52 protein-coding genes and 1 pseudogene (2 of these 53 cut by a window edge) are annotated in these 57,041 nt (G+C 68.4%); 18 read left to right on the top strand and 35 right to left on the bottom strand.

Annotated elements, in window-relative coordinates; genetic code table 11:
* The 5 genes in view from AB0J78_RS30670 to AB0J78_RS30650 are tightly spaced (at most 41 nt apart) and all read left to right on the top strand, a layout consistent with a single transcriptional unit that may run on beyond the window.
* Window positions 1–174, top strand: the 3' portion of a protein-coding gene (locus tag AB0J78_RS30670; RefSeq protein ID WP_363795066.1) for a transcriptional regulator. The gene continues 294 nt to the left of window position 1, outside the view; 174 of the gene's 468 nt are visible here — the last part of the coding sequence; its start codon lies beyond the left edge, outside the window; the stop codon is at window positions 172–174.
* A gap of 41 nt (window positions 175–215) precedes the next feature.
* Window positions 216–554 carry a hypothetical protein gene (locus AB0J78_RS30665; RefSeq protein ID WP_363795064.1) on the top strand — a complete coding sequence of 113 codons (339 nt, stop codon included), beginning with the start codon at window positions 216–218 and terminating at the stop codon, window positions 552–554.
* Between the two features lie 31 nt (window positions 555–585).
* Window positions 586–1,221: a hypothetical protein gene (locus AB0J78_RS30660; RefSeq protein ID WP_363795062.1), complete on the top strand. Its 636-nt coding sequence runs from the start codon at window positions 586–588 to the stop codon at window positions 1,219–1,221.
* A complete protein-coding gene (locus tag AB0J78_RS30655; RefSeq protein WP_363795061.1) occupies window positions 1,221–2,348 on the top strand; it encodes a DUF6545 domain-containing protein in 1,128 nt (375 codons plus the stop codon). Before AB0J78_RS30660 ends, AB0J78_RS30655 begins: the two co-directional genes overlap by 1 nt.
* Window positions 2,345–3,535, top strand: a complete 1,191-nt coding sequence (locus AB0J78_RS30650) for an amidohydrolase family protein (RefSeq protein WP_363795059.1) — start codon at window positions 2,345–2,347, stop codon at window positions 3,533–3,535. The genes AB0J78_RS30655 and AB0J78_RS30650 overlap by 4 nt, the downstream gene beginning before the upstream one ends.
* Here the strand turns inward: AB0J78_RS30650 and AB0J78_RS30645 are convergent.
* Window positions 3,532–4,821 carry a DUF1173 family protein gene (locus AB0J78_RS30645; RefSeq protein ID WP_363795057.1) on the bottom strand — a complete coding sequence of 430 codons (1,290 nt, stop codon included), beginning with the start codon at window positions 4,819–4,821 and terminating at the stop codon, window positions 3,532–3,534. The two genes, AB0J78_RS30650 and AB0J78_RS30645, sit on opposite strands and share 4 nt — an antisense overlap.
* 230 nt (window positions 4,822–5,051) lie before the next feature.
* On the opposite strand from AB0J78_RS30645, the gene mihF reads away from it, so the two are divergent.
* On the top strand, window positions 5,052–5,363 hold the full coding sequence (mihF, locus tag AB0J78_RS30640) for an integration host factor, actinobacterial type (protein WP_363795055.1): 312 nt from the start codon (window positions 5,052–5,054) through the stop codon (window positions 5,361–5,363).
* Window positions 5,364–5,910: 547 nt separating this feature from the next.
* Here mihF and AB0J78_RS30635 read toward each other — a convergent pair.
* From AB0J78_RS30635 to AB0J78_RS30610, 6 genes and pseudogenes are all read right to left on the bottom strand, one after another.
* Entirely contained in the window at window positions 5,911–6,054 is a 144-nt protein-coding gene (locus AB0J78_RS30635) for a hypothetical protein (RefSeq protein ID WP_363795054.1), read from the bottom strand.
* A gap of 107 nt (window positions 6,055–6,161) precedes the next feature.
* Window positions 6,162–8,147, bottom strand: coding sequence for a hypothetical protein (locus tag AB0J78_RS30630; protein ID WP_363795052.1), 1,986 nt, complete (start codon window positions 8,145–8,147; stop codon window positions 6,162–6,164).
* Between the two features lie 255 nt (window positions 8,148–8,402).
* The gene (locus AB0J78_RS30625; RefSeq protein ID WP_363795051.1) at window positions 8,403–9,191 is read right to left on the bottom strand and encodes a hypothetical protein; all 789 of its coding nucleotides are present in this window, start codon (window positions 9,189–9,191) and stop codon (window positions 8,403–8,405) included.
* Window positions 9,188–9,568 carry a hypothetical protein gene (locus tag AB0J78_RS30620; RefSeq protein WP_363795049.1) on the bottom strand — a complete coding sequence of 127 codons (381 nt, stop codon included), beginning with the start codon at window positions 9,566–9,568 and terminating at the stop codon, window positions 9,188–9,190. The genes AB0J78_RS30625 and AB0J78_RS30620 overlap by 4 nt, the downstream gene beginning before the upstream one ends.
* A gap of 1,010 nt (window positions 9,569–10,578) precedes the next feature.
* Window positions 10,579–11,640, bottom strand: a complete 1,062-nt coding sequence (locus tag AB0J78_RS30615; RefSeq protein ID WP_363795047.1) for a hypothetical protein — start codon at window positions 11,638–11,640, stop codon at window positions 10,579–10,581.
* A 1,482-nt stretch (window positions 11,641–13,122) separates the two neighbouring features.
* Window positions 13,123–13,770, bottom strand: a pseudogene (locus tag AB0J78_RS30610) (FAD-dependent oxidoreductase); the annotation flags it as partial.
* Here AB0J78_RS30610 and AB0J78_RS30605 point away from each other — a divergent pair.
* A complete protein-coding gene (locus AB0J78_RS30605) occupies window positions 13,679–14,512 on the top strand; it encodes a hypothetical protein (protein ID WP_363795088.1) in 834 nt (277 codons plus the stop codon). The pseudogene AB0J78_RS30610 and the gene AB0J78_RS30605 sit on opposite strands and share 92 nt — an antisense overlap.
* Before the next feature lie 145 nt (window positions 14,513–14,657).
* Here the strand turns inward: AB0J78_RS30605 and AB0J78_RS30600 are convergent, their stop codons facing one another.
* From AB0J78_RS30600 to AB0J78_RS30585, 4 genes are all read right to left on the bottom strand, one after another.
* Entirely contained in the window at window positions 14,658–15,452 is a 795-nt protein-coding gene (locus AB0J78_RS30600) for a transposase family protein (protein ID WP_363795045.1), read from the bottom strand.
* A 187-nt stretch (window positions 15,453–15,639) separates the two neighbouring features.
* Window positions 15,640–16,716 (bottom strand): Rv2578c family radical SAM protein, encoded by a 1,077-nt coding sequence (locus AB0J78_RS30595; protein ID WP_363795043.1) that lies wholly within the window; start codon window positions 16,714–16,716, stop codon window positions 15,640–15,642.
* 52 nt (window positions 16,717–16,768) lie between these two features.
* A complete protein-coding gene (locus AB0J78_RS30590; RefSeq protein ID WP_363795041.1) occupies window positions 16,769–17,029 on the bottom strand; it encodes a hypothetical protein in 261 nt (86 codons plus the stop codon).
* Window positions 17,030–17,113: 84 nt separating this feature from the next.
* Complete coding sequence (locus tag AB0J78_RS30585; protein ID WP_363795086.1) at window positions 17,114–18,277, bottom strand: beta-ketoacyl synthase N-terminal-like domain-containing protein; 1,164 nt, start codon at window positions 18,275–18,277, stop codon at window positions 17,114–17,116.
* Between the two features lie 200 nt (window positions 18,278–18,477).
* Here AB0J78_RS30585 and AB0J78_RS30580 point away from each other — a divergent pair, with 200 nt between their 5' ends.
* The 4 genes from AB0J78_RS30580 (at window position 18,478) to AB0J78_RS30565 (ending at window position 21,166) form a co-directional block, all read left to right on the top strand.
* Window positions 18,478–19,041 (top strand): dihydrofolate reductase family protein, encoded by a 564-nt coding sequence (locus AB0J78_RS30580; RefSeq protein WP_363795039.1) that lies wholly within the window; start codon window positions 18,478–18,480, stop codon window positions 19,039–19,041.
* A 98-nt stretch (window positions 19,042–19,139) separates the two neighbouring features.
* Window positions 19,140–19,358, top strand: coding sequence for a hypothetical protein (locus AB0J78_RS30575; protein ID WP_363795037.1), 219 nt, complete (start codon window positions 19,140–19,142; stop codon window positions 19,356–19,358).
* 322 nt (window positions 19,359–19,680) lie between these two features.
* The gene (locus AB0J78_RS30570) at window positions 19,681–20,709 is read left to right on the top strand and encodes an ABC transporter substrate-binding protein (protein ID WP_363795035.1); all 1,029 of its coding nucleotides are present in this window, start codon (window positions 19,681–19,683) and stop codon (window positions 20,707–20,709) included.
* Window positions 20,710–20,773: 64 nt separating this feature from the next.
* On the top strand, window positions 20,774–21,166 hold the full coding sequence (locus tag AB0J78_RS30565) for a DUF6157 family protein (RefSeq protein ID WP_363795033.1): 393 nt from the start codon (window positions 20,774–20,776) through the stop codon (window positions 21,164–21,166).
* 91 nt (window positions 21,167–21,257) lie between these two features.
* Here AB0J78_RS30565 and AB0J78_RS30560 read toward each other — a convergent pair whose 3' ends face one another.
* Window positions 21,258–22,115 (bottom strand): SDR family oxidoreductase, encoded by an 858-nt coding sequence (locus tag AB0J78_RS30560; protein WP_363795031.1) that lies wholly within the window; start codon window positions 22,113–22,115, stop codon window positions 21,258–21,260.
* Between the two features lie 96 nt (window positions 22,116–22,211).
* On the opposite strand from AB0J78_RS30560, the gene AB0J78_RS30555 reads away from it, so the two are divergent.
* The 3 genes from AB0J78_RS30555 to AB0J78_RS30545 are packed head-to-tail and all read left to right on the top strand — an operon-like array spanning window position 22,212 to window position 24,640.
* A complete protein-coding gene (locus AB0J78_RS30555) occupies window positions 22,212–22,598 on the top strand; it encodes a helix-turn-helix domain-containing protein (RefSeq protein WP_363795029.1) in 387 nt (128 codons plus the stop codon).
* Between the two features lie 47 nt (window positions 22,599–22,645).
* Complete coding sequence (locus tag AB0J78_RS30550; protein ID WP_363795027.1) at window positions 22,646–24,211, top strand: YibE/F family protein; 1,566 nt, start codon at window positions 22,646–22,648, stop codon at window positions 24,209–24,211.
* Between the two features lie 39 nt (window positions 24,212–24,250).
* The gene (locus tag AB0J78_RS30545; RefSeq protein ID WP_363795025.1) at window positions 24,251–24,640 is read left to right on the top strand and encodes a hypothetical protein; all 390 of its coding nucleotides are present in this window, start codon (window positions 24,251–24,253) and stop codon (window positions 24,638–24,640) included.
* Between the two features lie 95 nt (window positions 24,641–24,735).
* Here the strand turns inward: AB0J78_RS30545 and AB0J78_RS30540 are convergent, their stop codons facing one another.
* Genes AB0J78_RS30540 through AB0J78_RS30530 form a run of 3 tightly spaced genes read right to left on the bottom strand, consistent with a single transcriptional unit; the run spans window position 24,736 to window position 27,335 of the window.
* Complete coding sequence (locus AB0J78_RS30540; protein WP_363795023.1) at window positions 24,736–25,368, bottom strand: hypothetical protein; 633 nt, start codon at window positions 25,366–25,368, stop codon at window positions 24,736–24,738.
* A complete protein-coding gene (gene hisS, locus AB0J78_RS30535; protein ID WP_363795021.1) occupies window positions 25,365–26,633 on the bottom strand; it encodes a histidine--tRNA ligase in 1,269 nt (422 codons plus the stop codon). The genes AB0J78_RS30540 and hisS overlap by 4 nt, the downstream gene beginning before the upstream one ends.
* Window positions 26,634–26,654: 21 nt before the next feature.
* Window positions 26,655–27,335 (bottom strand): MBL fold metallo-hydrolase, encoded by a 681-nt coding sequence (locus AB0J78_RS30530; RefSeq protein ID WP_363795019.1) that lies wholly within the window; start codon window positions 27,333–27,335, stop codon window positions 26,655–26,657.
* 168 nt (window positions 27,336–27,503) lie between these two features.
* On the opposite strand from AB0J78_RS30530, the gene AB0J78_RS30525 reads away from it, so the two are divergent.
* Window positions 27,504–28,334 carry a peptidylprolyl isomerase gene (locus tag AB0J78_RS30525; protein ID WP_363795017.1) on the top strand — a complete coding sequence of 277 codons (831 nt, stop codon included), beginning with the start codon at window positions 27,504–27,506 and terminating at the stop codon, window positions 28,332–28,334.
* Window positions 28,335–28,552: 218 nt separating this feature from the next.
* On the opposite strand, the gene AB0J78_RS30520 is transcribed toward AB0J78_RS30525, so the two are convergent.
* From AB0J78_RS30520 to pdxS, 12 genes are all read right to left on the bottom strand, one after another.
* Entirely contained in the window at window positions 28,553–30,868 is a 2,316-nt protein-coding gene (locus AB0J78_RS30520) for a bifunctional (p)ppGpp synthetase/guanosine-3',5'-bis(diphosphate) 3'-pyrophosphohydrolase (RefSeq protein ID WP_363795015.1), read from the bottom strand.
* 201 nt (window positions 30,869–31,069) lie between these two features.
* Window positions 31,070–31,630 carry an adenine phosphoribosyltransferase gene (locus AB0J78_RS30515; protein ID WP_363795013.1) on the bottom strand — a complete coding sequence of 187 codons (561 nt, stop codon included), beginning with the start codon at window positions 31,628–31,630 and terminating at the stop codon, window positions 31,070–31,072.
* Window positions 31,630–32,802, bottom strand: coding sequence for a protein translocase subunit SecF (secF, locus tag AB0J78_RS30510; RefSeq protein ID WP_363795011.1), 1,173 nt, complete (start codon window positions 32,800–32,802; stop codon window positions 31,630–31,632). Before secF ends, AB0J78_RS30515 begins: the two co-directional genes overlap by 1 nt.
* The gene (gene secD, locus AB0J78_RS30505) at window positions 32,799–34,352 is read right to left on the bottom strand and encodes a protein translocase subunit SecD (RefSeq protein WP_363795009.1); all 1,554 of its coding nucleotides are present in this window, start codon (window positions 34,350–34,352) and stop codon (window positions 32,799–32,801) included. The genes secF and secD overlap by 4 nt, the downstream gene beginning before the upstream one ends.
* Before the next feature lie 338 nt (window positions 34,353–34,690).
* Window positions 34,691–35,074: a preprotein translocase subunit YajC gene (gene yajC / locus AB0J78_RS30500; protein WP_363795007.1), complete on the bottom strand. Its 384-nt coding sequence runs from the start codon at window positions 35,072–35,074 to the stop codon at window positions 34,691–34,693.
* A 162-nt stretch (window positions 35,075–35,236) separates the two neighbouring features.
* A complete protein-coding gene (gene ruvB / locus AB0J78_RS30495; protein ID WP_363795006.1) occupies window positions 35,237–36,304 on the bottom strand; it encodes a Holliday junction branch migration DNA helicase RuvB in 1,068 nt (355 codons plus the stop codon).
* Window positions 36,305–36,312: 8 nt separating this feature from the next.
* Window positions 36,313–36,912, bottom strand: a complete 600-nt coding sequence (gene ruvA, locus AB0J78_RS30490; RefSeq protein WP_363795004.1) for a Holliday junction branch migration protein RuvA — start codon at window positions 36,910–36,912, stop codon at window positions 36,313–36,315.
* The gene (gene ruvC / locus AB0J78_RS30485) at window positions 36,909–37,520 is read right to left on the bottom strand and encodes a crossover junction endodeoxyribonuclease RuvC (RefSeq protein ID WP_363795002.1); all 612 of its coding nucleotides are present in this window, start codon (window positions 37,518–37,520) and stop codon (window positions 36,909–36,911) included. The genes ruvA and ruvC overlap by 4 nt, the downstream gene beginning before the upstream one ends.
* A 209-nt stretch (window positions 37,521–37,729) precedes the next feature.
* Window positions 37,730–38,197 carry a DUF4262 domain-containing protein gene (locus tag AB0J78_RS30480; protein ID WP_363795084.1) on the bottom strand — a complete coding sequence of 156 codons (468 nt, stop codon included), beginning with the start codon at window positions 38,195–38,197 and terminating at the stop codon, window positions 37,730–37,732.
* Window positions 38,198–38,394: 197 nt separating this feature from the next.
* Entirely contained in the window at window positions 38,395–39,147 is a 753-nt protein-coding gene (locus AB0J78_RS30475; protein WP_363795000.1) for a YebC/PmpR family DNA-binding transcriptional regulator, read from the bottom strand.
* Window positions 39,148–39,180: 33 nt separating this feature from the next.
* Entirely contained in the window at window positions 39,181–39,825 is a 645-nt protein-coding gene (pdxT, locus tag AB0J78_RS30470) for a pyridoxal 5'-phosphate synthase glutaminase subunit PdxT (protein ID WP_363794998.1), read from the bottom strand.
* 132 nt (window positions 39,826–39,957) lie between these two features.
* A complete protein-coding gene (gene pdxS, locus AB0J78_RS30465) occupies window positions 39,958–40,860 on the bottom strand; it encodes a pyridoxal 5'-phosphate synthase lyase subunit PdxS (RefSeq protein WP_363794996.1) in 903 nt (300 codons plus the stop codon).
* A 200-nt stretch (window positions 40,861–41,060) separates the two neighbouring features.
* Between pdxS and AB0J78_RS30460 the strand changes: the two genes are divergently transcribed.
* The gene (locus tag AB0J78_RS30460) at window positions 41,061–43,169 is read left to right on the top strand and encodes an elongation factor G-like protein EF-G2 (RefSeq protein WP_363794994.1); all 2,109 of its coding nucleotides are present in this window, start codon (window positions 41,061–41,063) and stop codon (window positions 43,167–43,169) included.
* A gap of 22 nt (window positions 43,170–43,191) precedes the next feature.
* On the opposite strand, the gene pgsA is transcribed toward AB0J78_RS30460, so the two are convergent.
* Window positions 43,192–43,794 carry a phosphatidylinositol phosphate synthase gene (pgsA, locus tag AB0J78_RS30455; protein WP_363794992.1) on the bottom strand — a complete coding sequence of 201 codons (603 nt, stop codon included), beginning with the start codon at window positions 43,792–43,794 and terminating at the stop codon, window positions 43,192–43,194.
* Window positions 43,795–44,008: 214 nt separating this feature from the next.
* Between pgsA and AB0J78_RS30450 the strand changes: the two genes are divergently transcribed.
* On the top strand, window positions 44,009–44,533 hold the full coding sequence (locus tag AB0J78_RS30450; RefSeq protein WP_363794990.1) for a YceI family protein: 525 nt from the start codon (window positions 44,009–44,011) through the stop codon (window positions 44,531–44,533).
* A 265-nt stretch (window positions 44,534–44,798) separates the two neighbouring features.
* Here the strand turns inward: AB0J78_RS30450 and AB0J78_RS30445 are convergent, their stop codons facing one another.
* The 5 genes from AB0J78_RS30445 to AB0J78_RS30425 all read right to left on the bottom strand — a co-directional run bounded on the left by AB0J78_RS30445 (window position 44,799) and on the right by AB0J78_RS30425 (window position 52,959).
* A complete protein-coding gene (locus tag AB0J78_RS30445; RefSeq protein WP_363794988.1) occupies window positions 44,799–45,359 on the bottom strand; it encodes an HIT domain-containing protein in 561 nt (186 codons plus the stop codon).
* Window positions 45,360–45,432: 73 nt separating this feature from the next.
* Window positions 45,433–47,457, bottom strand: coding sequence for a threonine--tRNA ligase (gene thrS, locus AB0J78_RS30440; protein ID WP_363795082.1), 2,025 nt, complete (start codon window positions 47,455–47,457; stop codon window positions 45,433–45,435).
* Window positions 47,458–47,685: 228 nt separating this feature from the next.
* Window positions 47,686–49,794, bottom strand: a complete 2,109-nt coding sequence (locus AB0J78_RS30435) for a diguanylate cyclase (RefSeq protein WP_363794986.1) — start codon at window positions 49,792–49,794, stop codon at window positions 47,686–47,688.
* 117 nt (window positions 49,795–49,911) lie between these two features.
* Window positions 49,912–50,721, bottom strand: a complete 810-nt coding sequence (locus AB0J78_RS30430) for an SAM-dependent methyltransferase (RefSeq protein ID WP_363794984.1) — start codon at window positions 50,719–50,721, stop codon at window positions 49,912–49,914.
* A 183-nt stretch (window positions 50,722–50,904) separates the two neighbouring features.
* Window positions 50,905–52,959: an EAL domain-containing protein gene (locus AB0J78_RS30425; protein WP_363794982.1), complete on the bottom strand. Its 2,055-nt coding sequence runs from the start codon at window positions 52,957–52,959 to the stop codon at window positions 50,905–50,907.
* Window positions 52,960–53,378: 419 nt separating this feature from the next.
* Here AB0J78_RS30425 and AB0J78_RS30420 point away from each other — a divergent pair, with 419 nt between their 5' ends.
* Window positions 53,379–54,728 carry an FAD-dependent oxidoreductase gene (locus AB0J78_RS30420; protein ID WP_363794980.1) on the top strand — a complete coding sequence of 450 codons (1,350 nt, stop codon included), beginning with the start codon at window positions 53,379–53,381 and terminating at the stop codon, window positions 54,726–54,728.
* A gap of 270 nt (window positions 54,729–54,998) precedes the next feature.
* Here AB0J78_RS30420 and AB0J78_RS30415 read toward each other — a convergent pair whose 3' ends face one another.
* Together AB0J78_RS30415 and AB0J78_RS30410 are read right to left on the bottom strand one after the other, a co-directional pair.
* A complete protein-coding gene (locus AB0J78_RS30415) occupies window positions 54,999–56,297 on the bottom strand; it encodes an MFS transporter (RefSeq protein ID WP_363794978.1) in 1,299 nt (432 codons plus the stop codon).
* A gap of 21 nt (window positions 56,298–56,318) precedes the next feature.
* Window positions 56,319–57,041: the 3' portion of an amidohydrolase gene (locus AB0J78_RS30410; protein ID WP_363794976.1), read on the bottom strand. It continues 906 nt past the right edge of the window; 723 of the gene's 1,629 nt are visible here — the last part of the coding sequence; its start codon lies off the right edge, out of view; it ends in the stop codon at window positions 56,319–56,321.

The following is a 57,041-nucleotide window of genomic DNA, read 5'->3' as shown; positions in this document are numbered from 1 at the left end:
GAGCAGCTGGCCAAACTCGCACTGCTGCGCAACGCCGCAGTGGAGGGCATCGCTACCAGGGCGGCCACGCTCGATCCGGCTACGCAGCAGTGGCTGTTGCAAGTGGTCAACACGATGCCCGCTCGCGGTGAGGATTCCGGCACCGGTGAGTCTGGTGGCGACGACAAGCGTTGACCGAGGCGAGAGGTAAGCCTGAGCCACGGGCGTTCGCTGAGATGCTGGCGTTCCTGCTGCACTACCGCGACCGATCACCCGAGGACGTCGTCACCGAAGTCCGCGAGCACGGTGTTCGCGGCGCCACAGTGGAATGGCTGGCCGAGCTGGTCGACGGAGCGGTGCTGCCCTCCCCTGCCGAGCGGCGGGCGCTGACTCGGGCGCTGGAGGTTCCTCCGGAGTACTTCACCGACGCCCGCACCACCGCGGTCGTGGACGCCGTGCTCGTGCTCGCCGCCGCCCTGCGAGATCGGAACATGCAGGTCATCGGGCCCTGCCGACACCCGGTGGCCTCTGCTCAGGACTACCTGAGTCTCTACGCCGAGTTACTGTTGAGGTGATTTCCCAACTCACAGTCACCGCTGGGGGGTCATGACTGACTACGACGCGATGCACCAGCGCTGCCGAGACCTCCTCGCGCAGCTCAACGTCCGCCCGCCCATCCCGCTGCGGACGTTGGTCGAAGCGGTCGCCCGAGTGCACGGTCGGCCGATCACGTTGGCCCCCGCAGACCTTCCGGTGGATTCGGCGTTCGGCGCGACCGGCACGGACCCAACCGGCGAAGTCGTGGTCTACCAGCGCAACACCGCAGCCAGCCACCAGCTGGTGATCGTGCTGCACGAACTGGCACACATTCTGGCCGGACACCCCAGGAAGAAGATCGCGCCCAAGGTCGAAGACGTCCGCGAGCACCTGAACATGCTCCCGGAGTCGATGCTGCATCTGGTGCTGGGCACCGGCGACACCGGGGCCACACCGGTCAGCGACAAACTCGAGCAGGCCCGGCCGGGCCTGCTCAACGAACTGCGCGCCTCAGCCCAAGAACCCGGCGGCCCGGCCCCTTCGGTTCACCCGGACGAGATCGCCGGTGCCACGTTGTACGACGACGACGTGGAGTGGGAAGCCGAGACGATGGGCACGATCCTGCTGTCGTGGCTAACCGACAGATCGGTCTACCCAGTCTCACCCACTGACCAGCGACTTCGAATGACGTTGGGGGACATCTGATGGAACCAGGGGGAATCCTGCGAGTCGGGCTCATCGCGGCCCTGCTCGCCGCGTGGCTGCTCTACCGCTGGTACCGGCGTTCGGTCACGGCAGGGACATGGGCGCTCATCCTCGTCGTCGGCGCGAACCTCATCTCCAGCATCGTCCGCCGCGGCGCCAAGCCCGGCGGCCCGTGGGACTTCGTCGATCAGCGCCTGGTCGTGCTGCTGACCAACCTCGCGATCGTGGCCAGCCTGATCGGGCTGGTGCTGTTCCGCCTCTACATCGAGGGCTACACCGACGCGGCCGCCATCCGGAGCCGGCTGCGCCGCCCACTGGCCGTGGCCGCCGTGGCCACGGCCGTGTTCGTCTCCTGCACCATCTGGGCGTTCTCCATCGGCGACCCGATGGAGATGTACAACGTCCCCACCATCTCGGCACCGGCCGGGATCTTCGCCCTCGCCGGGCGGCTGTACATGACCTGGGTGTTCGGCGAGACCGGCATCTGGGCCATCCGCTGGCTACGGCGCACCACACTGATCACCCGCATCGGCCTGGTGCTCGTGGCCGCTGGTTCGCTGATCCTGGCGGCCAGCACCCTGGTCGACAGTGGCGCGGCCCTGTTGTCCCTGCTCGGCCAGGTCGTACCCGACACGCACAACTACGTCGCGCGCTCGGACACCCTCGGCGCCATCGGCCTGGTGGGCGGCATCCTGCTGCCGGTGCTGCTCGGCCGCATCCAGGCCCTGGTGGTCTGGGTGCGCAACTGGTGGTTGCACCGGCAGCTCGCGCCCTTGTGGAACGCCATCCGCACGCTGTACCCAGAACTGGTGCTCACAGTCGAGCATCCGCGCGGCTTCGGCTCGGCCGACATGCGCCGGTTCCAGGCCCGTCGGCGCATCACCGAGTGCGCCGACGGCCTCGCCCGGTTGACCGGATCCCCAAAGCCGCAGACCGGACTCGGTCTCGAGCTCACCACCTTGAGCCGCGAGTACTACCCGGCACTGGTTACCGGCCAGCGCCCCGAGGACACCGACACGCTCACCGATGTGATCAGCGACGACGCACGCCAGCTCGTCCGGCTGTCGAAAGCCGTGCGCCAGCAGCTCGACGTGCCCGACGACGCGCAGAAAGGGGACCAGGGATGACCGACGACATCCTGCTGACCGCTGACCGGGTCCTGCCCGGACCGACCGGCCAGATCGTGCCGAACGGCGGTGTGCTCGTCCGCGACGGTGCGATCGCCGCGGTCGGCCCCGCCGACGAACTTGTCCAGCAGGCCACTGACGCCGAGGTCCGCCCGTTCCCCGGCGGCACGATCATGCCTGGTCTCATCGACGCCCACGCCCACCTCGCACTCGACACCGGCGCCGATCAGTCCGAGATCATCCACCGGTTCGAGGAACGCGACGACGAGCTGCTGCTGGCCGACATGCACACCCGCGCCGCCGCCGCCCAGCGGGCCGGGATCACCTCCCTGCGCGACGTCGGGGACAGCCGGGGCCTGGTCGCCCGGCTGCGCGAGGCCGACGCAGACACTCGCCGCCTGCCGCGCCTGCTGACTGCGGGAGCTCCGCTGACCATCCCCGGCGGGGACGCCGCGTTCTTCGGCGGCGCCGTCGACGACGACCTGGCCGAGGCCGTCCACGCCCGTGCTGAGCAGGGGGTGGACTTCATCAGCCTCATCGCCTCCGGCGGGCATCTCAGCCCCGGCGGCGGTCCCGCTGCCTACGAATCCCAGTTCAGCCGCGAGGAGATCGAGACCGTAGTGGCCGCGGCACGCGAGGCGGGCCTGCCGGTCACCGCCCACGCCCACGGCGCGCAGGCCATCGCCGACTCCGTCGCCGCCGGCGTCGACGTCATCGCCCACGCCAGCTTCGTCACCGGCCCCCACCAGGCCGACTACGACGACAAGGCCGCCCGTGAGATGGCCGAGCGCGGCATCGCCGTGTGCGTCACCGCCAGCCTGAACTGGCGGCGCATCGCCGCGAACATGGGGTCCGAACGGGCGCGGGAAATCTTCTACGGCAAGCTCCGCTGGCTCTGGGAAGCAGGCGTGCCCCAGCTCCCCGGTAGCCGGGCGGGAACCGCCAACTCCCAGTTCAACGACCTGGCGTCCACTCTGGAGCTCTACGAGTGGACGGGAGTGCCACGCGAGGTGGTCCTCGACTACGCCACCACCGGTGCGGCCCGCGCACTCGGGCTGGCCGGCACGACCGGCACGCTCGCCGAGGGCCTGGCCGCCGACATCCTCGTCGTCGACGGCAACCCCCGTGACGACCTCGGCGCCGTGCGCCGGGTCCAGGCGGTCATGCAGAACGGCGACTGGCGCTAACGGAACGCTGGTCGGCGGGCGAGGTCGGGCAAAGGGTCGCGCACGTCCCACTCCAGCAACCTCTTGCCGGACTCGCGGTAAAGCTCCTGCTTGGCGCGCTTCCGGGCCTCATAGTCCTCCCGGCCGCGCACGCCCCAGACCTCCACGTAGGCCTCCGGGCTCTCGTCGACGAGCACGAAATCCGGGTGCGCACCTCCCCCGTCGTAGTGCAGGGGCTTGACGAACGCGCGTCCCGCGGAGACCAGCGCGTCAGCCATCTCCGCTTCGTGGCTGGAGTCCGCCGGCACGTAGAACGTGGTGGTCAGCATCGCCGCCAGGTCCTTGATCACCGGGTAACCCCCGGGGCTGCGCTCGATCAAGAGAAGCACTACCTGATGTCCGGCTTCCCTCGCGTGCGCGGCGAGCGCGACCGGATAGGAGCGGGTGCACCGGTCCATGAGTTCCCGGGAGGCGTACAGCAGGGCCCGCTGCTGCGCCAATCCGATCCGCAAGCCGTATTTCGTGGGGGCGATCTGGCGGATCTGCCCGAGCACCAAGCCGCGGCGCCGTGAACGGCCGGGGGTCAAGCTCTCGAGGAAACGGTCCCAGTCGGCGTTGATGTGCTCGGCGTACTCACTCTGGAACGGCGGTACGATCCACAGCGCCTCCGCCAGCTCTCTGCGGTTGACCCGGCAGTCACGAGCCTGCTCGACCAGCCGCGCCCGGCAAGCACGCCAATCCCGACGCCCGGTACGGGGGTGCCACACGTTGAGCTGCGACGATTCCCAGAGGTAGTGCAAGAAGGCCAACAACCCCATCGAGCGCCGCTGGGTCGTAGGGGATGGCTCCGAGGAACCAGGTTTCGCCGCGACCGGTACATGCGTGGTGGATGGATCAGTGGAGACACCGTGGATGGTCAGCTGGGCGGACAGCCGGATCGAGGTGCCGTCCTCGGTGGCGTTGATCGCCGGTTCGTAGGTGCTGCGGCCTGACGTCGAGGACGGGCTGCGGTACCAGGAACAGCCGGGTGCGTGCTGGTGGCCACCGGCGGGCCAGTTGGCCAGGTGATACCGCCCAGACCGGCAGCGGATCACCAACCGCACCACCTCGTCGCTCCTGCACAGGCACACCGCGTGGCCGACTTCGCTGCGGGCACGCCCGAACAACCCGGTGTAGCGGTCGGGGCGCTGTTTCAGGTCAGCGACCTCGACGTCCCGGTCGGCCAGCCGTACCTGTCCCGAACCTGGCTTCCCGGTCGCGCTCGTCGCGCCACTGCTCCTGCGGCGGGCTCGTGGGTGCATGGGCATGGGCGGTTCCTCTCGCCGGACGGTCACAGGGACCACGGTGATTCCAGTACCCGAACCCGATTCTCACCCGAATCCCTGACAGCGCGTCGCACTCCACGGCCAAAGCCGCTCACCACACCCCCGCGCCAGTAGCGAGACCGCTCTTCGACACGCCGAGGCCTACGTGCGGGCTGAGTTGTCGTCGTCCCAGGTCATGATGTCCGCCGAATCGTCGAACGGAAGGAATGTCGATGGCACTGCCCACTTTGTCCGAGGAACAGCGCAAGCAAGCCCTGGAGAAGGCCGCCGCGGCGCGACGTGCACGATCAGAGCTGCTGGAGGGGGTCAAGACGGGTACCACCACCGTGGAGAGCGTCCTCAAGCGCGCCGACACCGACGAGATCGTGAAGAAGACTAAGGTGACGCAGCTGTTGAAGGCGCTGCCCGGGTACGGCCCCGCGAAGGTGACCCAGCTGCTCGAGCAGGCCCAGATCGCCGAGAACCGGAAGCTCGGCGGGCTCGGCGAACGCCAGCGCCAGGCGTTGCTGGCCGCCATTGGCTGATTCGCGCGAAGGCGTGTGCGCAGGCCCGCCCCGGGTTTTCGGGTGCATCACCGGGGCGGCCTGCGCTCGACCGGGTGCCGTGCTTCCCCCACGACGCCCGGTCAGTCATTATAAGAACATATGTTCGATCCATCGTCCAATCAGGCTTCGCCCGACTACCGCGTCCGGGCGCACCGGACGCTGCCCGAGCCGATCCCGGTGTGGGTGCGTTGCGATCGCTGCGCACCTCAATCTGGGTGCGCAGCGACGAGGCCTGACCATGCTCCACGCGATGGCACGACGAGACCCACAGACGACGGTCGACCCAGTGAACGGCGGTTCCGGAACACTGGTTAACTTCCGGTCGGAGGCACCACGCGCCGACCTTCCCACTGCATGATTCAAGACGCCGTTCCTCGGTAGTTGGCGTCAGTATTGACACCACTGCTTCCCACGCCAGACAAACATCACCTGACCAGCAGAAACATGATCACAACTGGGGCCGCAGATGCTTGATCTCGGCCAGTCCGCAGAGGAGAAGCGCCAGTTAACGGAGGACCGTGGCGAATCAGAGTCGTCGTTGGTGGATCAGCGTGTACCCGCCGTAGGTCACAGCTGTGCCGGCCGTCAGCAGGCTGGTCTGGAGGGGGCCGAGCAATGCGACGGCGGTGATGGCAAGCAACAGCAGTACCGCCGCTGCGGATGCTGTCACCAGTATCAATGTTGTCGCGCGTCGAGTCCTGTCGTCGCATCCCACCACATGTCGGATGAGCTGCACGAGCGGCGTTGTCGCGGGCTGTTTGCCCTGAGGCCTGCGGCTCATTGCTCGTCCTCCCAGCCCGTCGATGGCAAGGTGGACCAGTGCTGGACTCGGATCGTCGCGTCTTCAAGTGTGATGGTGAAGGCGGTATCGGTCCCGGTTACCTGGACTCCGTCGAGTCCGACCACGGTGTCGGTCAGCGCGGCTGCGACATCGCTGGGAAAGGGGTAGCCATCCCAGCGCAGCTCCCAGTCGTCGTGTGCGCCCCAGAGGTAGCGCTCCACGCCCCCAAAATCACCTGGGGAACCTCCGCCTGGTTCTTTGCCGCGCTTGAGTGGGTCCCATGACCACGTGCCCAGAGCCCACTTGTGTTGTGGATGTTTAGCGCAGATTCTGACGACCAGTGCTGAAAGCAGGCGTGTGATCCCGGGGGACATGGGAGGAATGGCGGCGAGAGCGGTGTGCTCGCGCCGAGTGACGTCGCGGTCGGAGGTGAACCAGTCGCGAGCCAGTCGTTGTTCATCCCCCACCGAGTCCACGTCTCGCTCCTCCCGAGAGGTCACGGTGATCTGCCCGCCTGTTGGAAGGTGAACCAAACGGAATGTGCCGTCGTTTGGCCAACTCCGGACCCTCATCCCAGGTACCCCGCAGCTCGAACTCGGTCGGGGGACAAGCCAGTTGACCAGGTTGTCGGGTGCATTCGTGGAAATCACGAGCTCGTCGTGCCGCGGGGAGACGGTGAGGTTGTAGGCGGTCAGGGTGTGCACTCTGGTCTGCTCGGGTGGAGCCGCTGTCTGTCCGGCGTTGAATAGATACACCGCTAGTAGAGCCTGAAACTCTCGCTGCGCCTCAGAGCACGCATCGAGCCCGATCTGCCCAGAGCTCGTGATCCCTTTGACCGCCGATGCCAGCTCTTCGCCCGTGTACGACGCGCGAACCTCCGCCAGGGAGCGTCCCTGCTGGGTTTGTCGGCGGGTGATCTGCTTGATTCGCCGCTGTTCCCAGACGCGCCACGGGTTCTGGTGCCAGCCGTGCACCTGTTCTCGGAACTCGTCCCTCAGCTGCGCATCCGCCGACTCGTCCCGGCTGAGCAACAACCGCGTGGCGCGGACACCTTCAACGTCCTCGCGGAGCACAGCGAAGCTCAACGATCCAAGGATGTCCTTCCTATACGTCGCCGGGAGTCCGAACAGTGGATGTAGCAGACGGCTCGCAATATCGCTGCACGAGGCGCCTTTCGACCAGATGACTCGCTGTTCGGTAGGACCACCGAGCACGCGCAGCTCAGACAACCCCCGAAACAGTCCAGCTCGCCGAAACAACGCACTACCCAAAGCGGGCGGCGAGTGCAGAACCCGTCCATGGCTATCCAGGTATTCCCTCTCGTCCCGCGTAATCTTGGACCGCTCATCACGGTGGAACCACGACTGTGGCTCGCCGGTTGAGCACGCTGCGAACGTCCAGGCGTCCTTCCAGTGTTGCCTGTCAACGCCGGCTAGGGAAACCCGCGCCTGCGGATCGTCTGCCAGGAAAAGAACCACGCTCCGCTGGTACTGCTTGTAACGCACACCGGGCACACCAGACACTTCGTCGTCATCCAAGCTGCGGGGAAGCAACTCGAACAACAGCGGCCCCAATGCGAACGGCTCCAGGTGCACAGTTGGAAGGAAGTCCGGAGCACACCCTGGCTCAACCCCACGAATCACACGAGCCGGGCGAGCGATGTCCGCCGGAACCCGGAAACACAGGTGCTGTGCAGCAGCTCCGGCCGCCACGAACAGCCCAGCTTCCAGCTCCTGCTGTGCGACCGACCGGCAATCCGGCAACAACACCTGACGAACATGATTTGGCAAGTCGGGAAGGCCAGCGTCACCGCGGACGGCGGCAGACAGATCGGCACGAACGAGCGCCTCAAGCTGGCGACGGTCCGCAACGCTCATCGCCTGCAACAGGGACTTGACTGGCGGTGCCGCCTCAGAACGGGCCTCACCGGTGAACTCTCGGCGAGACTCGACAAGAGAGTCCTGAAGAAACTTCGGGGTCATGCTGTCCTCGTCAATCCGCCCCCCGGCTAGGCGAAATCACAAGGACGCTGACGCGCCACGAGTCTCCAACAACAACACACTTCGTACCGAGTGGGCGCTGCCCTGCGGCGGAATTGCCACTGATATGCCGAGGTAGTGGCTCCAGCCTCACATCCGGTGATGCCACCAAGATCCTACCACGCCCAGCCAGGTCTTCTCCCGACAGATCACCGTCGACGCCCACACCGAGGCATCGCGCCGACTGCCGATCGGAGGCTAAGGATTCGCTCCTGGCTCTGGAGATGCCGCCTCCGACTCGCTCTCTCCCTTGCTGGCAGAGGGGCTCAGCGGGGGGACGTTCTCCTCTCCAGGCACATAGATCCACGCCGGAGCGGCAAACTCCTTCACTGTCACCATGATTTGCCGCAGTCGGAGCATGGTATGTCCCCGACGGAAGGTCTTATAGAGATCGTCGGACATGACTACAGCCAAATTGACAGCGGATGCCGCCCTCATCGCGGCCCGGAGCTGCTCAGCATCAAGCAACCGGATGATCGTGGCGACTGCTGGCCCGAAAAGTCCGTCACTCTCCGCAGACACGACGTCGCCATGCATGGCGACCCGTAGCCGCAGTCGATCGACCGGACCGCCAAGACTTTGGACCCGGTCGAGAACGTCCTCTAGGTGGCGGACAAAGTCCTCGATCACCGAGGGCTCGGGCATCCCCGGCAGTAGAGCCAGTATCCCATCTCCCCTGTCTTCCGAGTCCCATTCCGAAGGGCGTAGCCCGGCGCGCAGAGCGGCCTCAGCGAGCGCTTGTTGGAACTCGTGTCGAAGCCGACTCTGCTGAGAAGCGCCCGTCCTTGCGAAGTCCACCACGTCGACACCGAGACAAAGTCGACGGCGGGTTGGGTTTTCCTCACGGCTAAGGGCGTTCCCTGCGAATGTCTGCGCCGCAAGTCGCCGAATGCGTTCGGGGGTGTGACGCCCACGCTTGGTGTCAAGCGACACCCGAAGCCGAGCCGCAGCGATCTGCACGTCAGTTGCGTTCTCCGACTGCATCATGACGCCGATCGCTCCTCAACAGTGCCGCCGCCGTCTTCGAACGCATCTAGTACACGCTGCGCGAAGGCGTCGAGCAACAGGCGCTCGTCTTCCCCTGTGAGTTCGGATTCATTCAGCTTCGCTAGCAGCAGAAGCCCAGCTACTTGTTTGCCTTCGGCGTCATCCCATGTCAGTTCTGCCGCCCAGGTGAACCTCCGCCACCACTCCTCGCGCCGAGCAGCAAGTTCGCGCTGCTCAGTCTCGCGACGGGATGCGAGATCACGTTGGCCTGTAGCTCGGTCATTGCCCCTGACCGTAAATCGCACCCCCAAGAGCGCTCCGGTCGCCGTCAATAGCCCGACTACCAGTGACAACACGGCTTGGATCCAGGGGTTCACAACAGCCTGCCTCGGACCACGCACCAAATATTAGCGCGGGTGGGCGGTTCCGTGGGCGGGCTCATAGTGATCCGCACCCCCAGCTGGAAGACCGAGCGCACGATAGTCCTCGAAGGCCTCGTCACCGCCCCAGATATCCCGACTCTGCGGCGAGTGCGACCCGGTTGACTGTAGTGCTGCCCGATCCACACGAGCTCGCGGCGCTGACTTTCGCCGCGTCCGGCACAGCGGTTGTGACCGCGAACCTCGCGTTCAACTCCCGCGGTAAGAACGACCGCGGCGAGTGGGAAGACGACGCGGTGCACTTCCAGCGCTCCAAGGCTTCAGCCGGTTCACCGAGTACATCGAGCAATGGACCACCCAGCAGGGCGAAGAAGCGGTCCGCCGCCGTCCTGCTGCTCGACGGCGTCCGTACATAGGCCACCAGCGTGGAGAGCTGCACCCAACCCCCGGACGCTCTACAGCTTAGGGTTTTCGCTTCGCCACGTGTGCGCACGCGCAAGCACTTGTCGCCCCGCCGCAACCCGGCATCGCTTGACATGCAACGCGAGCTGTACGATTTACAGACGTTTACAGGTGTTGACTGCGAGTCATAACGTGGGACTCAGGTCTAACACCTCGAGCAGGGCGACGGCGGCTTCGAGTGCTGCCACACTCGTCGTGAACCAGCCGTCGCCCCGCCTTCTGAGACGCTGGTTAGGTCAGTGGCAAAGCGCCGCTGACCGCCAGCACCAGCCCATGTAGCAGCGATACGACCGCGATAATGGCGACGCGCATCGTGCGGTGCCACTCAACGCAGCACCCGCAGTGCCAATGCATTACAGCCAAGCCCTCCTTCCTTCTCATCGAGGATCTTGGCAGCAGAGGCTACCGACTCTGATCACACCAGTCGCCACTACCCCCGCTTTGACCTGCAGAAATGACAGTAAAGTGGCAAAACATAAGGACAGTGAAGCTGGTTATAGCAGGTCAGCCCATGAGCGCGAAGCTGGCGCGCGACCAGCGGGGGGTTATCCGACTTCGTCGTCCGGCTCCTCCAGGTCCGGCCGGTCGTCGATCTCGCACAGCACGGACGTGGCGATCGCCAACGCGATCACCGAGTTGATCCCGCTGTACTGCTGAAGGCTTACCCGGTGCGCGGTGTGGTTCCGGTTGTAAACCCTGGGATCTTCCACGTCCTTGATGTTGGCGAGCGCAGTGGGAACGGGCCAGTACGGCACGTTACGACGCAGAAGATCAATCGGATCACCGTGACTCTCCTCGATGGCCACCCTGACCCTCGCGTAGTAGCCGCGGGGTTTTTCTTCGGTGTGAGCTTTCCGTAGCAAGGTATCGAGGACGTTCGTTGCGAGCGCCTGCGCTGCTTCATGGTGTCCCGCTCTTGCGGATTCGAGAGCCCGCGCCAACAGAGCCGTCTCCTCCCCAAGCCAATCAACGTCGATGTCATCGACGAGCTGCTGCGCCTGCTGCAGGACACCGTGCCGGTGCTCGAACAGCACCCCAGAGCGGTCGTCATGGTCGGCGTCGATCAGGGCCCGAAGGATCGCTGCCTCCGGAATCCACGCGACCGGTATGCCCAGCTTCGCGATCTCCATCAGCGCCCGGTAGTCGGAGAGATCCTCCAGGTCTTGCCAGTTGGGAGGCGCACTTTTGCGCGCCAAGTTCCGAATGGCTTCCGGATCGACAAGGTGAGAAAGCATGTCCACCTGCCGAGCCAAGAATTCCTGTGCCCAGTCATTTGCGACGTGGGTGCTTGTGAGATACCGGATGAGCTGCTGGCGCTGCTTCGCCCGGGCTTCGAGGATCTGAGCAACGGGCGAGATCACGTGCTGCACCGACGTCATCGACTTCACCATGTCGTTGATCTGAGAAGCCACGGTGGGCACCATGCCCGTGATGAGGTCGAGCTTCGGCTGGGGCATCCCTACGTAGTCAATTGCCCTGAACCCAGGGTTGATTCCCAGAAAGTTTGCAGCGTTAATCTTCTGGCGCGGCGCAATTTCCTCAGGTTCCGGCTCCTGCTCGTCGTTTTCAGGTTCGTCGGGAACGCTAGAGGCGTTGAACTCGGGCATCTCAGCTCCGCATCTGGGCTAGAAGAGAAGGCACACGGAGTATCGCTGCGGGCGCCCCAAATGTGTCAATGCACCGTAGCGGCCTGATTCGGGCGCAGCTGGCGTAGGACGGCACCGTCACTCAGACCGTCGGCACCGACGTGGCTACGACACCTGCACCGTCGCGTCACTGCTCCGTTCCGGCCGGCTAGTCGGCTCCGACCACTGCCTCGGATGGTTCTTCGGCGCCCGGCAACGGCTGGGACAACACCGTCCGAGCAAGGGCGACGACGGCCCGTCCTGGGACCTCCGACGACAGCATCGACACCGGCCGTTACTCCAAGCCTTGCCGAGATCACAGCAGAGTGAGCTGGTGCTTCTGATGCCGGTCGGTATCAGTCTGCGGGACGTTGAGCCGGTTCTCCGGTCGATACGGATGCGTCAGCCCGTGACGACGCCTGGCCTGCTCCACCAGATCAACAACCTGCCGCTGGTAGGACTTAGGCGCATATGCATGCCGGGTGGGCGCCGCCTTCGCCGGCGGCCACGACCTCACCTGGCTCCCGGCAACCCGCGAACGTGGTGCAGCTCCCGGGTGAGGGGAGGGTTCAAGCAACGCGGCTACTGCACACGGAGTCTTCGCGACATCGTCTCGGCGCTGTTGCACGTCGACTGGGCCATGTTCGGCCAGCCCACCGACCCGGCCCCCCACCGTCGGTCGAGCGGCTCGGCAGTTTGGAGGGAATCGGCCGAGCCGCATCGACATTCGTCAAGGCTCGATCCTGCACCCCGGGTGGACCGGCGACCAGGCCGTTGACGAGGTCGACCGCGTCCACGCCGAGAACGCAAGTGAACCCGCTCCCAGCGGAAGTGAACCGAACAATCCTGGTAGCGAGCAGCTCTAAAGGCACCCGTACCCATCAAAGCTGAGCTTCGCGATCAGGGACGCCTGCATTTAACCCGCCGCTTGTGAACTCGGGTCGTCCCCGAGCTGACCTTTGATGCCGGAACGGTGGACCGCGTCAGCTGCGACAGCAAGATCATGCGCGCCACCACGGTCGTACACGTACCTGAGGAACGACAACCGAAGCGCGTAGGCGAACACGGAACCAACCACGCAAATCAGGGTTACACCCAGGACGAAGACGGCAAACACGACACACTCCAGCAGCCCCCGATCGGACGCGAGGCATGTCTGCACGAAGGTCGTTGCGTTCTTGCCGTTATTACCTCCCACTGGTCCGATCTGGGCAGCCAGCCCAGCAGTGGGGTCCCTGTTGAGAAGCCCACTCTACCGGCTCCATTTTTTGGCGGCTTAGCCCACCCCCCACCGCCAGACCTCCGAACCGGTTCGGGGTGATCTTGTGCCGACTGCCCCTTACTTCTTCCTACCTCGACGAAGTTGTCGCCACCGTCGCCCAGCTCGACCGCAAGGCCGAACCCGCGCTCGCCGCACCGATCGCCCGGCACCTCGAGGGCGAGGTCGTCGAACTTGTTGGTCAGCCACTTGATCTTGTCGTTGGCCCGCGCACGCTCCAGCATGATCTTGGAGGCGCGGAACTCCTCGCGGCGGTGGATGATGGTCACCGACTTCGCGAACCGGGTCAAGAAGGTGGCCTCCTCCATCGCCGAGTCACCGCCACCGATGACGGCGATGTCCTGGTCGCGGAAGAAGAACCCGTCGCAGGTGGCGCAGGCGGAAACACCGCGGCCGCGCAGGGTCTCCTCACCCGGGACGCCGAGGTAGCGTGCCGCGGCACCCATCGCGAGGATGACCGCGCGGGCCTTGTGCTCGACCCCGTTGGCGACGACCGTCTTGACCTCACCGGAGAGGTCGATGCGCTCGACGTCCTCGGTGCGCAGCTCCGCGCCGAAGCGCTCGGCCTGCGACCGCATCTGCTCCATCAGGTCGGGACCCATAAACCCGCCCTTGAACCCCGGGTATTCGGAATAGGTGGACGAAGGTGTCGTCAACGTCCTTATACCGCTCACTTGCGATGATGAGCGAAATATCCATATAGGCGTGGTTCTTCCAAGTCGCCACAGTATGATCATGAACATGCCCGAACTGGAGCCAGGCACTCTCTCATCGTGGGTCTCCGCATTAACGGCCCTTATGGCGCTCGCACTAACGTTTCTTACGGTGTTCATTGCCACCAGGCAATACAAAGTCATGAGGAGGCAGTACGAGATCGCGAGGGGGCAATACGAGGTTGCGCTCAATCAGATCCAACATCGAGACGAAAAGGACGACAAGGAGGAAGCAGCAAAGGTCGCAGCATGGCTTAATGTGCATGTCCAGGATGGATTTCCGAAAGTGTTCCTTCACTACGTAAACGACAATAACGTGCCTGTGTTTAACTTTGTAGCCAGCCTGGCACTGCGTCGGACTCGTGCGATTAAAATTCCAGTAGTCGAACCGACCGGTGATGATGTCAAAGTTATTCCGTTTGACGCGGCGTCCGAATGGGCGCGCAACTACATCGAAGCCGAGCTGACGACAGCGCTCAAACCTACCGAAACAACGATGCCACTTCCCCCAGTGGAAGCGGAGCAAGAAAAGGAATCACGGACACTTAGTCACCAGCTGCAATCCACCGGGGTTTTCATCCAGTTTCAGGACACCCGGAACGCAATCTGGCGTCGGGACCCTCGCGGGTTTCTCGACTACGCGGACATTAATACCGATCCAATCTGGAGAAAGATCTTCCTCTGGGAAGATAAGATGTACAGGTCAACGCCTCACTTAGAAGAGAGCGGGATTATTTGCGATATTTTCCATCCAGGCGGAGACGTTAAGGTCGATAGAATGAGCGCCCCCTACCGCAACAACCTGGCCGAGGAATCCAAAGCGAAACCATTGAAAAATAGCAACCACTTTCCACTTACCTAGCAGCGGCGTCCGATGGGGATTCGGCGTTCCGCTGTCGTGCTTCGACGGCGCTGCGGGAGGTGCACTGTGCGGCCTTGCCGCTGACACCGCTGGTCGCGGACCTCCAGAGGCCAGTACGTTGAGACTGAGCCTTTTCCACTTGGGTTCAGCCTGCGTGGATGAGGGTCTGCACCGCGTTGACGAGCAGTGTCGCGTGGTGCGGGCATCCGCGGATACGGCGGAGGATCTTCCAGGTTTTGAGCTGGGCGTTCGCGCGTTCGCCGGGGCCGCGTAGCCGGGCGTGCGCGACGTTGACGGCCTTCTGGTTCGCAGACAGGCGAGGACGGTCATCGAGTGTGTCCTGGCGTGTTCGGCGGCGTTGTGGGAGCTCGACATTCGCGCTTGCGCCGCGATAGGCGCTGTCGGCCACGGCACGGATCCCTGCGGTGTCAAGGGCGTCGATGATGCCGTGGTCTCGGGCCGCGCCCATGTCATGCCGGGCTCCGGGCAGCGCGGGTGAGGCCCAGATCAATCTCCCCGCCGGATCGGCGATGACCTGCACGTTGACCCCGTGTCTCTTGTGTTTTCCTGAGTAATACGGGCGATCCCGGCCGGTGGTCATCCCGACCCGGTCGATGCACAACAACGTGCCGTCGAGGGTGACGAACGCTTTCCGTGCTGCGACGGTGATCGCCTCGTCCAAGCTTCTCGCGCGGGCAGAAAGGACGCCCAGGGCTTCACGGATATAGCGGAACACCGTGGTCACGCCGATACCGAACCCGATCGCCAGGTCCGCGTAAGTTTCACCTTTGCGCAGGTAGGCCAGCACCAACAACGCCTGCTCGCCCGCGTCGAGGCGCCGCCAGCGAGTTCGGCGTGTTCGTCTTTCGTGCCGCAACGCTTCGGCCAGCATGTTCAACGCGCGATTGGACACCGACATCCCCGACGGGTAAGAAAGCACCCTGAAGCTCCTGGTAGTGGCCGAGTTGATCTAGTCAATCCACTCGTCTACCAGGAGCTTCACCCGTCTCCACACTCGGCCTCACCAGCGCCGAGGCCCTAACGAGCCAAGTGGAAAAGGCTCACTGTCGCAGACGGATCAGCAGACCTGGGCGAGTACTCTCCCTTCTGCGCGCAGCGCCCACCCGTCACAACAACGCGAGCTGGCGTTCTCGGTCCCGGTCTGCGTCGGACTGCGGCGGGTCATGCTGCTGAGTCCGGAAGCTCGTCGGCCGCTGCGGTGGCACCACGCCGTGACGCCGTTTGGCCTGCTCGACCAGATCAACAACCTGCCGCTGGTAGGACTTCGACGCATACGCACCGTTGCGGTACAGGCGTTCGTAGAGCGGCAGCAGGTCCGGACGCCGCGCACTCAGCCACTGGTGATACCACTCGCGCGCGCCCGAGCGCAGGTGCAGCACGATCGGTGTCAGGCTCACCGCACCCGCATCGGCGATCGCGGCCACCGTCGCGTCGATCTCCTCCGGCGAATCGCTGAGCCCCGGCAAGATCGGCGCCATCAGCACCGAGCACCCGATACCCGCCTCCGCGAAGCGGCGCACCACGTCCAGCCGCCGCAGGGGCGATGGCGTTCCCGGCTCCACCGCCCGCCACAACCCCTCGTCGACCGACCCGATCGACGTCGCGATCGACACCCGCGCCCGCCGCGCGGCCTGAGCGATCAGGTCCAGGTCACGCAGGATCAAGGTGCCCTTGGTCAGGATCGAGAACGGATTCGCCCGATCCCGCAACGCGGTGATGATCTCCGGCATCAGCCGGTAGCGCCCCTCAGCCCGCTGGTACGGATCGGTATTGGTGCCCATCGCGATCGGCTCACCCGCCCACCGCGGACTCACCAACTCCTTGCGCAACAACGCAGGCGCGTTCACCTTGACCACGATCTTGCTGTCGAAATCACTCCCCGAATCCAGATCCAAGTACGTGTGCGAGGCGCGCGCATAGCAATAAATGCAGGAATGGGTGCAACCCCTGTACGGATTGACCGTCCAACCGAACGGCATCCGAGACACCCCAGGCACACGATTGATGATCGACTTCGCGCGGATCTCGATCGCGTAAGCTCCATCCGTGCCCGCCTCAATCGGCACCGGATCCGGCAGACGCAGCCCCGCGCGCGGACGCTGCTCCGGCGATCCGGAGGCAGCGCGTTCGGGCAAGTCCAAAGGCAGTTCCGGCGAGCCCGCAGCTTCCTCCGGAGGCGTCACCCGCTGACGTTCCCACCGCATGACTCAAGCCCTCATTCCTCGGTAGCTGGCGTCAGTATTGACAGGCGTGCGTGCAGCCTCGGTACGGGTTCACCGTCCAGCGGAACGGCACCTGCGCCTCTCCCGGCACCCGGTTGAGGATCGACTTCGCCTGGATCTCGATGGCGTAGGCGCCCTCGGTCCCGGCCTCGATCGGCACCGGCTCCGGCAACGCCAACCCGGCTCGGCCGCTCCCGCGCGCGACCGGGTCAGGCAGGCCGAGCGGCAGCTCGGCCGCCCGGCCTGCATCAACCCGCTGCTCTTCCCAACGCATGACCTCGATTCGAACACAGATTCGATGATCTGTCGAGTCGTCTCCACCGAGCTCACACGATCGAGCGCACGGTCGCTCCCGGGGTCACGTCCCCGAGAGCAGGACGACCGAGTTGTGGCCTCCCATGCCGAGGGAGGACTTGACCGTGACCCCGTCCTGGACGGGCGTCGGCCCGTCGAGCAGGCGCGGGTGGGCTGCGGACACCGCGGGCGGAGCCGGGATGGTGCCCCGGTCGTAGCCGAGCGCGGTGGCGGCGATCTCCACCGCCGAGGCGGCGCCCTGGCAGTGGCCGACCAGCGGTTTGACCGAGTACAGCTCGGCTTCCGACGGGAACAGCGAGTCGAAGACCACTGCCTCCGCCCGATCGCACTGGGCCGTGCCCGGACCGTGGGCGTTGAGGTAGCGCAGGCTCGACGGTTCCACGCCCGCGTTCTCGATGGCCTCCTCGAAGCAGCGGGTGATGTCGGTCAGGCTCGGGTCGATCGAGGTGACGTGGTGCGCGTCGTGCGACATCGCTCCCCCGAGCACGTGCGCGTAGGACGTGCCGCCGCTCTCCCGCGAGAGGACCATGGCCACCGACGCCTCGCCCATCGCGAAACCTCGGCTGCCCTCCTGGAACGGCCTGCACACCTCGGGCGGTTCCGCGTCGCTGAAGGCGACTCCGAGGCGTTCGAAGTGCAGCACGTTCTCCGGGGTCGCGGACACGTCCGTGGCGACGAAGACGACGTCGTCGACGATCCCCGCGTCGATCCACGCCTTGGCGGTGAGCAGTCCCGCGTTGCCCGACGAGCACATCGCCGAGACGTTCATCGCGGGCCCGTGGAAGCCGAACTCCTGCATCAGCAGCGACATCGGCGTCGACGGCATCAGCCGCAGGTAGTCGCGCGAAGCGAGGTCGCCGCCGTGCCGGAGGTAGAAGTCCCGCCACAGCTCCACTTCTCCGAGCACGACCGCGTGCAGCAGGCCGACCCGCCGCCCTTCGCACCACCCGCGTGCGCGCGCGTCGGCGACCGCTTCGCGGGCCGCGCCGCGCATCGCGCGGCCGAACGTGCTCGGCCCGTCGGAGTCATCGCCGCCGGGCGGGACCGCGGCGATCCACGCGGCCCGGTCACGGCCCTCTCCGTAGCCCTCGGCCAGCGAGGCCGCGTGCTTGCCGCCGAGCAGTCCGTCCCAGAACGGCGCGACGCCCCAGCCGTACCCGGTCACGATTCCAAGACCACGAATGCCTAAGTGCGTTTCCATCTCCATCTCACCTTCGAACGTCATGATCATCACTGATCAGGGTGCTAATCCTGTCCTCGGTGCAGATCGTCGTGATGGGGTGTTCTGCTACGGGCGCGTAACTGAGACCTCGCCGGAGCCCGGGATCTGCAATGCCGTCGTCCGGATCACCGAGGCCGCCCGCGCTCGGCCCGCTGACCCGTGGAATCGGGGCTACGCTTCACGACGTGCTGGTCTACTCGATGAGCGTTTCGGTCGACGGCTACATCGCCGACCGGCGGGGCGAGTTCGCGTGGACGGCCCCGACCGAGGAGCTGTTCGGATTCCACCTCGCGCGAACGCGTGAGCTCGGCGGTTTTCTGTGCGGCCGCAGGCTTTACGAGGCCATGCTGGTGTGGGAGACGGACCCGTCGATGCGCGTCGATGAGCTCCGTTCCGCTTTCGCCGACGTCTGGTCGGCCCTGCCGAAGGTCGTCTTCAGCCGCACGCTCAACAGCGTTGAGGGCAACGCCCGCCTGGCCGGGGGATCGCTGCGCGAGGAGGCCAGCGCGATCGCCGGCTCGACCGATCAGGACGTCGGTATCGGCGGCGCGACTCTGGCGGCCGAAGCCATCGAACTGGGCCTCGTCGACGACCTGCGCCTCTTCCGATATCCGATCATCGTCGGCGGCGGGATCCCGCATCTTCCCCCGGTCGCCGAGGACATCCGGCTGAACCTGGTCGAGTCTCGAACCTTCAACGACGAGGTGGTCTACGAGCGCTACGAGCGCACCGGCCGGAAAACGGCCTGATCCACCGCACGCCGGGGGCAACGGGTTGCTCGCCAACGGCTTTCGCGCATGCACGATGATGTGGTGACGAACGCCCGACAGCGAAGAGAGGGAGACGCTTGCGAGCGAGCAACACCACCCCGCGGCGGAAGATCACGTGGGGACAGCTCAAGGTCGGCGATCTCTGGATCGGCGACCGCCCGGCGAACGAGACGCGAGCGGTCACCGAGGTCACCCCGGCCTCGGACGGAACCGTGACGATCACCTTCGACGACGGAACCGTTCAGACCAACCCGACCGAATTCGAGATCACCATCGCCGTCACCGGCGAGGAATGACCGCGCGGGTCACCGCGATTCGGCGCGCCGTGCCCGATCGGGTCGTGATCCGGTCGGGCTCGACGAGAACTTGGAAGCGGACTTCCAACGCGGCGCACGAGGACGCCCGGCGCCGCACGGACCGGAGGGCGCGCCGAAGAATCGAGGACGAAAGGCCGATCGAAGCGGTCCGAAACGCTCCGCTTCGCCTGCTCCGTTCAGGTCAACCTGGTTGGTCCGATCGCCTGTTTTGAGGCAAGCCTTACCTTGTTTAGCTGGGTGCCAACGACCCAGGACCTCGCCGATCGCGTACCTGGCACCAGGCGATCTCGAAGGTGGTTCCATGTCTCGCTCGAAGCACGCGCCCGGCGGCGTGCGCGCATTCCTGACCTGCTGCGCGGTGTTCGCGCTGGCGCTCGGCGTGGCGGGCTGCGGCCCCGCGCAGGACGCACCGCCGGCTCCGGCCCCGGCGGGCGCGGGTTACCCGGTCAGCATCGAGCACAGGTTCGGCACGACGTCGATCCCGGCGCCGCCGAAGCGGGTCGTGGTCATCGGCACGTCCACCGACGACCTGGACGCCGCCCTGGCGCTCGGCGTCAGCCCCGTGGCCTTCTTCTCCAAGGACACGTCCACGCCCGACGGCCGCTACCCGTGGCTGGCCGGCCGGATGGATCCGGCCAAGACCCAGGTCGTCAGCTCACCGTCGGGCGTGGACCTGGAGAAGGTCATCCGGTTCCAGCCCGACCTGATCCTGGCCACCGGCGACTTCGGTCTCGAGCAGGAGTACCCCGACCTGGCGAAGGTCGCGCCGACCGTCGGCTACCGGGCCGAGTGGGGCAAGCAGACCTGGCAGGAGCACGTCCAGGTCGTCGGCACGGCACTGGGCAAGAAGCCCGATGCCGAGCGCCTCGTCAGCGACACCGAACGCGCGATCGCCGACGTCCGAAACCACTACCCCGGACTCACCGGCAAGACCTTCTCCCTGTCGCTGGCAGCGTCACCGAACGAGGTGTTCACGCTGGTCTCCCCGGAGGACTTCGCGGTCAAGCAGATCGAGCAGCTGGGGATGAAGCTCTCCCCGTCGCTGGCAGGCACCCAGCAGGTCAGCGGGAGCCCGACCGGCAAGCTCGGCGCCGAACAGCTCGACAAGCTCGACGCCGACCTGGTCATCACCGCGTTCCCCAACCCGGCGGCCAGGCAGGCGTTCGAGAGCAACCCGCTCGTGCGCGGGATCCCCGCCGTCAACAACGGCGCCTACGTCACCACCGACATGCAGACCATCACCCAACTCCGCTTCCCCTCGGTGCTGGGCATCCCCTGGGCTCTCGACGAGCTCCGGCCCGCACTCGAAAAGGCCGCGAGCGCACGCTGAAGTCTTTCGCGCCGCGGTGCGGTTTTCGCACGACGTTGTCGGTGGGCCGCCGTACCGTGCTCGCATGCCGGTGCACACGACCAACCACGCGAACACGTTCATCGAGGTAGCCGCGGACTGCCCGGTGGCGCAGGCGGAAGAACCCCCGCTGCGGGCGACTCCGTCGGTGGCCCGCATCCAGTTCGACATGCTCATCGCCGACCCGTACCGGCACACCTCCGACGACGTGGTCTACGAGTCCAACGGACGGCGGCGCGGCCTGAGCCGGGACGAGTTCTTCGCCAAGGGACAACCCTGCCTGCGGGCCTCAGCGCTGACCAAGCGGTACGGCTGGGGCGTGCACAGCGACGCCGAGGGACGCATCGCGCTGGTCCCGGCGGGATCGGACCGGTACCGCGAACTCGCCGCCGACCCCGAGCTCCAGCACGTCAGCGCCATGCGCTCCAGCCGGGGCTGAATTCCGCGGCCACGTGGTGCCGATGCTGGCCGACGAGCTCGAACGGTGAGCGCGTCGCCGGCCCGGTCCGCCGGGCCGGCGACGCTCGGGCTCACCTCTGCAACGCGTCCGAGATCGACTGGGAGATCGGGGTCGTGGGACGGCCGATGAGGCGGGCGAGGTCGCCGCTGCCGCCCTGGAGCAGGCCCTTGGCGATGGCCGAGACGTCCACGTCGACGAGGACGTCGGCGAACGCGTCCGGGACACCCGCACCGGTGAGGATGGCCTTGAGGGCGTCCGGCGGGACGTCGGTGTAGGCGACGTCCTGGCCCGACTGGCGGGAGAGCTCCGCCGCGTACTCCGCGAGCGTGAAAGCTCGGTCGCCGCTGAGCTCGTAGCTGCGGTTCTCGTGCCCCGAGCCGGTCAGGACCGCGATCGCCGCGTCCGCGTAGTCCTCGCGGGTCGCCGAGCCGATCTTGCCGTCACCGGCGCTGCCGACGACGCCGTGCTCCAGCTGGGTCGGGATCTGGGCGGTGTAGTTCTCGCTGTACCAGCCGTTGCGCAGGAACGTCCAGGTCAGGCCCGAGTCGAGGATGGCCTGCTCGGTGCCCTTGTGGTCGTCGGCGAGCGCGAAGTCCGCGTTCGGGCCGCCGAGCACGCCCGTGTAGACGAGCCTGGCCACGCCCGCTTCCTTCGCCGCGTCGATCACCGCCTGGTGCTGCGGGAGCCGCCTGCCCGCGTCGGGGCTGGAGATCAGCAGGACGACGTCGCCGTCGTTGAACACCTCGCTGAAGGTGTCCGGCGTGTCGTAGTCGGCGATGCGCAGCTCGACACCGCGCGCGGCCAGCGGAGCCGCTTTGGCGGCGTCGCGGACCACCGCGGCGACCTGGTCGGCGGGAACCTCGCGCAACAGCCCCTCCACGACGAGCGAGCCGAGCTGTCCAGTGGCTCCGGTGACGACGATGCTCATGTCCATGTCCTCCAGCAATGTGTGCGTGCGCTTTGGACTCACCGTATCGGCGGCACTAACTTCTGGTTAGTACCCACTTCGAGGTAAGGTAGTGGCATGCCGGTAAGCAACGAGGTCACCGCCATCGAACAGCCGAATGTGAATGCGGCCACCTGTCCCTCGCGCAGCGTTCTCGAGCACATCACGAGCCGCTGGGGCGTGCTCGTCCTCGCCGCCCTGTTGGAGGATGGCCGACGGTTCAGCGAACTGCGCCGCATCATCGGCGGGGTCAGCGAGAAGATGCTGGCCCAGACGCTGCAGGCCCTCGAACGAGACGGCTTCGTGCACCGCGAGGCCCACCCGGTGATCCCCCCGCGAGTGGACTACTCGCTGACCGAGGTGGGTGAGCAGGCCGCGCGGCTGGTGTCCGGTCTGGCCCGGTGGTCGGAAGCCCACGTGGCCGACGTGCTGGCCTCGCGGGAGGAGTACGACAACCGGACGTGAGCCGACGGGGTCCTGGAAGCCGCAGGACCGACACGCATAATTGCCGGGTGACCGAGCCACCCGAGATTCCCGGACGTCGGCCTCGCCATCGGCAGCCGGGACAGCCCGCGTGGCAGCCGCCTCCACAGCAACCCGGCCGCCGGCCGCCCCAGCCGCCCCGGGAGAACCAGCCGCCACGGGAGAACCCACCTCACCGCGAGAACCAGCCTCCCCGCGAAGCCCATCCTCCCCGGGAGAACCAGCCTCCCCAGGACGGTCGGCCACCTCGGCAAGCGCCACCGCAGCGCCCGGACCCGCAGCGCACCCGCCCGCCGCGCCCGCAGCCCGCTCCCCCACCGCCGGAGGAACCCCGCTCCCACCGACGCCGCGAAGAACCCGCCGGCCATGGACACGGACACGGCCCGGCCGCCCCGGCGTCGACGCACGTCAAGCGGCTGCTGGCGTTCCTGCTCATCCCGTTCGCCCTGGCCGCGGTCGTCGGGGTCTTCGTGCTCTACCCGTGGGGCCACGACCAGAAGACCGGCGCCGACCTCGGATTCGGGCAGTCCCCGGTCAACGGCGAGGTCATCTCCGCCGGAGCCACCTCGTGCAGCGAGGGCGAAGCCGGTCAGGGCTGCGTCCAGCTCGCCGTGAAGATGCAGGACGGGCCGCGACCGAACCAGACCATCGAGCAGGTCGTGCCCACCGACCCGGGCAGCCCGCGCTTCGCCGTCGGCGACCAGGTGGTGCTCTCCTACGCCGGGGAGAACCCCGACGACCCGACGTCGTTCCAGGTCGTGGACTTCCAGCGCGGGATGCCGCTGACGCTGCTGGCGCTGGTGTTCGCCGCCGCCGTGCTCGTGCTCGGGCGCTGGCAGGGTCTGGCCGCGCTCGTCGGTCTCGGCCTGAGCCTGGTGATGCTGGTCGGATTCGTGCTCCCCGCGATCCTCGCCGGTGAAGATCCGCTGCTGGTGGCGGTCGTCGGCGCCGGGCTGATCATGTTCGTCGTGCTGTACCTGACGCACGGGTTCTCCGCGCGGACCTCCACCGCCGTGCTCGGCACCCTGCTGAGCCTGGCGCTCATCGGCGTCCTCAGCACCGCCTTCTCCGCCGCCACCAGCCTGACCGGGCTGGACGAGAACACCTCCAGCCTGATCGGGGCGCTGGGCGCACCCATCGACGCGCGCGGACTGCTGCTGGCCGGCATCGTCATCGGCGCGCTCGGCGTCCTCGACGACGTCACCGTCACCCAGACCAGCGCCGTGTGGGAGCTGCGAGCGGCCAACCCGACGTTGTCCTGGCGGCAGCTCTACGGGGCGGGCTTGCGCATCGGTCGCGACCACGTCTCGTCTGCGGTCAACACGCTGGTGCTGGCATACGCGGGTGCCGCGCTGCCGATGCTGCTGGCCTACACCCTCTCCGGCCGCACCTTCGGCGAGATCGTCAGCTCGCAGGCCGTCGCGCAGGAGGTCGTGCGCACCCTCGTCGGCAGCGTCGGACTGGTCGCGGCGGTGCCCATCACGACCGCCATCGCCGCGCTGGTGGCCGTCCAGGAACCCGCCGAACAGCCTGGCGACGAGGGTGCCGCGCGGGCGAAGAAGCGGCGACGTCCGGGTAAAACCGATGGCAGGTAGGGCTGCGCGGTGCGGCCGACCTGCCGCAGACTGGCGGACATGCCCACGCCGTTACCCGATCTCGGCAGCGTCCTGGACGTCCCCGGCCGCCTGCTCGGCGGCCTGACGTCCCTCGCCGGAGCGGTGCTCCGCGAGACGACGGCCGTGCTCGCCGCGATCCACGCCCTGCCCCGCCTGGTGGTCGCGCTGGAGCGGATCGGACCGCTGTCCGACACCCTCGCCGAGACGCGGGACGCGCTGCGCGAGCTCGCCGACGGCGCGAACGACCTGGGTCCGACGGCCGACCAGCTGCGATTCCTGCACGAGCAGGTCGTTCAGCTCGCCTGCGACCTCCGCGTCATCGAACCGGACGTGGAAACCCTCACCAAGACCACGGCCCAGCTCGACCAAACGGCCCAGCTGCTCATCGCAGCCCTCAACCGCGCCTGAACGTCACCTCGTCGAGGTGGCGGATTCGAATTTCGCGCGAAATTCGACCGCGAACTTCGCGCCTCAAATTTCGCGCGAAATTCGAATCCCCGGTGTCAGAGGGTGGCGACGAACTTGGAGACCGCCTCCGGCTGGAGGCGTTGGGCCATGCGGCCCTGAGGCGCGAGGGACGCGAGCTGGTAGAGCGGCCGGTTCGGCGGGGCCTCTCCCCTGGCTTCCGCGCGGAGCTGGGCGATGACCAGCTGGGAGAGCACCAGGCCGCGGGTGTCCTCGTTGCCCGCCAGCGCGTCGGCGAGGCGGCGCAGCGCGTAGACGCCGAGCTCGCGGCCACCGGTCCCGGCGTACATGGCCAGCGAGACGCTGATCGCCTTGCCCTTGGGCGCACCACCGATGAGCACGTTGATGGTGCGGGCACCGCGCAGATCGGTGACGAACAGGTCCAGCCGCGTCGCCTTGTGCACGTCCACCACCCGGCTGCCCAGGGCGCGGGCCACGACCTCGTGCCCGCGCAGCGTGATGGTCTTGCGCGACTCGGTCCAGGCCAGCAGCAGCAGCGGAACCGCGACGATCACCAGCGTGGTCACGAACCCGACCGGCCCGGCGAACAGGCTGACGATGCCGCCGAACGCGGCGGCCACGATGACCGCCGCGATCGCCACGTTGCGGGCCCGGACCCGCACGGTGCGCCGGTCCAGCAGATCCAGCGGCACCGCCTCGACTTCGCTCATCGGCTCTCCGCGACCGCCGCACGCACGTCGTCGACCAACGACTCCAGCGACACCGCGCGCTGCTCACCGGTGGCCAGCTCCTTGAGCTGCGCGCTGCCGGACTCCAGGTCGCGCTCGCCCAGCACCAGCGCGAAGCGGGCACCCGAGCGGTCGGCGGCCTTCATCGCGCCCTTGAGGCCCTTGCCGCCGTAGGCGATGTCGACCCGCACGCCGTGCGCGCGCAGCCCGCCGGTGGCGGCGACCAGCTTGCGCTTGGCCGCCTCGCCCATCGGCACGCAGTAGACGTCGCACCGCGACTGGTCACCGACCGACAGCCCCTCGGCCTGGCAGGCCAGCAGCGTGCGGTCCACGCCGAGGCCGAAACCGATGCCGGACAGCTCCTGGCCGCCCAGCTCGGCCATCAGCCCGTCGTAGCGGCCACCGCCACCGATGCCGGACTGCGCGCCGAGCCCGTCGTGGACGAACTCGAAGGTCGTCTTGGTGTAGTAGTCCAGGCCGCGGACCAGTCGCGGGTTCTCCACGAACTCCACGCCCAAGTCCACCAGGTGCGCCTTGACCGACTCGTAGTGCTCCTCGGCCTCTGCCGAGAGGTGGTCGACCATCAGCGGCGCGTCGGCGACCATCTCGCGGACCTCGGGGCGCTTGTCGTCGAGCACCCGCAGCGGGTTGAGCTCGGCGCGTCGCTGCGTGTCCTCGTCCAGCGGCAGTCCGCGCAGGAACTCCTGCAGCTTGGCGCGGTAGGTGGGACGGCAGGTGGCGTCGCCCAGCGAGGTCAGCTCGATGCGGTGCCCGGTCAGGCCCAGCCGCCGGTAACCCTCGTCGGCGATCGCGATGACCTCGGCGTCCAGCGCCGGGTCGTCAATGCCGATGGCCTCCACACCGACCTGCTGCAGCTGCCGGTAGCGGCCGGCCTGCGGACGCTCGTAGCGGAAGAACGCGCCGCTGTAGTACAGCTTCACCGGCAGCTGGCCCCGGTCGAGGCCGTTCTCGATGACCGAGCGCATCACGCCGGCCGTGCCCTCCGGGCGCAGCGTCACCGAACGCCCACCGCGGTCGGCGAAGGTGTACATCTCCTTGCTGACCACGTCGGTCGACTCACCGACACCGCGCGCGAACAGCGCGGTCTCCTCGAACAGCGGCAGCTCGACGTAGCCGTACCCGGCGCGACGCGCGGCGTCGGCCAGGGTCTCGCGCACCGCGAGGAAGCCCGCCGATTCCGGCGGGAAGTACTCCGGGATGCCCTTGGGGGCGTTGAACGTGCTCATCAGGTTTGCGATTCGTCCTCGTCAGTGGGCGTCGGAGGCGGGCAGTTCCTGCAGGAACGGGTTGCCCGCGCGCTCGCGCCCGATGGTGGTGGTCGGTCCGTGGCCCGGCAGCACGACGGTCTCGTCGTCCAGCGGCAGCACCTGGGTGCTCAGCGACTCGAGCATCTCGCCGTGGTCGCCACCGGGCAGATCGGTGCGTCCGATGGCGCCGGCGAAGAGGGTGTCGCCGGACAGCAGCAGCCGCCCGCCCTCCTCGGTGCCGACGCCGAACAGCACCGACCCGCCGGTATGGCCCGGGGTGTGCGTGACGTCGAAGCGCAGCCCCGCCAGCTCCAACACGTCGCCGTCGGCGATCTCGCGGACATCAGCGGGCTCCTCGCCGCTGATGCCGTCGCCGAAGAGCTGGCGGCCCGCGGGCCCCAGCGCCGCGCCCGGGTCGGCGAGCATGAACCGGTCGACGGGGTGGATGTGGGCGGGCACGTCGTGCTCGGCGCAGATCTGCGCGGCCGAGAGCACGTGGTCGAAGTGCCCGTGCGTCAGCAGCACGGCGGCAGGCGTGAGCCGGTGCTTGGCCAGCTGCTCGTTCAACGGCTCGACGGCGTCCTGACCGGGGTCGATGACGATGCAGGCTTCGCCCTCACCGCGCGCCAGCACGTAGCAGTTCGCCTGCAGCGGACCTACCGGGAAGCCGAGGACAAGCACGTCAGAAGGGCCTTTCGTCGAGGATGCGCAGCCGAATGGCAACCCTAGATTATCGTCCGCCGCCGATCCGCCTGCGCACACCGGCATGGGCTCTCAGGAAGCGGTCCCGGGGCACCTCATAAACTCCGCTGCACAACATCAGATCATGGAGTGCGGGGAGGGGAGCAAGTGCCCAGCAACGAGCAGCGTCGTCAGGCGGCCAAACGGAAGCTCGAACGCCAGATGCAGCGCCGTGAAGAGCAGGCCAAGCGACGCCGGGTGATCACCATCGGGGCGACGATCGTGGTGGTCATCGCGATCGTGGTTGGCGTCTTCTACTTCAGCCGCAGCGGTGGCGAGCCCGCGGCCCAGCAGCAGCCGCCGCAGCCGCAGGTCAACATCCCGACCGAGCTGGCTCCGCCGCCGGCCCGCCCGGCCCCGCTGGCCGACCCCGTCTCGTGCGCCTACCGCCCGGACGGCCAGGCGAGCAAGCCGGTGCAGCCGCCGGCCAACGGCGAGGTGTCCTCGAAGGGCACCGTGCAGGCCACCATCGAGACCAACCAGGGCAACATCCCGCTGACCCTGGACCGCTCGCTGGCCCCCTGCACCGTGAACAGCTTCATCAGCCTGGCCAAGCAGTCGTTCTACGAGGGCACCAACTGCCACCGGATCAGCACCGAGGGCCTGCAGATGCTGCAGTGCGGTGACCCGACCGGGCAGGGCTCCGGCGGTCCCGGCTACGCCTTCGACGACGAGACGTTCCCGGAGCTGAAGTACGGCCGCGGCTACCTGGCGATGGCGAACTCGGGCCCGAACACCAACGGCAGCCAGTTCTTCATGGTCTTCGGCGACGCCCAGCTCTCGCCGGACTACACCGTCTTCGGCACGATCTCGCCCGAGGGCCTGAAGATCATCGACGACGTCGCCCGCGCGGGCCACGACGGCGCCTTCGACTCCTCCGCCGGCGGCGGCCACCCGCACAAGCAGGTCACCTTCAACAAGGTCAACGTCCAGGCCTGACCCAGACCCTGCGAGGACCTCACGCGAAGAGGGGCACCGTTCCACCCGGAACGGTGCCCCTCTTCACTGCGTTGACCGGATTTCAGTGGAAATCGGGAACCGGAGTTCCACTGAAATCCGGTCAGGGGAGGTGAGACCGCTGCTTCCCGGGACACCACGCCCGGTCCCGGTCAGGTCCGGTGGTCCCGGTCGGATCTGGTGGGTCCGGTCGGGCAGGGTCAGGTGGCTGAGGTGACTCGGTAGACGTCGTAGACGCCTTCGATGTTGCGGACCGCCTTGAGGACGTGGCCGAGGTGCTTGGGGTCGCCCATCTCGAAGGAGAACCGGCTGACCGCCACGCGGTCCTTCGAGGTGGTGACCGAGGCCGAGAGGATGTTGACGCGCTCGTCGGCGAGGACCTTGGTGACGTCGGAGAGCAGGCGGTGCCGGTCGAGGGCCTCGACCTGGATGGCGACCAGGAACACCGAGGACGACGACGGCGCCCAGTGCACCTCCACCAGGCGTTCCGGTGTCTTGCGCAGGTCGTCGGCGTTGGTGCAGTCGGTGCGGTGCACGCTGACCCACCCGCCGCGGGTGACGAAGCCCAGGATCTCGTCGCCGGGAACCGGGGTGCAGCAGCGGGCGAGCTTCGCCCACACGTCGCCGGCGTCCTTGACCACCACGCCGGAATCGCCGCTGCTGCGCCGCTTTCCGCCACCCTCCAAGGTGGACGGCGTCGAGCGCTCGGCGATCTGGTCGGCGGCCTGCTCGGGTCCGCCGATGTGCGCCACCAGCTGCTGCACGAGGTGCTGCGCGGAGAGCTGCTTCTCCCCCACCGCGGCGTAGAGCGCGGTGACGTCGACGTAGTGCAGCTCGCGGGCGACGGCGCCCAGCGCCTCGGCGGAGACCAGGCGCTGCACCGGGAGTCCGAGCCGCCGGATCTCCTTGGTGATCAACTCCTTGCCGGACTCGATGGCCTCTTCGCGGCGCTCCTTGGCGAACCACTGCTTGATCTTGGCCTTCGCGCGCGGCGAGGCGACGAACGACAGCCAGTCGCGGCTCGGGCCGGACCCCTCCGCCTTGGAGGTGAAGATCTCGACGACCTCGCCGTTCTCCAGCTTGCGCTCCAGCGCCACCAGCCGGCCGTTGACCCGCGAGCCGATGCAGCGGTGCCCGACCTCGGTGTGCACGGCGTAGGCGAAGTCGACCGGCGTCGAGCCGGACGGCAGCGTGATCACATCGCCCTTGGGCGTGAAGACGAAGATCTCGCGGGTGGCCAGGTCGTAGCGCAGCGACTCCAGGAACTCGCCCGGGTCGGCGGCCTCGCGCTGCCAGTCCAGCAGCTGGCGCATCCAGGCCATCTCGTCGACCTCGACGCCGCCGCCGCTGTTGCGGCCCTTGGTCTCCTTGTATCGCCAGTGCGCGGCGATGCCGTACTCGGCGGTCCGGTGCATCTCGCGGGTGCGGATCTGCACTTCGAGGGGCTTGCCCTCCGGGCCGATGACCGTGGTGTGCAGCGACTGGTAGACGCCGAAGCGCGGCTGGGCGATGTAGTCCTTGAACCGGCCGGGCATGGGCTGCCACAGCGCGTGCACGACGCCCATCGCCGCGTAGCAGTCGCGGATCTCGTCGACCAGGATCCGCACGCCCACCAGGTCGTGGATGTCGTCGAAGTCGCGGCCCCGGACGATCATCTTCTGGTGGATCGAGTAGTAGTGCTTGGGCCTGCCCTCGACCTTCGCGGCCAGCCGGGCGGCGTCGAGCTGCGTGGACAGCTCGTCGATCACGGTCCGCAGGTAGGTGTCGCGCGAGGGGGCGCGGTTGGCGACCAGGCGCACGATCTCGTCGTACTTCTTGGGCTGCAGGATGGCGAAGGCCAGGTCCTCCAGCTCCCACTTGATCGTGGCCATCCCGAGCCGGTGCGCCAGCGGCGCGAGCACTTCGAGGGTCTCGCGGGCCTTGCGCGCCTGCTTCTCCGGCGGCAGGAAGCGCATGGTGCGCATGTTGTGCAGCCGGTCCGACAGCTTGATCACCAGCACCCGCGGGTCCCGGGCCATCGCGATGATCATCTTGCGGATCGTCTCGGCCTCGGCGGCCGCGCCCAGCTTGACCTTGTCGAGCTTGGTGACGCCGTCGACCAGGTGGGCGACCTCGTCACCGAAGTCGGAGCCGAGCCGCTCCAGCGAGTAGTCGGTGTCCTCGACGGTGTCGTGCAGCAGCCCGGCGACCAGCGTGGTGGTGTCCATGCCGAGCTCGGCCAGGATCGTGGCCACGGCCAGCGGGTGGGTGATGTAGGGGTCACCGGATTTGCGCTTCTGGCTGCGGTGCTTCTCCTCGGCGACGTCGTAGGCGCGCTGCAGCAGCGTCAGGTCGGCTTGCGGGTGCAGTTCGCGGTGGACGACGGCCAGCGGTTCGAGGACCTGCTTGACCTGGGCGGCGCGCTGGGCGGTGATCCTCCTCGCCAGTCTGGCGCGGACTCGGCGCGTGGCCGAGGTCGCACGCGGCTCGGCAACCGGATCGGTTGCCGAGGCAGGAGAATCAACGTGGTGGCTCACCGCACGCTCCCGGGCTCAGGCGTTGCTTAGTCCCAGGTCCGGGGGACCCGGACACTGAGAATAACGCCGACGGGTCAACGACCCATCCCTGGTGTGGCGGTTGATACGCCCAACGGTCACCTTCTGCAGTCGAGATGACCGTGGGAATTCAGCCGAACCGATCACCGTCCGTTGTGACGCTGCTGGTTGGCAGCGTCCGGATCAGGATCGCAGCAGGGCTCGGACGTGCTCGTCGACAGTCTTGTCCCGGCCTTCCAGGGCGGTGAGCTCCATCACGACCGTGGCCGCGGTCACCTCGGCACCCGCCTGGCGGATCAGCCGGCACGCGGCACCCAGGGTGCCACCGGTGGCGAGCACGTCGTCCACGACCAGGACCCGCTGTCCGGCACTCAGCGTGTCGGCGGGCAGCTCCAGCGTCGCGTGGCCGTACTCCAGCTCGTAGGAGATGCGGTCGGCGACCTCCGGCAGCTTGCCGGGCTTGCGCAGGCCGATCACACCGGTGCCGAACGCCTGGGCGACGGCGGCGCCGAGCAGGAAACCGCGAGCCTCCACGCCGGCGACGAGGTCGAACTCCAAGCCCCGGCCCAGCGCGTCGGTGATGGCCCGCAACGCCGCCGGATCGGCGAGCATCGGGCTGATGTCGCGGAACAGCACGCCCGGCTCCGGGAAGTCGGGGACCTCCCGGATCAGCCGGACAGCGCTCTTGAGGGCGACGTCGTCGCCGTCCACCACTTCGACGCCCGCGGTGACTTCCTCGGGCATCAACGGCGTCGCTTTCCGCTGGGCCGCGCGGCCTTGCCCGCCGGGCGCGCCGCGGGCTGCTGCCGCGTCGCACCGGCCGTGACCGGTCGCTTGGGCTCCTCCGGGACCTCCTCGCCCGCCTCGCGGGCGGCGGACTTGGCCCGGCGCTGCTCGACCTTCTTGGCGTGCGAGCGGTACTTCGACTCGCGCATCTTCAGGTCCACCAGCAGCGGCGTGGCCAGGTAGATCGAGGAGACGACGCCGGCGATCATGCCGACCATCTGCACCAGCGCCAGGTCGCGCAGCACGCCGACGCCGAGCAGTCCGGCACCGACCACGAGCAGGCCGAGCACCGGCAGCAACGCGATGACCGAGGTGTTGATCGAGCGCATCAGCGTCTGGTTGACCGCCAGGTTCGCCGCCTCCGGGTAGGTGCGGCGGGTCATGCTCAGCAGACCGCGGGTGTTCTCCTTGACCTTGTCGAAGACCACCACCGTGTCGTACAGCGAGAACCCGAGGATCGTCAGCAGACCGATCACGGTGCTCGGCGTGACCTCGAAGCCCACCAGCGAGTAGATGCCGGCGGTGACCACGACGTCGTGCAGCAGCGCGACGAGCGCCGCGACCGCCATCCACCTCTCGAAGTAGAACGCCAGGAAGATCGTCACCAGCACGAGGAACACGCCGAGCGCGAGCAGCGCCTGGGTGGTGATCTCCCCGCCCCAGGTGCCGGAGACCGCGCTGTCGCTGATCACCTGCTGGCTGGGCTTGCCCGTCCCGTCCAGCGGCTGGGTCTGGTTGAAGATCTCCTGCTTGACCTCGAGGACCTGGTCCACCGTCAGCGACGAGGACCTGATCTGAATGCTCTGGTTCCCACCGGCACCCACGACCTGGACCGTCTCGGCCGGGTGCCCGACCGCGTCGCTGAACGCGGACTGCACCGCGTCGGTCTCGATCGGGCCCTGGGCGCCGACCGCGGGCATGGCGATCTTGGTGCCGCCCTCGAAGTCGATGCCGAGGTTGAACCCCTTGAACCCGATCGCGCCGATGCACACCAGCACCAGGAGACCGAGCGCGATGTACCAGCGGGAACGCTTGCCGACGATGTCGAAGGCACCGGTACCGGTGTAGAGCCGGTGGAAGACGCTCTCGCGCTTCTGGGCCCCTTCGGTGTCAGGAGTCGTCACCTTCACGCCTCCTTGGAGGTGGTCGCGGCGGCCTTGCGCGCGGCGCGGTTCCGGTTGCCGATGCGCTGCACGGCACCCAGCCCGGAGACCGACGGCTTGGACAGGAACTTGTTCTTCGAGGCGAGCGCCACCAGCGGGTGGGTGACCAGGAAGACCACCACGAGGTCGAGCACCGTGGACATGCCCAGGGTGAACGCGAAGCCCTTCACCTGGCCGACGGCCAGCACGTAGAGCACCGCGGCGGCGAGGAAGCTGACCGCGTCGGCGGACAGGATCGTGCGCCGCGCCCGGACCCACGCCCGGGGCACCGAGGAGCGGAAGGTGCGACCCTCGCGGATCTCGTCCTTGAGCCTCTCGAAGAACACGATGAACGAGTCGGCGGTGATGCCGATGGCCACGATGAACCCGGCGACACCGGCCAGGTCCAAGGTGAACCCGATCCACCGCCCGAGCAGCACCAGCACCCCGTAGACCACGCCACCGGACAGCACCAGCGACAGCACGGTCAGGATGCCCAGCAGCCGGTAGTAGGCCAGGCAGTACACGGCCACCAGCAGCAGGCCGATGCCACCGGCGATCAGACCGGCTTCCAGCGAGGCGATGCCCAGCGTCGCCGAAACCGTCTCGGCCTCGGACTGGTCGAAGGCCAGCGGCAGCGAGCCGTACTTGAGGATGTTGGCCAGGTCCGTGGCGGACTGCTGGTTGAACTGGCCGCTGATGCTGGCGTTGCCGCCCAGCAGCGGCTCGTTGATCGACGGTGCGGAGACGACCTCGCCGTCCAGCACGAACGCGGCCTGCTGGCCGACGTTGGCCGAGGTGAAGTCGGCCCAGGTCTTGGCACCGCCCGACTTGAAGTTCAGGCTGACCGACCAGCCCGGGCTGCCACCCTGCGGGTTCGGCGGCTGGGCCATCGAGTCGGCGATCTCCTTGCCCTCCAGGAAGACCGGCTCAAGGATGTACTTGGCCGTGCCCTCCCGGTCGCAGGAGACCAGCGGCAGCGCCGGGTCCTCGTTGCCGCGCAGCGGGTCCTCGGCCTTGCAGTCCAGCGCTTGCGCGGCCTGCATCAGCACGTTCGGATCGGTGCTCTGCCGCGTCGCCTTCGCGGCTTCGATCGCCTGGGTCGAGTCGCCTGGAGGCTGCGCCTGCTGCGGCGTCGTCGGTGCCGGGGGCTGGGTGGCGGGGAGCTGCTGGGCGACCTTGCGGAAGTTCAGCTCCGCGGTCTGCCCGAGCTGCTTGGCCTCTTCACCGCCCTCACCAGGCACGGTGATGATCAGGTTCGACCCGTCGAGGGCCACCTCGGAGCCGCCGATGCCCATGCCGTTGACGCGGGTCTCGATGATCTGCCGCGCCTGGTCCAGCGATTCCTTGCTGGGAGGCTGCCCGTCCGGGGTGCGCGCGGTCAGCGTGACCCGCGTTCCTCCCTGCAGGTCGATGCCCAGTTTCGGGTTGGGCTTGCCATCACCGGTGAAGAACACCAGTGCGTACAGCGCCATCACGATCAGCGCGAAGATCGCGAGATAACGCCCTGGGCGCAGCTGCCCGGCCGGAGGTGCCACGGTGCGTCGGTCTCCTGTTCAGGGTCAGTTCGGATGCGCGACCCGGCCGGGGCCGAGAGCGCGAGCGGCGAGCGGTTCCGCCCTCGACAACGTACCGCCGGTTGTACCGGGTTCCGCCGTTCGATGCGATCTTGTGGCGGTCTTCGCCACCACCGACCGCCACTTTCCGTCATCCAGTCTCGCAGGCCCGGACCGGGCCGCGACTACATGGGGTGGCCGAACGGCAGCGACGCGGGCCCGGAGTGGTTCGGCTCCGATGCCCGCGTCGCGATGACGGCGCGTTGTCCCCCGGCGGGCGCCCGTCGTGCGGCACCCGTCACCGGTGTCGACCAGGCGCGTCAGCTGGTCTTCTGCTTCTCCGTCGACTCGGCGGCCTCGGTCTCGGCCTTGTCCTCGACCTTGGTCTCCTCGGTCGCGGACTCCTCGGCGGGGGCCTCGACGGCCGGGGCCTCGGCGTCCTCGGTCTCGACCTTCTCGCGGACGGCCTGACGCACCCAGGTAGTGGTCATGCCCGGAGCGATCTCGATGTCGATGGTGTCATCGCTGGTCGACACGACGGTGCCGAAGACGCCCGAGGTCGTCATCACCCGGTCGCCCGCGGTGATCGAGTTCTGCAGCTTCTGCTGCTCGGCCATCGCGCGCTTCTGCTTGCGGGCCTGCAGGAACAACGGCACCGCCAGCAGGACGATCAACAGCGGCAGGATCAGGGATTGGAGTTGCATCATGCTCCGTTCAGCGGGCGCACGACAGGACCAACCAACGAGTCCGCGCCCGGTTTGTTCGGATGTTCTAGCCCCAGTCTGCCAGGTCAACGAAAGTGCCAGGTTGACGCGTGGCATTCAGCTGGTCCGCCGCTACCGTAACGGCGGATTGTCACCATTGGGTCACTCCGCGAAAAGGGAGGGTGGACCCTCTCCGGGAGCGTTCGCCGGAGGCGTCATGCCCAGGTGGAACCAGGCGGCGGCGGTGGCCACCCGGCCTCGCGGGGTGCGGGCCAGCATTCCGGCTCTGACCAGGTACGGCTCGCACACCTCCTCGACGGTGGTGGGCTCCTCGCCGACCGCGACCGCGAGCGTGGAGATGCCCACCGGACCACCGTGGAACGACTTGATCAGCGCCCGCAGCACCGCCCGGTCCAGGCGGTCCAGGCCCATCTCGTCGACGTCGTAGACCTCCAGCGCGGCGCGCGCGACCTCGCGGGTCACCGCACCGTCGGCGCGGACCTCGGCGTAGTCGCGGACCCGGCGCAGCAGCCGGTTGGCGATGCGCGGCGTGCCCCGGGAGCGGCCGGCGATCTCCGCCGCGCCGTCGTCGCGCAGGTCCACGCCCAGGATCCCCGCCGAGCGGCGAACCACCTGATCGAGTTCGTCGGAGGTGTAGAACTCCATGTGCGCGGTGAAGCCGAACCGGTCCCGCAGCGGGCCCGTCAGCGCTCCGGAGCGGGTGGTGGCCCCGACCAGCGTGAACGGCGCGAGTTCGAGCGGGATGCTCGTCGCGCCCGGACCCTTGCCGACGACGATGTCGACGCGGAAGTCCTCCATCGCCAGGTAGAGCATCTCCTCGGCGGGGCGGGCGATCCGGTGGATCTCGTCGATGAACAGCACGTCGCCCTCGGAGAGGTTGGACAGCATCGCCGCGAGATCACCGGGCTTCTCCAGCGCGGGCCCGGAGGTGACGCGGATGGCCGAGCCCAGCTCCGCGGCGATGATCATCGACAGGCTGGTCTTGCCCAAGCCGGGAGGACCGGAGAACAGCACGTGATCGGGCTGGTCGCCGCGTCGCAGGGCGCCGTGCAGGACCAGTTCGAGCTGTTCGCGCACGCGCGCCTGCCCGACGAACTCGCTGAGCTTGCGCGGGCGCAGCGTCATCTCGACGTCGCCCTCGCCGTCGTCCTCGTGCGGGGCGAGCGAGACCGCGTCCTCGGGTGCCGACCAGTCCTCTTCCTCGTGCATCGGCTACCTCACTTGGGCCCGAGGGTGGCCAGCGCCTTGCGCAGCACCGCGGAGGTGTCGAGGTCGCCGCCGCCGTTGGACAGCACGGTTTCCACGGTCTGGTCGGCCTGCTTGGCGGAGAAGCCCAGCCCGACGAGAGCCTCGGAGACCTCGCTGCGGACCCGGCCGCGGTCGACGGTTGCAGTCGGTTCGACCGTGGTCCCCGCGACGACGCCGACCTTGTCGCGCAGTTCGAGGATCAGCCGCTCGGCGCTCTTCTTACCGATGCCCGGGACCTGGGTGAGCACGGTGAGGTTGCCGTCGGCGAGGGCCGTGCACAGCTGTTCCGGCGAGAGCACCGCGAGGGTCGCCAGGGCCAGCCGGGGACCGACGCCGGAGGCCGTCTGCAGCAGTCCGAACAGGTCGCGGGCCTCGGCGTCGGCGAATCCGTAGAGGGTCAGCGAGTCCTCGCGCACGATCAGCGAGGTCCACAGCCGGGTCTCCTCACCTCGCCGCAGGCCGGCGAGGGTGGACGGGGTGGCGTGCACCGCCATGCCGACGCCACCGACCTCGACCACGGCGTGGTCGAGGCCGATCGACAGCACCGGTCCGCGCACCGTGGAGATCATCGGGTCTTGCCTCCTGTGTCGGGAGCGGCCTGCTTCTGCCGGCCCGCTCGCTTCTCCTGCGCCGCTTTGAGCTTCGCGCGATGGTTGCGCGCCATTTCGGCGGCTCGCGCCTCCGCCTGCGCCAGCCGGTCCATCATCGGCGCCCGCCACAGGTGGCAGACGGCCAGGGCCAGCGCGTCGGCGGCGTCGGCCGGTTTCGGCGCCTCGGCCAGCCCGAGGATCTTGGTGATCATCGTGGTGACCTGCTTCTTGTCAGCCCGGCCCGAACCGCTGATCGCGGCCTTGACCTCGCTCGGCGTGTGGAAGGCGACCGGCAGACCGCGGCGCGCGGCGGCGAGCGCCACCACGCCGGAGACCTGCGCGGTTCCCATCACGGTGCGCACGTTGTGCTGGCTGAACACCCGCTCGATGGCCACGACCTGCGGTTCGTGGAGGTCCATCCACCGCTCGACCTCGGTGGAGACGGTCATCAGCCGCGAGGCGAGCTCGTCCTCCTGCGGACTGCGCGCCACGCCGACGGCCACGCACGCGACCGAGCGCCCCTTGCCGCCGTCGACCACGCCGAGCCCGCAACGGGTCAACCCCGGGTCGACTCCCAACACGCGCACGACGCCACCCACCAAGCCGAAAGAACACTCGTTCGAACCCTAACGAACCCGACCTCACGAACCACACCCGACACGCCCTCCCCATCACCCGGGAGAGTGGGGTATTCGAATTTCGCGCGAAATTCGAGTCCCGAAGATCCCGTTCAAATTTCGCGCGAAATTCGAATACCCGGCGCGCCCAGCCTCGAGAGGTGCGGGGACGTCCGAGGTCAGGGGCCGTCTACGCCCGGGGTCCAGGATTCGGGGAGGCCGGAGTCGGTGAGGATCGGCTGGTACTCGCGGAAGCCGCCGGGGGCGTCGGGCTGCCAGGGGAACTTGGCGTCATCCGGGCTGGACGCGATGAGCTGCACCGCCGGGAAATCCGGTCCGCTGTAGACCAGGAACGCCGAGCCGAGGTACTCCGGGTAGTGCTGGAGCGCGACCTTCTCGAAGGTCACCGGGCAGCCCTGCAGGAAGCCCTCGTAGAGCTGACCGGGCTGGAAGCGCTCGCCCTGCCCCGCCCGCTGCACGTAGGTGTTGACCACCGAGTGCGCGACCTCCTGCGGAAGCCCGATCACCACGACCTCGGGCTTGCCGAAGCGGCGCCACGCGCCGACCGAGAAGGCGTAGGCCGGGCCGCTGTCGTCCCCGGCGACGTGCATGACCGCGGCGCCGTGCTGCTCCGCGGTGTTGACCATCCACTTGCGCAGTGATTCATCGGTGTCGACCACGGCGCCATTCTGCACGTCAACGCAAGAACCGCTCCCGCCGACGCCCCATTTCGCGGGCGTCGAGGGGAGCGGTTCGCGCACTTGATGGTCCGTGTGCGAGCGGCGCAGCCGCGAGGCGGAAGAACCACCCCCGCAACTCGCGCCGCCGAGCAGAAGACCAGCGATCAGGCGTTGACCTCGGCCATGACCGAGTCGCTGACGTCGAAGGCCGCGTAGACGTTCTGCACGTCGTCGCAGTCCTCGAGGGCGTCGATCAGCTTGAAGATCTTGCGCGCGCCCTCGGCGTCGAGCTCGACGTTGACCGAGGCCAGGAAGTTGGTCTCCGCCGAGTCGTACTCGATGCCTTCGGCCTGCAGCGCCTTGCGGACGTCGACGACGTCCGAGGCGTCGGACAGGATCTCGTAGCTCTCGCCGAGGTCGTTGATCTCCTCGGCGCCCGCCTCCAGGACGGCCGCGAGCACGTCGTCCTCGCTGAGGCCGTTCTTCGGCAGCAGCACCACGCCGCGACGGGTGAACAGGTACGCGACCGAGCCCGCGTCGGCCATCGAGCCGCCGTTGCGGGTCATGGCGGTGCGAACCTCGCCCGCCGCGCGGTTGCGGTTGTCGGTCAGGCACTCCACCAGCACGGCGACGCCGTTGGGGCCGTAACCCTCGTACATGATCGTCTGCCAGTCGGCGCCGCCGGCCTCTTCGCCACCTCCGCGCTTGCGCGCGCGCTCGACGTTGTCCATCGGGACCGAGTTCTTCTTGGCCTTCTGGATCGCGTCGTAGAGGGTCGGATTGCCCTCGGGGTCACCGCCGCCGGTGCGGGCCGCGACCTCGATGTTCTTGATCAGCTTCGCGAAGAGCTTGCCGCGCTTGGCATCGACGGCGGCCTTCTTGTGCTTGGTGGTGGCCCACTTGGAGTGGCCGCTCATCTCTCCTCCGTCTTTCCACGCCCGCGACGGATATCACCGCCCGCGGACGATCCGTACGAAATAGCGGTGCACCCGCTCGTCCCCCTCGACCAGTTCCGGGTGGAAGGCCGTGGCGAGCACCGCTCCCTGCTGAACCGCGACGATCCTACCGGCGAGGCCTTCGCGCTCGGTGGCGTCGGGGGCGGTGGCGTCGTCGAGCCCCTCGGGCACCGTGGCCAGGACCGACACGCCGGAGCCGATTTTCTCGACCCACGGCGCGCGGATGAACACCGCGTGGATCGGGTCGGAGATCCCCTGGAAGTCGAGGTCGGTCTCGAAGGAGTCGACCTGCCTGCCGAAGGCGTTCCGGCGCACGACGACGTCCAGCGCGCCCAGCGGGCGGACCGCTGCGGCCCTGTCGTCGTCAACGCTGGTGGCCAGCATGATCATTCCCGCGCAGGAGCCGTAGGCGGGCAGGCCGTCGGCCAGCCGCGCGCGCAGCGGTTCGTAGAGCTCGAAGGTGTCCAGCAGCCGGGTCATGGTGGTCGACTCACCGCCGGGCAGCACGATGCCGTCGACGGCGTCGAGCTCCTCGACCCGCCGGACCGGGATCGCCTGCGCGCCGCCGCGCTCGAGCGCGGCCAGGTGCTCGGCCACTCCCCCTTGCAACGCCAGAACACCGATGACGGGTTGACCCATCGTTGCCCCTCCTACCCCTGGAACAGGTGCGAGCGGTGCGGGTCCTGAGACGCCGCCCGGAGTCCGGACGGCGTCTCAGGTTCGGCTACCCGCACCGCCGAGCGAAACGACCGCGGAAGACGGATCCGGAGCTCACCAGCCGCGGCCGGCGAGGCGGTCCTTGTCGGAGAGGTCGTCGATGTTGATGCCCACCATGGCCTCGCCGAGACCGCGCGAGACCTTCGCGAGGACGTCCGGGTCGTCGTAGAACGTGGTGGCCTTGACGATGGCCTCGGCGCGCTTGGCCGGGTCGCCGGACTTGAAGATGCCGGAGCCGACGAACACGCCCTCGGCGCCGAGCTGACGCATCATCGCCGCGTCGGCGGGGGTGGCGATGCCGCCCGCGGTGAACAGCACGACCGGCAGCTCACCGGTGCGCGCGACCTCGCGGACCAGCTCGACCGGTGCGCGCAGCTCCTTGGCGGCGACGTAGAGCTCGTCGACCTCCAGGGTGGACAGCCGGCGCATGTCGGCGCGGATCTGGCGCATGTGCCGGGTGGCCTCGACGACGTTGCCGGTGCCGGCCTCTCCCTTGGAGCGGATCATCGACGCGCCTTCGGCGATCCGGCGCAGCGCTTCGCCGAGGTTGGTCGCACCGCAGACGAACGGCACCGTGAAGGCCCACTTGTTGATGTGGTTGACCTCGTCGGCGGGGGTGAGCACCTCGGACTCGTCGATGTAGTCGACGCCGAGCGACTGCAGCACCTGGGCCTCGACGAAGTGTCCGATGCGAGCCTTGGCCATCACCGGGATGGACACCGAGTTGACGATGCCCTCGATCATGTCCGGATCGGACATCCGGGCCACGCCGCCCTGCACGCGGATGTCGGCGGGCACGCGTTCGAGCGCCATGACCGCGACCGCTCCGGCCTGCTCGGCGATCTTGGCCTGCTCGGGGGTGACCACGTCCATGATCACGCCGCCCTTGAGCATCTCGGCCATGCCCCGCTTCACGCCGTCCGTGCCGGTGGGAGCGGTGTCCGCTGCGCTAGTCAACTTTGATCTTCCTTCACGTTCCGGAGGTGTTCCCGCAACCAACCTAGCCACGAACTGGACCACCGCAACGGTCCACTCAGCCCCGATTTCAGTAGTCCACTTCACGCTCGGGTCCCCCAGGCGCGGCCTTGCACGAGCACACCACCGGGTGTGTGATCGGAGACACATCTCTGGCCGTCCGGGTAGCGCAGGAGCTCGCCATGGGAAGCAAACAAGCCGGCACAGTGGCTGGGCCGGGTGCACCGGCCCCTTCAGATCCCGCTCAGATCCGCAACGTCGTCCTGGTCGGCCCTTCCGCGGCCGGCAAGACCACGCTCGTCGAGGCCCTGCTGGAGGCCACCTCCGCGATTCCCCGGCCCGGCGCGGTCACCGAGGGCACCACGGTGTGCGACCACGAACCGGCCTCGATCGACCAGCAGCGCTCCATCGCGCTGTCCATCGCCCCGGTCCAGCACGGGGACACCAAGATCAACCTGATCGACACGCCCGGCTACGCCGATTTCGTCGGCGAGCTGCGCGCGGGCCTGCGCGCTGCCGACGCGGCGCTGTTCGTGGTGGCCGCGACCGAGGGCGTCGACGCGGCGACCCGCGCGATCTGGCACGAGTGCGCGGCGGTGGGGATGCCGCGCGCGGTGGTCATCTCGCGGCTCGACCAACCGCGCGCTGACTTCGACACCGCACTGCTGACCTGCCAGGACGCCTTCGGAGAAGGCGTCCTTCCGCTGTACCTGCCGCACCTGGAAGGCGGCGAGCCGACCGGACTGGTCGGACTGGTCACCGAGAGCATCTACCAGAACGGCGAGGTCCGGCCCGCCGACGAGGCCCTCCGCGCCGAGGTAGAGCAGCCGCGCGGTGAGCTGATCGAAGCGATCATCGCCGAGAGCGAGGACGAATCGCTGATGGACCGCTACCTCGCGGGCGAGCAGATCGACGAGGACACGCTGATCGGCGACCTGGAGACGGCGGTGGCGCGCGGCGGACTGCACCCCGTGCTGCCGGTGTCGGGGCTGACCGGCCTCGGCATCCCCGAGGTCCTCGACGGCATCCGGCGCGGCTTCCCCTCGCCGCTGGAGCACCAGCTGCCCGAGTTCACCGACCCGCAGGGCGGCAACCCGCGCCTGCTCACGCCCGATCCGGACGGGCCGCTGGCCGCCGAGGTCGTGCACACCTCCGTCGACTCCTACGTCGGACGGGTCTCGCTGGCCAGGGTCTTCTCCGGCACGATGCGTCCCGAACGGCCGGTGCACGTCTCCGGGCACGGCATGGCCGAGCGCGGCCACCCCGACCACGACGAGGACGAACGCGTCGCCCACCTGTACTCCCCGCTGGGAGCGACCCTGCGGGAGGTGCCGCAGTGCGTGGCGGGCGACCTGTGCGCGCTGACCAAGGTCGGCTCGGCGGAGACCGGTGACACGCTCTCCGACCCGTCCGACCCGCTGCTGCTCACCCCGTGGCCGATGCCCGAACCGCTGCTGCCGATCGCGGTCACCGCCCACAACCGCAGCGACGAGGACGCCCTGGCCCGCAACCTCAACCGGCTCATCGCCGCCGACCCGAGCCTGCGCCTGGAACGCGACAGCGAGACCCACCAGCTGGTCCTGTGGTGCATGGGCGAGGCGCACGCCGACGTCGTCCTGCAGCGGCTGCGCGAAGGCGGCGCGGAGGTGGACACGGTTCCGGTGCGGGTCGCGCTGCGGCAGACCTTCACCAAGCAGGCCAAGGGGCACGGGCGGCACGTCAAGCAGTCCGGCGGGCACGGCCAGTACGCGGTGTGCGACCTGGAGGTCGAACCGCTGCCCGCGGGTTCCGGCGTGGAGTTCACCGAGAAGGTGGTGGGCGGTGCGGTGCCGCGCCAGTTCATCCCCAGCGTCGAGAAGGGGGTGCGCGCTCAGCTGGAGAAGGGCATCACCGAGGGCTGCCCGATCGTCGACGTCCGGGTCACGCTGGTCGACGGCAAGGCGCACAGCGTCGACTCCTCCGACGCCGCGTTCCAGGCCGCCGGCGCTCTGGGGGTGAAGGCAGCGGCCGAGCAGGCGGGCCTGACCACGCTCGAACCCGTCGACGAGGTCGCCGTGCACATCCCCGACGAGCACCTGGGCGCGATCCTCGGGGACCTGTCGAGCCGCCGGGGCAAGGTCGTGGGCACCGAGCCCGAGGACGGCGGGTGGACGGTCGTGCGCGCGCACGTCCCGGCCAGCGAGCTGATCCGCTACACGGTCAACGTCCGCTCCCTGACCTCGGGCAGCGCGACCTTCACACGGCACTTCGAGAGCTACGAACCGGTGCCGGACGGTCTCGTGCCCAAGTGAGGGCGACGTTCCGCGGCCCCGGTCACGCCTTCGAGGAGACGTGGACCGCGTGGAGGCGTTGGGCGATGGTGATCAGGGTCAGCGCCGCGAGGAGCCAGATGGCGACGTCCAGGACGTGGGGGACGCCGAGCCCGTGCAGGCCCGCGCCGGTGAGGATGATCAGGAAGCGCTCGGCCCGCTCGGCGATGCCGCCGTCGGCCCGGAGGCCGTTGGCCTCGGCCCTGGCCTTGATGTAGGAGATCACCTGGGCTCCTGCCAGGCAGATCAGCAGGCCCAGGCCTCGATCCCGATCGACGTCGACGACCAGCGCCCACCAGACCAGCGATCCGAACAGGACGCCGTCGACGATGCGGTCGCAGCTGGCGTCCAGCACTGCCCCGAAGCGGGTGACGCGACCGCCGACCCGGGCCATCGCGCCGTCGAGGATGTCGAAGAGCAGGAAGATCGCGGTCACCACGGTGCCGACGAACAGCTCACCGCGCGGGAAGAACCACAGCGCCGACGCCACCGAGGCAACGGTCCCGACGACCGTCACCGCGTTCGGCGTCAGGCCGATGCGGACCAGGCCTAGCCCGATCGGATTGGTCAGCCGGGACAGGGACGCCCGCGCGAAGATGTTGAGCATGTGCCTTCAGGTGCCAGCGGTGGTGTGCAGTGACGTCCGCGCACGATGCGCGCTGTTGCAGGTTAACCGGGTCTGGATCGGCTCCGACCGCTGGTGTGACGTCTCCCGGACCGGAAGGTGACCCCTGCCACATCCAGGAATGGTTGAAGCTTCAACCTAGTTGGGCCATGGTGAGAGCAACGCACACCAACAACACTCTTGGAGGCACGCGACCATGACGGCCACCGCGCAGATCCCCGGCTACACCACCGGCACCTGGGACATCGACCCCGTGCACTCGGACATCCTGTTCTCGGTGCGCCACATGGGCGTCGGCAAGTCCCGGGGTCGCTTCGGCTCCTTCTCCGCCGAGATCGTCACCGCCGAGGACCCGCTGCAGTCGTCGGTCACGGCGACCATCGACGTCTCGTCGATCGACACCCGCAACGCCGATCGCGACGCCCACGTGCGCAGCGCCGACTTCTTCGACGCCGAGCAGCACCCGACCGCGACCTTCCGCTCCACCGGCATCCGCCAGGACGGCGAGGACTTCCTGATCGACGGTGAGTTCACGCTCAAGGGCGTCACCAAGCCGGTCACCCTCACCACCGAGCTCAACGGCTTCTCCGAGAACCTGCTGGGCATCTCGGCCACCACCACCATCAACCGCACCGACTTCGGTGTCGGCCAGCCCGGCGGCGCCGTCGTCGGCGAGAAGATCACCATCACCCTGGACATCGAAGCCCAGCTCCGCGCCTGATCCCCCTCAAAATGAGAAGAGCAGGACCGGCACCCACCGGCCCTGCTCTTCTCATTTTGCCTGGACGATCTTGAGGTGGGCGGCGGTAGCCGCTGCTTCAAGTGCGGGACTCAACCGGCACCGCCGCGGGTTCTGACACGTCTTCTGGGGAGGACAGCCGCAGCGCCGCGTATTCGACATACTCAAGTCGCGGATCCCGGAGCCAGAAGGCGTGTCAGGTTCCGCCACCCCGCACCGCCACGCAGAACGAGCCCGTAGAAACGTCCTACTCAACCCAGGCGTCGGACAGTAGTTTCCAGGTTTCTCCTAGGAGCTGCGGCAACACCTTGGTGTGGCCGATGACCGGCATGAAGTTGGAGTCGCCGCCCCAGCGCGGCACCACGTGCTGGTGCAGGTGCGCGGCGATGCCGGCACCGGCCACCGGCCCCTGGTTGAGGCCGATGTTGAAGCCGTGCGGCGCGGAGATCTTGCGGATCACCCGCATCGCGCGCTGCGTGTACTCGGCGACCGCGACCGTCTCCTCGGCGGTGAGCTCGGTGTAGTCCGCGACGTGCCGGTAGGGCAGCACCATGAGGTGTCCCGGGTTGTACGGGTACAGGTTGAGGATCGCGAACACGAGCTCGCCGCGGGCCACGATCAGCGAATCCGAGTCGGGCTGACCGGAATCGAGCAGTCGGCAGAACGGGCAGCCATCGCTGTCGTCGCCGTCCGGCTTGTTCTCGCCCTGGATGTAGACCATCCGGTGCGGGGTCCACAGGCGCTGCAGCGCGTCGTCGACCCCCGCACCCTCCTGCCGCGTCAGCTCGACGCCCTCGGGACCGCTCACGCCTGACCCTCTGCCTCGTGCTGGACACCCGCTTCCGGTCGGCTCGCTCGAGCGCGGGAGTGGTGAGTGCTGCTCATGACGCCTCCCCGGCGAAGTTCTCGGCGTTCGGCGAGGCGTTCTCGCGCCGCTGCACCCAGTCGACCAGCGCGGTGACCGCGTCGTCGACGGGGACGCCGTTGATCTGCGAGCCGTCCCGGAACCGGAACGACACCGCGTCGGCCTCGACGTCCTTGCCACCGGCGAGCAGCAGGAACGGGACCTTCTGCGTGGTGTGGTTGCGGATCTTCTTCTGCATCCGGTCGTCGCTGGTGTCGATGTCGACCCGGATCCCCTTGGCGCGCAACGCCTGACGCACCTTCTGCAGGTGCTCGACGTGCTCGTCGGCGATCGGGATGCCCACCGCCTGCACCGGCGCCAGCCAGGCCGGGAACGCGCCCGCGTAGTGCTCGGTGAGCACGCCGAAGAAGCGCTCGATGGAGCCGAACAGCGCGCGGTGGATCTTGATCGGCCGCTGCTTGCCGCCGTCCGGGCCGGTGTACTCCAGGTTGAACAGCTCCGGCAGGTGGTAGTCGACCTGGATGGTCGACATCTGCCAGCTGCGGCCCAGCGCGTCCTTGGCCTGCACGGAGATCTTCGGGCCGTAGAAGGCCGCGCCGCCCGGGTCGGGGACGAGCTCCAGCCCGGAGGATTCGGCGGCCTCGCGCAGCGCTTCGGTGGCGACCTCCCAGCTCTCGTCGTCACCCACGTACTTCTCCTCGTTGCGGGTGGACAGCTCGAGGTAGAAGTCGTCGAGGCCGTAGTCGCGCAGCAGGTCCAGCACGAAGCCCAGCAGCGACTTGAGCTCGTCCTGCAGCTGGTCGGGCATGCAGTAGATGTGCGCGTCGTCCTGGGTCATGCCGCGCACGCGGGTCAGGCCGTGCACCACGCCGGACTTCTCGTAGCGGTAGACCGACCCGAACTCGAACAGCCGCAGCGGCAGCTCGCGGTAGGAGCGCCCGCGCGAGCGGAAGATCAGGTTGTGGAACGGGCAGTTCATCGGCTTGAGGTAGTAGTCCACCCCGGGCTTGCGCAGCTCACCGTTGGCGTCGCGTTCCTCGTCGAGGTGCATCGCCGGGAACATGCCGTCCTTGTACCAGTCGAGGTGACCGGAGGTCTTGAACAGCGTCTCCTTGGTGATGTGCGGGGTGTTGACGAACTCGTAGTCCGCCTCCTCGTGCCGCTTGCGGGAGTAGTCCTCCAGCTCGCGGCGGATGATGCCGCCCTTGGGGTGGAACACCGGCAGACCGGAGCCGATCTCGTCCGGGAAGGAGAACAGGTCCAGCTCGGCACCGAGGCGGCGGTGGTCGCGGCGCTCGGCCTCGGCGATCCACTCCAGGTGCTCGTCGAGCTTCTCCTTGGACTCCCACGCGGTGCCGTAGACGCGCTGGAGCTGCTGCTTGCTCTGATCGCCGCGCCAGTAGGCGGCGGCCACGCGCATCAGCTTGAACGCGGGGATGAACCGGGTGTGCGGCACGTGCGGGCCGCGGCACAGGTCGCCCCAGACGCGCTCGCCGTGCCGGTCGATGTTGTCGTAGACGGTCAGCTCACCGCCGCCGACCTCCATGATCTCGGAGGTGTCCACCGCGTCGTCAGCGGACTTGAGGTCGACCAGTTCCAGCTTGTACGGCTCGTTCGCCAGCTCTTCCCTGGCGGCCTCGACGGAGTCCAGGCGGCGGCGGGAGAACTTCTGGCCGGACTTGAGGATCTGCTTCATGCGCTTCTCCAGCGCCTGCAGGTCCTCCGGGGTGAACGGCTTGTCGACGTCGAAGTCGTAGTAGAAGCCGTCCTTGACCGGCGGGCCGATGCCCAGCTTGGCGTCCGGGAACAGGTTCTGCACCGCCTGCGCGAGCACGTGCGCGGCGGAGTGGCGGATGACGCTGCGGCCGTCGTCGGTCTCAGCGGCGACCGCCTCGACCTCGACGTCGGACTCCGGCGCCCAGTCCAGGTCGCGCAGGTCGCCGTCGGCGTCGCGGACCACCACGATCGCGTCCGGGCCCTTCGACGGCAGCCCCGCCTCGGCGACGGCCGCACCCGCGGTAGTGCCCGCCGGAACCTTCACCCGGGGTGCTTGCTGGGCGTGGGAAGGCTGTACGGACACGATCACTCCTAGACTGGGCCGGTTCACCGGCGCGGACACGCTTCGCCACCCGATGCTATCGGTGGCCACCAATTCGTTAACCCCCAGCCCACGCCCTTGACGAGGGGTCCTGTGGTGACCTTGCCCGCCGGTGCGGGCGGCGGGAGCCGCGCAGGTCGTCGTCGCCGCTCGCGGCAGGTCGGGAGCCGCTCACTCGGGCTCGGCGACGAGCTCTTCGAGCTCCAGGGCGGACACCCGCTCACCTGCGAACGGGCCGATCGCCGCGCGCACTCCCAGGGCGTGCAGCCGCTCGGCCTGCAGCTCGTCGTGGACGCCTCCGGCGACCACCGGCAGGTCCATCAGCTCGGCCGCTCCGGTCGTCGCGCCGAGCAGGTGCTCGTCCAGCGGATCGGGCCCCTCGGGGTCGGCGAACCCGTCCAGGTGCGGGCCGTCAATGCGCACCCCGAACAGCGGCAGGCCGCGCAGCCGGGCGACGCGCGTGCAGTCGTCGCCGAACTGGTAGACGACCAGCCGGATCCCCATCTCGGCGAAGATCTCGACGGTGTCCACCGCGTCGCCCTGGTGGTCGAACAACGCCGATTCGGGCATGCCCAGCGCCAGCGACCGCGCTGGCAGGCCCGTCTCGCGCAGGATGCGCTGCACGTCGTTGACCAGCTCGGGGTCGCGGCAGTGCCGGTGCGAGAGGTTCATCGCCGCGACCGGGGCGCGCTCGCCGAAGCGCTCCGTCCAGCGCGCCGCGTGCCTGCACACCTCCCCCAGCGCCCAGCTGCCGAGCCGGGTGATCAGCCCGGTCTCCTCGGCCAGGTCGAGGAACGACTCCTGCCCGAGCTCCCCGAAATCCGGGTGGTCCCAGCGGATGTCCGCGGCAGCCGCGTACAGCGAGCGGTCGTCCAGCAGCCGCATCGGCTCGTACTCGACGAACAGCTCCCCCTGCTCCAGGGCGGCGGGCAGGGCCGCCGAGAGCCGGAAGCGGTCGCGGGCCTCGGCGTTGAGCGCGGCGTCGAAGAGCACCCACTGGGCGCGGCCGTCCTGCTTGGCCCTGTAGAGGGTGATGTCGGCGTCGCTCAGCAGCGACTCGGCGTCGGTGCCGATCACCGGGCGTTCGACGATGCCGACGCTGGCCGAGGCCGACAGCTCGTGCGCGCCGATGCGGGCCGGCCGGGTGACCTCGGCGAGCATCTTCTCCACCTGCCCGACCAGTCCGGCGGCGCCGTCGGTGTCGGGCACCAGCACCACGAACTCGTCACCGCCCATCCGCGCGGCCAGCGCGCCGAACTCGGCGGTCAGCGCCTGCAGGCGCTGCGCGACCGCGCGCAGCAGCTGGTCGCCGACCGGGTGCCCGAGGCTGTCGTTGACGGCCTTGAATCCGTCGAGGTCGAAGAAGCACAGTCCGACCCGGCGGCCCGGCGTGGACGGTTCCAGCGCGCGTTCCATGCTGGTCTGCAGCTGGGTGCGGTTGGGCAGCCCGGTCAGCGGGTCGTGCACGGCCTGGCGCCGGAACTGCTCCTGGAGCATGTGCCGGTCGGTGATGTCCTCGTAGAGCATCACCAGGTAGTCGGGCGCCCCGTTGGCGTCGCGCACCAGCGAGGCCGACAGCTGGGTCCAGATGTGCGAGCCGTGCTGCTCGGTGAAGCGGATCTCCAGCTGGTAGCGGTCGACCTCGCCGCGAACCAGGTCGGCGTTGGCCACCGCGAGCTCGCCGATCCACGACGTGTCGGCCACGTCGAAGATCGTCCGGCCCACCAGCGACTCGCTGCCGAGCCGGAAGATCCTGTTCATGGAGGGGTTGATCTGGTCGATGACGCCGTCGAGCGTGACGATCGCGATCCCGAGGGCGGAGGAGACGAACACCGCCCGCGACCGCGCCTCCGACGCCCGCAACGCCTCCTCGGCGGCGTCCCGGGCGTCGAGCACGGACTGCTTGATGATCTCCTGCTCGTCGAGGGTCTGCTCGCGCAGCGCCCCCGCGAAGCCCGATCCGACCGCGCCAAGCACGTCGACCAGCCTGGCCTGGCCCACCTCGCGGTGGGCCGGCAGCGCAGTGGCCAGGTGGTTGAGCGTCTTGTGCACGACGACGGGGTTGGTGAAGTGCACGTCGACGAGGCGCGAACCGACCCGGCGCGCGGACTCCAGCGGTCCGTCGCAGGCGGCGAGCACGTCCTCGAAGCACTTCGCCAGGAACGCCTCGATCTCGGGACGGCCCATCGCCACGTAGCTGGTGTGGATGATCTCGCGCGTCCACTGCGCAACCACGTGGTGACGTTCCTCCTCGTCGGAGGCTCCCTCGGATTCAGGCATCGCTCACACCTTCTGCCCGGCGTCGCCGGTCGCATCGCACCCGCGTCCTGGCCCGGACGGGGTGAAGTCGGTGATCAGTTTGGCGATCCCGCCACGACCTCGCACGACGACGGGCTCTCAGACCTTGCGGCCCACCAGGCCGTAGACGATGGTCTCCTCGGGGTGCTCGCCGACGTCCTCGGGCGAGTCCGGGTGCCACTCGGAGACGTAGACCACGCCGGGATCGACGAGTTCGAAGTCGGAGACCAGCTCGGCGACCTCGGCGCGGGTGCGCAGGGTGACCGGGTTGGTGCTGTTCTCGTAGAGCTTGACCAGGCCCTGCACGCCTTCCGGGAACTCCTCCCCGGTGACGTGCGAGAAGCCCAGGTAGCTGCCGGGGGCGAGCTTGTCGTGGTACCGGCCGATGATCTCCCGCGGCTTGGCGCTCTCGGGGACGAAGTGCACCAGCGCCACCATCATCACCGCGACCGGTTGCGAGAAGTCCAGCAGGCGCTGGGTTTCCGGGGATTCCAGGACGTCGTCGACGTCGCGCAGATCGGCCTGCACAATCGTGGCGTTCTCGTTGCCGTTCAGGATCGAGCGGCTGTGCGCGACGGCGACCGGCTCGTTGTCCACGTAGACCACGCGGGCCTGCGGGTCCACGGCGTGCACGATCTCGTGCACGTTGCCTGCGGTCGGGATTCCCGATCCGATGTCGAGGAACTGCCGGATGCCCTGGTCGAGGCAGTAGCGCACCGCGCGGCGCAGGAACGCGCGGTTGTTCAGCGCGACCTCCTTGACGTTGGGCACCACGTCCAGGACCTTGTTCGCGAGTTCGCGGTCCACGGCGAAGTTGTGCGCGCCGCCTAAGTAGAAGTCGTAGCAGCGGGCGGCGCTGGGCTTGTCCAGGTCGACGCCTTCGGCCAGCCAATCGGGTCTCTGGTCCATAGAATCCAGCCTCCTGCACTCGGTTTGGTCGTTCAGGCACCCGAAACGGTGATCGAGAAGGCCATCGTAGGTGTCACGCCCCGCGTTCGGCCATGCGCCCGGAGTGGGGTAGCCAGAACGCTCACGTGCTCGGCCCTTTCGTGGAATCCGCCGGGAACTTCGGGTTTTTCGAGCATCATCGGCTCATCGCGCGCCGCCCACGAGATCGACGACCTCCGTCGCCGAAACCCGATCGCTGACATGCGGCCCCTGGAACAGAGCGACACCGATCTCCCCCAACCGACGCGCCTGCTCCGCACTCGTCACACCTGTGGCCAGCACCGGCAGGTCCATCAGCCGCGCCGCGCCGACCGCGCTGCGCACCAGGTACTCGCTGAGCGGCTCCGGGCCGCCGGGGTCGGCCAGCCCCTGGATGTGCGGCCCGTCGATGAGCACCCCGGCCAGCGGCAGGTCCTTGAGCCGGTCCACCCGGGTGTGGTCCGAGCCGAACTCGTGCACGAACAGGCGGATCCCCATCTCCGCGAAGATCTCCACGGTGTCCACCGCGTCGCCCTGGTAGTCGAACAGCGCCGACTCCGGGAGGCACAGCACCAGCGACTCCGCGGGAAGCCCGGTGGTCTCCAACGCCTCCCGCAGGTCGCGGACCAGCTCCGGGTCGCGGCAGTGCCGGGCCGACAGCGTCACCGCCAGCAGCGGCGCGTGCTCCCCGAGCTCGCGCACCCACCGCGCGGCGTGCCTGCCGGCCTGCTCCAGCGTCCAGCCGCCCAGCCGGGTGATCAGGCCGGTTTCCTCGGCGAGGCCGAAGAACCGGTCCGACCCCAGTTCGCCGAACTCGTCGTGGTCCCAGCGAACGTTGGCCATCACGGCGAGGACGTCGCCGGTCTCCGCGTCGGCGACCGGGTCGTACTCCACGAACAGCTCGTTCTTCTCCAGCGCCGAGGGCAGCGCCGCCGACAGCCGGAAGTTCTCGTGCGCCACCGCGTTTCGCTCGGCGTCGAAGAGCACCCACAGCGCGCGGCCGTCGCGTTTGGCCCGGAACAGCGTGATGTCGGCGTCGCGCAGCAGCGAACCGGTGTCGGTGCCGACCACCTCCCGCTCGACGATGCCGGCGCTGGCCGAGGCGGCGAGCTCGTGCGCGCCGATCCACATCGGCTTGGTGATCTCGCGCAGCAACCGCTCGACCAGTTCGGTCACCCGGGTGGCGTCGTAGGAGTCGGGGATGACCACGGCGAACTCGTCGCCGCCGGTGCGCGCCACCACGGCGCTCTCCTGCGCGGCCAGGGATTGCAGCCGGCGGGCGACCTCGCGCAGCATCCGGTCGCCGATGCTGTGGCCGAGGCTGTCGTTGACGGCCTTGAAGCCGTCCAGGTCGAACAGGCACAGGCCGACCCGGCGGCCCGGGTAGACGGGGGTGAGCGCGGCGTCGATGCAGGATTCGAGCTGGGCGCGGTTGGCCAGCCCGGTCAGCGGGTCCTGGACGGCTTGGCGGCGGAACTGTTCCTGGAGCATGTGCCGGTCGGTGATGTCCTCGTAGAACACCACCAGGTGGTCGGGTTCGCCCCGTTGGTCCCGGACCAGCGACGCCGTCATCCGGGTCCACACCTGGGCGCCGTCGGTGGTGGTGAAGCGGGCGTCGAGGTTCACCCGCTCGTTCGCCCCGTCCGCGAGGTCGGCGAGCGCACCGGTGAGCTCGGGCCGCCACCGGTCGTCGACCAGCGCCAGCACCGAGGCGCCGGTCAGCTCGTCCTCGGTGAGGCCGAACATGCGGCGCAGGGCTCCGTTGTTCTCCTCGATCGCACCCGTGGTGCTGACCGCGGCGACTCCCATGGTCGAATCGTGGAACAGCGCCCGCGAACGGGCGGGGAGGTCTCGGCCGGATCGCTCCACGGAGCCGCCGACCGCGCGCAGCTCCTCGCCGAAGCCCGCGGCGAGGCGGCCGAGGGCGGCCACGATCCGGTCCGGTGGAACCTCGGGCACCAGTCGGGGCAGTTCGGCGGCCAGCAGCTTCAGGGTGCCGGGCAGGACCATGGGGTTGCCGGGGTGCAGCGGCAGCAGCGCCGCGCCCGCGTTGCCGGCCTCGCCCGCTCGGTCGGGGCAGGCCAGCTCGCCGAGCAGGTGCTCCAGGCAGGTGCTCAGCAGTTCATCGACGTCGCCGCGGCGCAGCGGCGCGTAGCTGTTGAGCGCGATCTCGCGCTTCCACCGCTGGATGAACTCGTGGCGATCCACCCTGGTGATCACGGTTCGACTCCGTCGGCGCTCCGGTGCGGCGTTCGACGCACTCGCCCACCCTGTCTCGACATTTTGGACACCGCGTGTAACCGGCCCTGCACGTTGAGTACCGACGCGGTTGATCAGTGACCGATCCTACTGTCACTCACCGCGTCCGGTCACGCACTCAGCGCTGATTAAATCAGCCCGCAATGCCCCTTTTGCCCAGGCGGTACTGCGAAAATGATCTTGAGAGGCCGGGTTCGCCGAGGTGGTGGGCGAGATCAGTTATGAGCATTGTCACCAGCCCGCATCGCGGGATCGGGGGTAAGGGCTCCCTAAGCTGGTGGGGATTCCGCGCATGGCCCAGGCCCGGTCCACTACGGGTCCGCTGCCGCGCGGCTTCGCAGTCGAGCGCGCCGAGCCCGGCGCACCCAGGAGGAGAGTGCATGACCCGCCCGTTGCGAGTCGCGATCGTCGGGGCCGGCCCGGCCGGCGTTTACGCCGCCGACATCCTGACCAAGTCCGAGACCCCGGTCGAGATCGACCTGCTGGACCGGATGCCGGCACCCTACGGGCTGATCCGCTACGGCGTGGCGCCCGACCACCCGCGCATCAAGGGCATCATCAACGCGCTGCAGCGCGTGATGGAGAAGCCTGAGATCCGCTTCCTCGGCCACGTCGAGTACGGCGTGGACGTCAAGCTCGAAGATCTGCAGCGCTACTACGACGCGGTGATCTTCTCGACCGGCGCCGACCAGGACCGCCCGCTGGACATCCCGGGCATCGACCTGCCGCACAGCTACGGCGCCGCCGAGTTCGTCTACTGGTACGACGGCTACCCCGAGGCGCCGCGCGACTGGACGCTCGACGGCGAGCAGGTCGCGGTCATCGGCGCGGGCAACGTCGCGCTGGACGTGGCCCGGGTGCTGGCCAAGCAGGCCGACGACCTGCTCAGCACCGAGATCCCGGACAACGTCTACCAGGGCCTGACCAGGTCGACGGTCACCGACGTGCACCTGTTCGCGCGCCGCGGCCCGGCGCAGGCCAAGTTCACCCCGCTGGAACTGCGCGAGCTCGACCACCAGGACGAGGTCGAGATCATCGTGCACCCGGAGGGCTTCGAGCTCGACGAGGCCAGCGAGAAGGAAGCCCAGTCCAACAACCAGGTCAAGACCATCGTCAAGACCCTGCAGGACTGGGCGCTGCGCGACCCGAAGCACAACACCAAGCGCCGCCTGCACCTGCACTTCCTGCGGGCGCCGGTGGAGGTCGTCGGCACCGACCGCGTGGAGGGCTTCAAGGTCGAGGTCATGGAGCTCACCGGCGACGGCAACGTGCGCGGCACCGGCGAGTACGAGACCTACCCGGCCCAGCAGGTCTACCGCGCCGTCGGCTACCTCAGCTCGCCGGTCGCCGATCTGCCCTTCGACACCAAGAAGGGCACGGTGCCCAACGACGGCGGTCGCGTGCTGGACCTCGACGGTGAGCACATCCCCGGCGTCTACACGACCGGCTGGATCAAGCGCGGCCCCGTCGGCCTGATCGGCCACACCAAGGGCGACGCCCTGGAGACGATCAACAACCTGCTGGCCGACCTCGACCAGCTCCCCGAGGCCGAGCAGCCCGACTCCGACAGCATCATCAACGTGCTGGAGGAGCGCGGCATCGAGTACACGACCTGGGAGGGCTGGGGCCGCCTGGACGCCCACGAGAAGTCCCTCGGCGAACCCCACGGCCGCGAACGCATCAAGGTCGTCGCCCGAGACGAGATGGTCAAGATCTCCCGAGCGGACTGACCCTCCCACCAAGAACCAGGAACGCCCCTGCGCCACAAGCGCAGGGGCGTTCCTGCTCACCGCAGCCACCATCCCCCAACAACAGCCCCAACCCGAGCCCCCGATTACGGCAGTAATCCGGGTCCTGATTACGGCAGTAATCCGGGTTTCCACGGAACACCGCCGTAAACAGGGATCCGATTACCGCAGTAATCCGGGTTTCCACGGAACACCGCAGTAATCGGGGGGCTGATTACGGCGGTATTCGGGGTTTTGGTTGGGTGGGGTGAGTCAGGGTTGGGTTTGGGGTCGGGTTGCTCGGTGGCCGAGGAGGCCTCCGAGTGCGGTGATGATGGCCAGGAGGAGCAGGAGCGTTGCTGCCGACCAGGATTGCTGGTCGCTGGCGATGAGCAGGGCGCTGGCCGCCAGGGGGACGAATCCGCTGATCAGACCGCTGAGGTTGGAGGAGATCGCGACGCCGCTGTAGCGCAGGTGCACCGGGAACAACCCGGCCAGCAGCGAACCCGAGACCGCGTACGGGATCGACAGGCAGTTGATGCCCAGGGTCACCGCGATGATCACCAGCACCGGGTTGCGCGTGTCGATCATCCAGAACACCGGGAACGCCGCCAGCGCGGACAGGACCCCGCCCCACAGGCAGACCTTGCCGGGGCTGAACCGGTCGGCCAGCCTGCCGCCGAAGATCAGCGTCACGACCTCGGCCGCCGCCGCGAACAACGTCGCACCCAGCATCAACGACTTCGGCAGTCCCAGCTGACCCGAGCCGTAGCTGATCACGAAGGTGGTCAGCAGGTAGAAGCCGCCGATGCCGATCAGCGACGCCGCGATGCCGATCAGCACCTGCCGCCAGGCGGTGCGGAACAGCTCCACCGCGGGCACCGAGGCCCGATCGTGCTCGGCGAGCATCTGCTCGAACAGCGGCGACTCCCCGACCCTGCGCCGCAGGTACAGCGCGACGCCCAGCAGCGGGAAGGCCGCAAGGAACGGCAGTCGCCAACCCCACGAGTCGAACGACTCGTCGGGCAGCATCGCCACCAGGTAGAACCCGCCCGAGGACAGCAGCGTGCCGATCGGCGAACCGATCTGCGGCAGAGCCGCGAACCGCCCGCGCTGCTCCGGCGGTGCGTGCTCCACGGCGAGGGTGACCGCACCGCCCCACTCACCGCCGACCGCGATGCCCTGCAGCACGCGCAGCGCGGTCAGCAGCAGCGGAGCGGCCAGACCGATGGCCATGAAGTCCGGCAGCAGACCGATGAACCCGGTGACCACGCTGATCAGCGTGACCGTGATGAGCAGGCTGCGCCTGCGCCCGATGCGGTCGCCGAGGTGGCCGAACACCACCGCGCCGAGCGGCCGCGCGAGGAAACCGATCGCGAACGAGGCGAAGGCGGCCAGCGTGGCCACCGCCGGATCCTCGGTCGCGAAGTACAGCCGGTCGAACACGATCGACGCGGCCGTGCCGTAGAGGAAGTAGTCGTACCACTCCAAGGCGGTGCCGACGAACGCGGCGAACGCGACCTTGCGCGCCTCCGCTGGGTCGGTGCGTGGCGTGCTCGCTGTTTCGGTCACGGGGCCTCCCGGTGTGCCGGATCAGGTGGGGACTTCTGCGAACTCGTCGGCTCCGTGCACCGGACGACCGGCGACGAACGTGGCGCGCACGTCGATGTCGCCGATCTCCGGGACGGGCACGGCGGTCGGGTCGGCGTCGAGCAGCACGAGGTCGGCGAACATGCCCGCGGCGATCTGGCCGCGCTGGTGCTCCTGACCGGCCGCCCACGCCGCGTGGGTGGTGTAGGCGCGCAGCGCCTCGACGGCGTCGACCCGCTCGTCGGGGGCGAGCACGCGCCCGGCCTTGGTGGTGCGGTCGACCATCGCGCGCATCCCCAGCAGCGGCGCCCCGTTGGACACGCACGGACGGTCCGAGCTGCCGGGCACCACCAGGCCGGCGTCCAGGAAGGACCGGTGCCGGTAGAGCCAGGGCTCCCGCTCCTCGCCGACCGCTCCGATCATGGTGTCGCCGATCTCGTAGAGGAACCGCGACTGCGGCACGGGAATCACGCCCAGCGCGGCCATCCGGGAGAGCTGGTCGGGGCGCACCATCGCCGAGTGCTCGATGCGGTGCCGCGCGTCCGGTCGCGGAACCTCGCGCTGCGCCTGCTCGAACGCCTCCAGCGTCAGGTCGATGGCGCGATCGCCGATGGCGTGCGCGGCGACTCGCCAGCCGCCACGGTGCGCGGTGCGGATCCGCTCGCGCAGCACGTTCGGGTCGTCGCCGAGCACGCCGTGACCGCCGTGCCCGTGGAAGGGGTCGGT

This window comes from Saccharopolyspora sp. NPDC049426 (assembly GCF_040676935.1).
Lineage (GTDB): Bacteria > Actinomycetota > Actinomycetes > Mycobacteriales > Pseudonocardiaceae > Saccharopolyspora.
Note: the sequence above shows the minus strand (reverse complement) of the source record. Positions and strands in the feature narration are given on the sequence as shown.

Excerpts from the sequence above, each read along its gene's own strand:
- AB0J78_RS30560 (WP_363795031.1), bottom strand. The coding sequence starts at position 22,115 with ATGAGCATCGTCGTCACCGGAGCCACTGGACAGCTCGGCTCGCTCGTC.
- AB0J78_RS30515 (WP_363795013.1), bottom strand. The coding sequence starts at position 31,630 with ATGCCCGAGGAAGTCACCGCGGGCGTCGAAGTGGTGGACGGCGACGAC.
- AB0J78_RS30570 (WP_363795035.1), top strand. The coding sequence starts at position 19,681 with ATGTCTCGCTCGAAGCACGCGCCCGGCGGCGTGCGCGCATTCCTGACC.
- AB0J78_RS30555 (WP_363795029.1), top strand. The coding sequence starts at position 22,212 with ATGCCGGTAAGCAACGAGGTCACCGCCATCGAACAGCCGAATGTGAAT.
- hisS (WP_363795021.1), bottom strand. The coding sequence starts at position 26,633 with ATGAGCACGTTCAACGCCCCCAAGGGCATCCCGGAGTACTTCCCGCCG.
- AB0J78_RS30625 (WP_363795051.1), bottom strand. The coding sequence starts at position 9,191 with ATGATGCAGTCGGAGAACGCAACTGACGTGCAGATCGCTGCGGCTCGG.
- yajC (WP_363795007.1), bottom strand. The coding sequence starts at position 35,074 with ATGCAACTCCAATCCCTGATCCTGCCGCTGTTGATCGTCCTGCTGGCG.
- AB0J78_RS30665 (WP_363795064.1), top strand. The coding sequence starts at position 216 with ATGCTGGCGTTCCTGCTGCACTACCGCGACCGATCACCCGAGGACGTC.
- ruvB (WP_363795006.1), bottom strand. The coding sequence starts at position 36,304 with ATGCACGAGGAAGAGGACTGGTCGGCACCCGAGGACGCGGTCTCGCTC.
- ruvA (WP_363795004.1), bottom strand. The coding sequence starts at position 36,912 with ATGATCTCCACGGTGCGCGGACCGGTGCTGTCGATCGGCCTCGACCAC.
- AB0J78_RS30480 (WP_363795084.1), bottom strand. The coding sequence starts at position 38,197 with ATGGTCAACACCGCGGAGCAGCACGGCGCCGCGGTCATGCACGTCGCC.
- AB0J78_RS30585 (WP_363795086.1), bottom strand. The coding sequence starts at position 18,277 with ATGGAGATGGAAACGCACTTAGGCATTCGTGGTCTTGGAATCGTGACC.
- AB0J78_RS30435 (WP_363794986.1), bottom strand. The coding sequence starts at position 49,794 with ATGCCTGAATCCGAGGGAGCCTCCGACGAGGAGGAACGTCACCACGTG.
- AB0J78_RS30565 (WP_363795033.1), top strand. The coding sequence starts at position 20,774 with ATGCCGGTGCACACGACCAACCACGCGAACACGTTCATCGAGGTAGCC.
- AB0J78_RS30650 (WP_363795059.1), top strand. The coding sequence starts at position 2,345 with ATGACCGACGACATCCTGCTGACCGCTGACCGGGTCCTGCCCGGACCG.
- AB0J78_RS30590 (WP_363795041.1), bottom strand. The coding sequence starts at position 17,029 with ATGCGTTGGGAAGAGCAGCGGGTTGATGCAGGCCGGGCGGCCGAGCTG.
- AB0J78_RS30420 (WP_363794980.1), top strand. The coding sequence starts at position 53,379 with ATGACCCGCCCGTTGCGAGTCGCGATCGTCGGGGCCGGCCCGGCCGGC.
- AB0J78_RS30660 (WP_363795062.1), top strand. The coding sequence starts at position 586 with ATGACTGACTACGACGCGATGCACCAGCGCTGCCGAGACCTCCTCGCG.
- AB0J78_RS30605 (WP_363795088.1), top strand. The coding sequence starts at position 13,679 with ATGCCCGAACTGGAGCCAGGCACTCTCTCATCGTGGGTCTCCGCATTA.
- AB0J78_RS30540 (WP_363795023.1), bottom strand. The coding sequence starts at position 25,368 with ATGAGCGAAGTCGAGGCGGTGCCGCTGGATCTGCTGGACCGGCGCACC.
- AB0J78_RS30475 (WP_363795000.1), bottom strand. The coding sequence starts at position 39,147 with ATGAGCGGCCACTCCAAGTGGGCCACCACCAAGCACAAGAAGGCCGCC.
- AB0J78_RS30615 (WP_363795047.1), bottom strand. The coding sequence starts at position 11,640 with ATGCCCGAGTTCAACGCCTCTAGCGTTCCCGACGAACCTGAAAACGAC.
- AB0J78_RS30450 (WP_363794990.1), top strand. The coding sequence starts at position 44,009 with ATGACGGCCACCGCGCAGATCCCCGGCTACACCACCGGCACCTGGGAC.
- AB0J78_RS30630 (WP_363795052.1), bottom strand. The coding sequence starts at position 8,147 with ATGACCCCGAAGTTTCTTCAGGACTCTCTTGTCGAGTCTCGCCGAGAG.
- AB0J78_RS30645 (WP_363795057.1), bottom strand. The coding sequence starts at position 4,821 with ATGCCCATGCACCCACGAGCCCGCCGCAGGAGCAGTGGCGCGACGAGC.
- AB0J78_RS30430 (WP_363794984.1), bottom strand. The coding sequence starts at position 50,721 with ATGGACCAGAGACCCGATTGGCTGGCCGAAGGCGTCGACCTGGACAAG.
- pdxT (WP_363794998.1), bottom strand. The coding sequence starts at position 39,825 with ATGGGTCAACCCGTCATCGGTGTTCTGGCGTTGCAAGGGGGAGTGGCC.
- AB0J78_RS30655 (WP_363795061.1), top strand. The coding sequence starts at position 1,221 with ATGGAACCAGGGGGAATCCTGCGAGTCGGGCTCATCGCGGCCCTGCTC.
- pgsA (WP_363794992.1), bottom strand. The coding sequence starts at position 43,794 with ATGCTCAACATCTTCGCGCGGGCGTCCCTGTCCCGGCTGACCAATCCG.
- AB0J78_RS30460 (WP_363794994.1), top strand. The coding sequence starts at position 41,061 with ATGGGAAGCAAACAAGCCGGCACAGTGGCTGGGCCGGGTGCACCGGCC.
- AB0J78_RS30545 (WP_363795025.1), top strand. The coding sequence starts at position 24,251 with ATGCCCACGCCGTTACCCGATCTCGGCAGCGTCCTGGACGTCCCCGGC.
- mihF (WP_363795055.1), top strand. The coding sequence starts at position 5,052 with ATGGCACTGCCCACTTTGTCCGAGGAACAGCGCAAGCAAGCCCTGGAG.